The following is a 54,795-nucleotide window of genomic DNA, read 5'->3' as shown; positions in this document are numbered from 1 at the left end:
ACCAGATCCCCGACGAACTGATCCACCGGCTCGGGAAGACGGGCGCGTTCGTGCGCGCCCTCGACGAGGAGGTGCTCGGCGGCGACGCCGACCTCGCGGTCCACTCGCTGAAGGACCTCCCGACCGAGGAGATGGCGGACCTCGTCGTCGCGGGCGTCCCCGAGCGCGCCCCCTCCGGCGACGTGCTCGTCCACCCGGACGGGCTGGGCATCGAGGACCTCCCGTCGGGCGCCGTCGTGGGGACTGGCTCGCTCCGCCGGGGCGCGCAGATCCGCGCGGCCCGCCCGGACCTCACCGTCGAGCCGATCCGCGGCAACGTCGACACGCGGCTGGAGAAGCTGCTCGCGCCCGGCCTCCAGGCGGAACACGAGCGCCGACTGATCGCGTCGGGCGAGGAGAACGCGCTGACCGCCGAGGGGGGCGGCGAGGGCGACGCGGACGGCGAGGACGCCGCCGGAGAGGGTGCGGAAGACGACGCGGGCGACGAGGTCGACGAGGAGTTCGAGCGCAGCGTCGAGGAGTGGTTCGACTCGCTGTCCGACCTCGAACGCGCGGCGATGGAGCGCAAGGTCGAGACGGAGTACGACGCGGTCGTGCTCGCCGAGGCGGGGCTACGCCGCTCGAACCTCTTCCACGAGGTGGAGACGACGCGGCTCCCGCGCGAGGAGTTCGTCCCCGCGGCCGGCCAGGGCGCCATCGCGGTCACCGCGAGCGACCCGGACGTGGTCGAGGCGGTCCGCGACGCGGTCGACCACCCGCGGACCCGCGTGGCGGTCACCGTCGAGCGGACGGTCCTCGGCGAGCTCAACGGCGGCTGCGTCGCGCCGATCGGCGTCGCCGCGATGGTCCAGGGCGAGCACGTCCACGTCCGCGCGCGGGTGCTCTCGACGGACGGCACCGAGGAGGTGGCCGGGACCCGCGACCTGCCCATCCGGTCGCACGCGACCGCGGCGGCCGAGTTCGCCGCGGACCTCGCCGACCGCGGCGCCGACGACCTGATCGCCGAGGCGCGCGAGGAGGCGGAGACCGATGACTGACGGCGGCGCGACCCCCGGCGAGGACGCCGAGGAGCCGCCGACGCGGCGACGCGACGACGGCGTCGGCACCGTCTTCCTCGTCGGCTCCGGCCCGGGCGACACGGACCTGCTCACCGTCAAGGCGAAGCGCCTGATCGAGTCGGCCGACGTGGTCCTCCACGACAAGCTCCCCGGCCCCGAGATCCTCGGCGAGATCCCCGAGGAGAAGCGGGAGGACGTGGGGAAACGCGCCGGCGGCGAGTGGACGCCCCAGGAGTACACCAACCGGCGCATGGTCGAGCTGGCCCGCGAGGGGAACCGCGTCGTCCGGCTGAAGGGTGGAGACCCGTTCGTCTTCGGCCGCGGCGGCGAGGAGGCCGAGCACCTCGCGGCCGAGGGAATTCCCTTCGAGGTCGTCCCCGGCGTCACCTCGGCCATCGCCGGCCCCGCGGTCGCCGGGATCCCGGTGACCCACCGCGACCACGCCTCCTCCGTCTCATTCGTCACCGGCCACGAGGACCCGACGAAGGAGGAGTCGGCCGTCGACTGGGAGGCGCTCGCGGCGACCGGCGGGACCATCGTCGTGCTGATGGGCGTCGGGAAGCTGCCGGCGTACACCGCGGAACTCCGCGACGCCGGCCTCGACGGCGACACGCCCGTCGCCCTCGTCGAGCGCGCCACCTGGCCCGGCATGCGCGTCGCGACCGGCACGCTCGACACCATCGTCGACGCCCGCGACGAGGCGGGGATCGAGCCGCCGGCGATCACCGTGATCGGCGACGTGGCCGCGACCCGCGACCGCGTCGTGACCTTCCTCGAGAACGCCGGCTCGGCGCCCGTTCGGTCGGCGAGCGACGGCGAGGACGAGGGCGACGCGAGCGGCGGTGAGGGGGCGTGAGCGGGCGCGCCGACCGGCCGCGCGTGGCCGTCTTCCGCCCCGACGACGAGCGGATCGAGTCGGCCGTCGAGCTGCTCCGCGAGCTCGGCACGGAGCCGGTGCCGGACCCGATGCTCGAAGTCGAACCGACGGGCGCGGTCCCGGCCGACGCGCCGCTCGTCGTGCTCACGAGCAAGACCGGGGTCGAACTCGCCGCCGAGGCCGGCTGGGAGCCCGGCGACGCCGACCTCGCCGCGATCGGGCCGGCGACCGCCGCGGCCGCCCGCGAGGCCGGTTGGACGGTGGACGTCGTCCCGGAGGAGTACACCTCGGCCGGGCTCGTCGCCGCGCTGGAGGCGCGCGTCGCGGGCGAGCGCGTCGTCGTCGCGCGCTCGGACCACGGGAGCGACGTGCTCCTCGACGGCCTCCGCGAGGCCGGCGCCGACGTGACCGAGACCGTGCTCTACCGGCTCGCGCGGCCGGCCGACGCCGGCGACTCGGCGGAGGCGGCCGCGGCCGGCGACCTCGACGCGGTCGCGTTCACCTCCTCGCTCACGGTCGACAACTTCCTCGCGGCGGCCACCGACCGCGGCGTCGACGAGGCGGCCCGGGCCGGGCTGGCGGACGCGGTCGTCGGCGTCATCGGCCCGCCGACCGCGGAGACGGCCCGCGACCGGGGGCTCCGCGTCGACGTCGTCCCCGACGAGGCGTCGTTCGAGGCGCTCGCGACCGCGGTCGTCGACGCGCTCGACGAGGGAGTTGGCCGGCGAGACTGACCTCCTCGGCGGGCGACCGGCGCCGCGGGAACCGCTCGCACGCGAGTCGAATCTCGTTGGTCGATAACCGACGCCGGCGTCGCCGCCGGCCGACGCGGCGCCGATACGGCGCCGACGGCCGCTCCGCTCCGCGGGCTCGCACGGAGGGGCCGCCGGATCGCTCCGCCCGAGGAGGCCAGTATCCGATACGATAATCGGAAGGTGTAATTTATACCCTAGTACGTGAGAGAGAGTGGCATGGAACCGAGCGAGCGCTGGCTGCTGCGGGTCGAGGACGAGGTCCTCGTGGTCGAGTTCCCTCACGGGACTGGGCTGAGCCCCGCGGACGGCGAGGCGCTCCTCGATCGCTGGCGGACCGCGACCGATCCCGACGCGATCGACGCCGTCGTGATCGTCGTCCGGACCAGCCGCCCGTGCTCCGACGCCGGCCGGCGGGCCCTCCGCGAGTCCGCGCAGATCGCGGTCGCGCGCGGCGTCGACCGCTTCGCCGTCGTCGGGCAGCGCTCGAAGCGGCGCTTCCTCAAGCGGACCATCGACGTCGAGGGCGTCGACACCGAGGCGTTCAACGACGACGACGCCGCGATGCGGTGGGCGCAGTCCCCCTCCGCGGTCGCGTCGTCGGCAGAGCGCTCCTCGTAGTTAGCTCCCGGTCGCGGTCCCGTTCTCGGCGTCGTCCGTCTCGTTACCGGCGGGAGCGTCGCCGCCGTCGGAACCGTCACCGCCCGAGCCGTCGCCGTCGGAGCCGTCCGCAGCCGTCTCCTCACCGTCGTCGTCGCCCTCGTCGTCACCTTCCTCGTCGTCGATCTCGTTGACGTCGACGTCGCGACCCGCGACGCCGCTGCCCGAGATGACGGGCTTGAGGATGTATCCGTTGTTCTTCCCGCGCTTGACGACGTTGATGTCGAAGACGAAGTCGACCCCCTCGTCCGGCGTGACCTCGAACTCGGTGGTGATCTGGAGCTTCTCGCTCGGGAGCTTCACGTCGACCTCGCCGCCGTCGACGATCCCCTCCACCGCGGAGACGTCGAGTTCGATCTTCTCGTAGCTTCCAGCCGGGATCTCCCCGTCGAAGACGGCGATGGCGTCGTCCTCGATCACCCGCGTGAGGTCGACCGTCGCGCCGTCGAGGTCGACGATGGTGAACCCGCGGTCGTCCTCGTCGGACTCGTCCGCGTCGTCCGAGTCGTCTCCGTCGTCCGAGTCGTCTCCGTCATCCGATTCGTCCCCGTCGTCGTCCGCGTCCGCCGTTTCGTTTGCCCCGTCGTCCTGGTCCGCCGTTCCGTTCAGCGACTCACCGTCGCCGCCGTCGACGTCCGTGGCGTTCTCCGCGGACTCGTCGTCGTCACCGTCGTCATCTCCGTCCGATTCGGTCTCGTCGTCGTCACCACCATTCTGAGCCTCGAAGACACGAGCCCGGTCGAGGGTGACGTCCAACCGGTCGAAGTCGTCGATATCGGCGGGCGCGTCGCTGATCAGGAGCCGGAAGTCGCCCGTGAGCGTCGTCGAACCGTCCGAATCGCCCGACCCGCCGGAGCCGTCCGAACCGTCGGATCCGTCTGACCCGCCGGACGACGGGAGCGATCCGTCGCCGGCACAGCCGGCGAGCAGCGTCGCGCTCGCGCCGGCGCCGAGGGCGACGACCTCCCGGCGACGGAACCCGTCGGCGGTCCCGGCCGTCTGACGACCGTCGCCCGTCGTTGCCTCCTCCTGCCCGCTCGTCGTTCGCGATGGGTCCGTCATGGTAGACTGATCCACGGGCCGTGTACGGGTATAAACCGGAGATACTCCGTCCGGATTTACGCGGATAAAGCCGCTTTTACCGCCGCTCGCTTCGGTTACGGGGCAGCAGGCGGGACCGGCCGGCGGCGAGGCTACGGTTCGGCGACGTCGATGCCAGCCGTCTCGGCCACGCGCTCCGCGTGTCGCGTCGCGCGCTCGCGGACCGCGGCGGCGTCGACCCCGACGTGCTCGCCGTCGGCGTAGCGGACCTCGCCGTCGACCATTGCGAAGGTCACGTCGTCGCCGTGCGCGGCGTACACCAGGTGCGAGAGCGGGTCGTGGATCGGGGTCGCCCGGGTCAGGTCGGTCGTGATCCCGATCACGTCGGCGCGGTACCCCTCGCGGAGGGCGCCGAGGCGGTCGAAGCCGGCGGCGCGGGCGCCGTTCTCGGTCGCCATCTCCAGCACGGTCGCGGCCGGGAGGCGCGTCGGGTCGCGGGCGTCGACCTTGCCGAGGAGGCTCGCCTGCCGCATCTCCGTGAACGGGTCGAGCGTGTTGTTACACGGCGGGCCGTCGTTGCCGAGCGCGACGGGGATCCCGCGGTCGAGGTAGTCCTGGACCGGGGCGATCCCAGAGGCGAGCTTCATGTTCGAGGAGGGGCAGTGCGTGACGACCGTTCCGGTGTCGGCGAGCACCTCGCGCTCGCGCTCGTCGGTGTGGACGCAGTGCGCGAGCGTCACGTCCGGGCCCGTCAGCCCGACCTCGTCGAGCCAGAGGACGTTCCGCTTCCCGGTGTCGGCCTCGACGGTCGCTATCTCGTCCTCGTTCTCGCTGGCGTGGGTGTGGATCGTCACGCCGTCGTAGCGGTCGGCCAGCTCGCGGCAGCCGCGCAGGCAGGCCTCGGTACAGGTGACGGCGAACCGCGGCGTCACCGCGTAGCGGACGCGGCCGTCGGCGGCGCCGTGGTACTCGCGGATGAGGGCCTCGCTCTCGGCGAGCGCGGCGTCGGTCTCCTCCAGCAGGCCGTCGGGGGAGTCCCGGTCCATCAGCACCTTCCCGAGCCGCGCGCGGATCCCGGTCTCGATCGCGGCCTCGAACGCCTCGTCGGCGTGGTTCACCGAGAGGTGGTCGACGACGGTCGTCGTCCCCGATTCGAGACACTCCAGGTAGCCCAGTTCGGCGGCCGCCCGAGTCGCCTCGGCGTCCATCGCGGCCTCCATCGGGAGGACGGCGTCGAAGAGCCAGTCGAGGAGGGCGGCGTCGTCGGCGATCCCCCGGCCCAGCGACTGGACCGAGTGGACGTGGCCGCCGACGAGGCCGGGCGCGACGAGGTCGAACGCGCGGCGCTCGTGGTCGGGGTAGCGGTCGCGGAGGGCGGACTCCTCGCCGACCGCGGCGATCGTGTTCCCCTCGACGACGACGGCGCCGTCGGGGATGACGGTCTCGGAGTCGGCGACGACGGTTCCGGCGATCAGCATGTCCGTCCGTTCCTGACGGTCGACTCCTAAGAGGCTGTCCCTCGGCGCCGCCGGCGATCGCGTCCCGTCGGCGCGACCGAACGAGGTCGTTCCACCAACATATGGCCGGCGCGTGCCTGCGAGCGGCCGACAGGCCGCGAGTCAGCACGCGCGAGGGAGTCGGTGGCCCGGAGCGAAGCGGAGGGTCACCGACGAGGCTGGGGAGGTATGAGGTGCTGTGCGGTTGCGTTCCCGCGAGCGGAGCGAGCAGGGGGCACGGAAGTCGCAGCCCGCGCAGCGAACGGAGTGAGCGAGCAGGACCGTCTTCCGGTGGTGCGCGGAGGGACTCAAAGGGGCAGCCGCGAGGCGGGCGCAGGCGACGTAAGGACCGCAGGGAGGGAGCGGGAGCGACCGACTGAGGACCGCAGCGAGCGTGCGGCCGCCTCGCGGCTGGGGCTTTGACGGCGTTCGCCGCGACGCAACGCACGAACCATCGAGCGACTAGGGCTGTGGAGGGGCTCACCGTTGAGCCCGAGGCGACAGTGCCGAAAGGTCCGCGACGAGAACCCGATTCGACCTATTCCAGTCGGCGGTCGCGGAACGCGCGGATCACGTCCTGCCGCGCGATGATCCCGACGATCCGGCCGTCGTCGTCGACCACGGGCACGCGATTGATATCCGGATCGTCGCCGACGAGCAGGTCGAGCACGTCGTCGACGCTCGCGTCCGGCGTCACCGTCGCCACGTCGGGGCTCATCACCTCGGAGATGGGGCGGTCGGCGTTGCGGATCAGGTCCACGCCGAGGTCGAGGTCGGCCCACGGGCGCTTCACCTGATACGAGAGCGTGTCCACGAACGGCGGGAGCCCGATGGGGATCCACAGCGTCTCGTCCTCGGGTTCGAAGAGGTCGACGAGGTCCGACTCGGTGATCACGCCCACCACCCTGTCATCGTCGTCGACGACCGGGAAGCCGCTGAACGCGTAGCGGGCGAACCGCTTGAACACCTCGGCGACGTCGTCGTCGGGCGAGACGGTCTTCACGTCCGGCTCCATCAGGTCGCGGGCAGTCAGGGACATACCGGACGGTCACCGCGGGAGGCCGTAGGCGTTTCGCCCCCGGGGCGCGGACGCCGGGCGCGCGGCGGGCGACGCAACGGACTTAGGGGACGGACCCGCACTCCGGAGCGTGTACCGGAAGGGCCACGTCGGAGCCTCGCTCGTCGTCTACGCCCCGCTCGGGTTCCTCGTCACCGCCCTCGCCTCGATCGAGGTCGGCGCCGCCGGCGCCGTCGGGGTCGCCTCGCTGGCGATGGTCCCCGACCTCGACATGCGAGTTCCCTTCGTCAAACACCGGGGGATCACCCACACCGTCTGGTTCGCGCTGCTCGTCGGGATCGCCTTCGGGGCCGCCGGGCTGGCGGTCGGTCTTCGGAGCGGACTCGTCGAGGCGCTCTTCTTCGGCGGCGCCGGGTTCCTCTTCGGCGTCGTGACGATCGGCTCGCACCTCCTCGCGGACGCGCTGACGCCGATGGGGGTCCGACCGTTCGCGCCCCTGCGAGACACCGAGTACACGCTCGATCTGGTCACCGTGGCGAACCCGCTCGCGAACTACGCGCTGCTGGGACTCGGCGTCGCCGTCGCCGCGGCCGCGCTCGTCGCGGGCGAGGCCGTACCGGTGTAACAGAATCTCCGTCGGTCGGCGGCCCCTCGCCGCCGTTCGTGCTCGTGCGCGACGCGTTCGTTCCGGACCGCGTCCCGACCGCCTCAGGCGGCGCGCCGCTCCCCCGGGTGGCGCGTCAGCGTGACCGTGACGCTGAACTCCGCGCCGCAGTCGTCGCAGGCCACCCACTCGGTCATCCCCTCGTCGTCCGTCGCCGTCGTGTCGATCGCTGTCCCGCACGAACAGTCGAATGCGATCCGCATCTGTCGATCGCTTCGGCCGGTCGCCTAAACATCTGTTCAAATCGCATACATATCGTGGGGGACGTTCCCGTGAGCCCGACTCCCTGAGCACGGTGCGGCGCTCGCGTCGTCGGGCTCGACGTCGGCGTTGTGGCGCGCTTCCGGCGCGAGGACCGGCCCGCCGACGAGGGCTATGCGATCGCCCGCGATCGCCTGTGACCGGTGGGCGACGCAGTTGGAGAACGCCCGGGCGATCGCGTTGTACGCACGCCGGAAGCGCCTCGCCGAGCGGTGTGGAGTGACGACCGCAGATTCGGAGTTCGAGACGGCACGCCTCCCGTCGGGCGACGAGAGTCCGGGGAGGATCTGGACGTGATCGCCGTCGAGCCCAAGCCTGATCGGGACCCCCACGAGGTTCTCGGCGTCGCACCAGATGCGCCCGAACCAACCGTGAAGGGTGCGTTCCGCGATCTCGTGAAGGAGGGTCACGGCGACCAGGGCGGCAACGACGCGTACGACGTCGCAGACTTGAAGCGGGCTCGAGACGCGCTTCTCGACGGCGCGTAGCCGTCGTCGTCGTTCCCTTCGAGAGTCATAGAACACGCTCGCGAGCGCCACCGCTCGCTGTCGCTCAGCGAGCAGCGCGATAAAGAAAGACCGCGTGTGGGTCGGCCCGCGAGGGCCGATGGTTGGAAGCTACGAGTCGCGACCGTCAGGCAACGATGTTACTCGTTGCGGCGGGTCGCGAGCAGCGCAGCGGCGATGAGCGCGACGAGCGCGACGATGGCACCGAAGCCAGGCGTCTCGCTGTCGGAGGAGCCGTCGGACCCGTCACTACCGTCGGAGCCGTCGGACCCGTCCGAACCGTCGCTGCCGTCGGAGCCGTCGGACCCGTCGGACCCGTCCGAACCGTCGGACCCGTCGGACCCGTCCGAACCGTCGGAGCCGTCGCCACCCTCTTCGAGGGTGAGCGTGGCGGTCTGCTCATCGTCGTCCGTGAAGACGCCGTGCTCGTACTCACCAGCGTCGAGACCGGACGTGTCGACGTCCGCGAACTCGACCGTGGTGGACTCGCCACCCGCGAGGGTGACCTCCTGACTGGCGACCGCGTCACCGCCGACGCGGAACTCGACAGTCTGGGTGACCTCCTGGCCACCAGTGTTCTCGACCGTGGCCGTCACGGTCAGCGCGTCGCCGACCGTCGCGGTCACGTCCTGCGGGTTCAGCTCGGAGACTTCGAGGAAGGCGGCCTCGCCAACCGTCTCGACGACCGTACCGTCTTCCTCAGCCTCGAAGGTCGCCTGCTGCGCGGTCACGGTGAACGTGTCGTTCACCGAGGCCTCGCTCAGGTCGAGACCCGACGCCTCGAACGTGCCGTCGGCCTGGACGGTCACGCCCTCGGCGGTCTGGACGAAGCCGGGCGAGACACCCGAGTCGGAGCGCACGCGCACGTTGAACTCCTGCCCGGGCGCGACGTTCGTCGTGCCCGTGATGGACTGGTTCTCGGCGGCCTGCACTTCGACCGGCGTGTCGAATTCGCCCGTCGCGTCCTCGTACGTGAACGTCGCCGTGGCGGTCTCGTAGAACTCCTCGAGACCGTCGGCGTCGTCAAGCGCGTCCTCGTCGGGGTCGAGCAGGCGCTCGTCCCGGACCTGGACGCGGACCTCGAAGGCGTCCTCGTCAGCGATGTCGCTGCTGAGGTCGAGGTTGTTCTCGTTGAAGGCGATGAAGTAGTTGCCCTCAGTCGAGATGACCGTGATGTCGCCGTCGTCGAACATCGACGTGACGTCGGCGGTCTTGCGCGGCGAGTTCGGCGCGGTCGTGTCGGCCGTCTGCCGGATGCGGATGTCGATGGCACCATTGTCAACCAGCGTCTCGAGGTCACCGTTCAGCTCGAGGGGACCCTCGAGGCCGGTCGCGGTGAGCTCGTGGACGAGAACGTCGCTCTCGGTGAGCGTGTCGGTCTCGACGACCGTGCCGTTCTCGACACCGTTCGTGATGTCGGTGACCGTCTCGACATCCTCGAAGACGTCAGCCGAGGAGGTCCACAGCTGGAAGCCCTCGACGGAGCGCTCGTTGAGCTCGAGGTCACCGACCGCGTCGGAGTTACCGTTGGCGGTCGCGACGAAGCTCGTGTCACTCATCTCGACGGGGTACGTGCCCGCCGCGAGCATGTTGTTGAGGTCCGTCTCGGACTCGTTTTCGAAGGTGACCGTCGCGTCGCTGTCCGAGTCAGCGAGGAACGCGACATCACTGCCGGAGACACCGGAGGCGCTGGTGTTGCCAGCGATGTAGGTGTTGAAGCCGACCGTGACGCTGTCCTCGCCACCGGATTCGACGGTGACGTTGGTCTCGTAACCAACCTCGTCGTCGTCACCGATGGTGAGGTACGCGGTCTCCAGGTCGCCCTGGAAGTTGATCGTGATGTTCGCAACGTCACCGCGCTCTTCGGTCACGAAGCTCTCCTCGAAGGTGATGTCACCCTCAGGAGCCTCGTTAACGTCGAACTCACCAGACTCGGCGGTGACCGCCGAGTTGTCGTCGGTGACTTCGACCGTGTAGGTACCCGTCTCGCTCTGGGTACCGAAGTCGACGACGACCTCGCCGTCACTGTCGATCGTGGTCTCGACCGTGTCGACAACATCTCCGTCGGAGTCGAGCAGGTCAGCCGTGATGTCACGGTTGATCGCGTCGGACGTGACCGTCGCGGTCACGGCGTCGCTCGTCGTGAAGTTCTCTTCGTCGGCCTCAACTTCGAGACCGAGGCTGCTGATTTCGAGCACTGTCTCATCACCGTTGTCGTTGGTGATGTTGTACTCGCCAGTCTCGAAGTCGTCCGTGTCGAGAACGTAGACCTGGCTGTTCGAGCCGGTACCACGGGTCCGGCTCACACCAGGCCCGTCAATGTCGAACGCGTCGTCTTCTGCGCCCTCAAGCGCAACGTTCTCACCAGCGAACGCCTCGAAGAAGTCCGACTCAGAGACGCTGTTAAGCGTCGTATCGACCGTAGACGGCGCGAACGTGACATCGAAGTCGTCATCGCTCACGTCGTTGTCGGCAAGGTCAGTAACACCAGCTTCAACGGAGACGTTCTGGACGTTGTTGTAGACTCCGCCAGTCTGGACAACAATCTGTCCGGGGTTCGGACTCGAGAACGCGGACTGGGAATTAACGGTAACGATAGTACCGTTGCTCAGACCAACATCGACTACCGCGTTAGCGGTGTCGACCTGAATCTCGTTATCGTACGCAACCTCAAGGACTGCGGTGTCCGACGGGTTGACGTAGTGAGTCGCTTTGCGCGGCTCGTCAGCCGTCGTATCGATGGTGATGTCTGCGGTTGCTTCCGCAGCGTCTCCATCATCGTACGAGGCGTTCTGGATGGCACCGACCTGCGCAGCACCCTCAGATGCGTCCGACGGGATGGTCAGCGTCTGAACACCAGACGTGCCACCGCTGGCGGCCACGGAACTGTTGGGCTCACCATCGTCGAACTCGCCATCGTTGTCAAGGTCGAGGAAGTACTGAACGTCGTCTCCCCCGCTGTTATCGTCGGTTACAGTGAACGATACGTCTTGGCCCGGTGAATACACCGAGTCACCGTCGTCAATCGTGACGCCGGTTGCGGCCGCTGCGGCGGGAGCCGCAGCGAAGCCTGCCGCGACCATGGAAACAACCATGACCGCCGCGAAGAAGACCGCGTTAGCCTTCTTGCGTGTGCTATTGTCGTTTGTCATTGTGTTGTTGTGTTCCGCATCGCGACACCCACGCTTTGTCCGTGCCTACTATGCTTCCACAGGCGACAGCATCGTCATCAAACTGCGCGGTGGCGAGGCTCGGATTACTCACACTTGGCATCGCATTACTGCGGGTAGGGCAATTTGCCGTTCCACTGTCTTGTATATATGTTTTGTGGGAAACACGATTGCCTGACAACATGGCACAAGCACAATGCGTGCCCTTTCCGCCAAATTAAACTTTTCGTCTAACACTGGTACTGAAAACCTGAGATATTTAAACGACATAAGATCAAAATTCTAATAAGACTCTGTAGTTGAACCATTGATGGGCTGTTAGCCCTCCAGGCGACACGGTACTAGTTCTTTGGTAGGGGCTACCCGTGTCGTCTGCGACATTGCTGCCATATTGATTCAAAACGTCGTACTGTGTGGTGATTGAATTGCCCTGTATCGCACAAGTCTTTCGAGTTTACAAGCAAATCGGCTTGTTATTCACGCTGTGTAACTAATATAAATCGCTCGTCACTCGCGAACAGCGAGGTGATCTTGGAACGCATTATTCCAGCCATTGTTACGATAGTGATGGACTGGCGCTCACCACGCGCGACTGTTCGTAATGCGGCCACGGTTGGGTCTTACGCCTGCCTGCCACCAGCGTGAGCAGAAGATGAAAGTTATATTCCGAAAAATTTCTCAGGTCGGTACGCGCAGGATCCGAGCTCCCAGACGGGTTCGCTATCGACGGAATCGAACTTGATCGACGCGAGCGTGTTCGGGCAGACGCGCTCAGTCCACCTGGGCTCGGCGCAGACTTTGGCCGGCGGCGCGTCAGTCGTGCCAACGAACTCTCTCGCCTGAGTCGGTATGCCGGTCTTCTCCCGGACAGGCTCCGCCGCGGCCTCGAGGCCGTTCACTTTCACGGAAACAGATGAGCATTGAGGCTAACCAATGTCCTCGCTATGATGTTTCTTACGGTACGTAACAACAAATATATATGGCCGGGGTGGGCTCCGAACCCACGATCTCCGCATGTCCCAGGTCCGAGGCTCGGCGGAGCCACGGGAAGGACGCGGACGCTTCCAAGGCGTCACCGCACCGAATCTCCGAACCCTATGAGTGCGGCGCTATGTCCAGCTAAGCCACCCGGCCTCACCTTTTCGTACCGCGATGAGACTCTTTAACCTTCCCATCCGTCGGAGGGTTGTGAACCGATCGCAGATCGCTGCGGGCGGCCGCTTCCCCGCCGTTCCCGCAGGGGAAGACGGCGATTTCGCGCGGGGGCCGGCGGTGTTCGGCGGGCAGAGCGCGCTCGCGGACGCGACCGCGACGGACGGGTTCGCGGCCCGCTCGCGGCCGACCCAGCGGATTTATGCCGGGCGCGGCGTATCCCGGGCGTATGAGCCTCCCCGAACTGCTCGCGGCGACCGTCGGCGACGAGGACGTCGTCGCCGAGGTGCCGCTGGGCGGCGACGATCGACTCGCGGTCACGCCCACCCGGACCCTCGTCTTCCGCGGCGACGGGCTCCTGTCCGACGAGTCCGTCGACGAGTACGGCCACGACGTCGAGCGGATCGACGTCTCGACGGGCCGCCGCAAGGCGAAGATCACCCTCGGGTACGGCCTCGACGGCGACGAGACGCTCTCGGTCCCCGCCAAGCGCGTCGACGACGTGCTCCACCCGGTCCTCGCCGGCGTCCTCTCGGCGGGCGGCGTCACCGGCCCCGGGGAGACGGTCGTCCGCACCTTCCGCTTCTCCGAGCTCACCCTCATCGTCACCAGCGAGCGGCTGGTCAAACACGTCGGCTCGGCCGTCTGGGACGCCGACTTCGAGGAGTTCCACTACGAGGACATCACCGGCCTCGACTTCGAGGAGGGGACCGTGGCCACCGCGGTCGTCCTCGTCCACGACGGCCGCTCGGAGCGGTTCAAGGCCCCCAACGAGTCCGCCCGGGCGGTCCGGGAGACGCTCGCCGACGCGGTGTGTTCGTTCCACGGCGTCGACAGCCTCGAGGAGTTCCGCGTCGCCGCCGAGGCCGAGGAGCCGGCCGCGGACGCCGATCCGGGCGGCACGACCGACTTCGGCGAGGGGCCCGACCCGCTCTCGGCGTCGCCCGCCGCGGACGCCGAGGCCGACGCGGAGAGCCCCGAGGCGGGGGACGCGACGGGCGGCGCCGGCCGCTCGACCGAGACGGACCCCGCTTCCGGGGACGACGGCGCCGACTCGGCCGAGACCGCGGCCTCGGCGTCGGCGGGGTCGGCGTCGGGCGACGACCCGCTGGACGCGGATCCCCTCGCCGCGGACGCGGGCGTCGACGACGCAGCGACCGACCCGCTGGCCGCGGACGCGGCGGAGCCGGCGTCGACCGCCGAAGGGGTCGACTCGGAGACCGCCGGCGAGTCCGCGTCGGCGGTCGGCGCCGAGGGGCGCTCGGCGGACGCGACCGGCGCCGAGTCGGTGACCGGGGACGCCGTCGGCGACGCCGAGGCCGTCGCGGCCGAGACCGACGCGGAGGGCCCCGTCCGCGGGGACGACGCCTTCGACGGGTCGCCGTTCGAGAGCGCCGGGGTCGAGGACGCCGACCTCGCGAGCGAGGTCGCGGCGCTGCGCCGCACCGTCGAGGCGCAGTCCGAGCGCCTCGACCGGCAGTCGGCGCTCATCGAACAGCTGATAGAGGAACTCCGCCGAGGGCGGTGAGGGACCACCAGGCTCCCGCGGCCCCCGACTCCGGAGCGGCCGCGCCGATTCTCCCGACTGAGACTCGCGTCGGAGCCGTTATCCGACCGGCCGCGAACGGACGACCGTGATCGGCGGACTGGGCGCACGAGTCGGGGCGGTGCTGAGCGACATCTCGAGCACGGAGGGGCGGCTGGCGGTCACCGCCGCCATCGTCCTCGGAACGCTCGCGGTCGGCTGGTTGCTGCTGCCGAAGGCCGTCCGCGCCGTCGAGCGGACCGCCGCGGCCTGGATCGAGCGGCTCCTCGACGATCGCATGGCGGAATCGACCGAGGGCGCGATCGAGACGTTCCGCGAGGGGGTCCCGACCTCGTTCATCCTGCGGCTGGCGGTCGGGCTCTTACAGCTCGCGCTGTTCGCGCTTGCGGGCGTCGCCGTGTTGACGCTGTGGGGGCGCTTCGGACTCGTGGTCGCGGTGTTGCCCGTCGCGGAGAACGCCGCCAGGGTCGGCGCGCAGGTCGTCGTCACGGCGGTGCTGCTCGGCGGCGCCTACGTCGTCAGCGACGTGGTGGAGACGTACGTCGGCGAGCTGTCGGCGGACAGCGACCGGATCACGGCCCACCAGGAACAGCTGCTCACCCGGCTCGCGCAGGTCGGGCTGCTGGTGCTCGCCGGGATCACGGTCCTCGGCATCTGGGGCGTGAACCTCGGCGGCCTCCTCGTCGGCGCCGGGTTCCTCGGGATCGTGCTCGGGATGGCGGCCCGACAGACGCTGGGGTCGCTCATCGCCGGCTTCGTGCTGATGTTCGCCCGCCCGTTCGAGATCGGCGACTGGGTCGAGATCGGCAACGAGGAGGGGTTCGTCACCGACATCACGATCATAAACACCCACATGCGGAACTTCGACGGGGAGTACGTCGTGGTGCCCAACGACCTCGTCGCCAACCAGGCGATCACGAACCGGAGCCGGGAGGGGCGGCTCCGGATCCACATGGAGGTCGGGATCGGGTACGACGACGACCCCGACGAGGCGGCCGGGATAGCCGAGGACGTGCTCTCCGGGATCGACACGATCGCGAACAACCCGCAGCCGTACGCGATCCCGTCGGGGTTCGGCGACTCGGCGATCCTCCTCGACCTCCGGTTCTGGATCGACCCGCCGACGCCCCAGGCGCGGTGGCGCTCGAAGGCGATCGCGGTCGAGCGGATCCAAGAGCGCTTCGCCGACGCCGGCATCTCGATCCCCTACCCGCAGCGGACCGTCTCGTACCCGCCCGAGACGGCGGAGGCGGAGGAGACGATCGAGCGCGTCGAGCGGATCGACGGGGACGGCGACGGCCGCTCGCGGGACGGGTCGGTATGAGAACGCTCGGCGTGCGTCGGCTCGCGGTCCGCGGCCGCGCTTACAGGTCTTCCGACGGTCCCGTGTAGCCGCTCGGCAGCTCCGAGCCGCGGCCGGTGAACAGGCGCTCGAACCGCTCGATGCGCTCTAAGACGTAGCTTAGCGCCGCCGTGAGCGAGTCGGCGCCGATCGACAGGAGGTGGCGCGCCCCCTTCGTGCGGTCGGCGTGGTAGAAGCTGATCTCGCCTTCCGGCTCGGTGTTCCGCTCCGGCATCACCACGAGGTCCTGTCTGCTCGGGTCGTGCCTGAAGACGAGCACGTCCGTGAGCGAGTCCGCGCCGTAGGTGACCACGTCGTGGAGGACGCTCCACTTCTGTGGCGTCTCCTCCGCGAGCGCGTCCGTGTCGACGACGTTCCGCATCGTCGTCGCCGTCGAGACGCGCTCCAGGCCGGATCCGCGCCGCTCCCGAAGCCACGCGAGGATCCGCTCGACGACGTCGCGGAGGCCGTCGGGGCCCGAGAACCGGCCGGCCGACCGCTCCGCCGGCAGCGACCCCCGCGTCACCTCGGTCCGCTTTCCCATGCGAGTACCCGCGGTCCCATCGTGTTAATAGGTATCGGTCAGGGACCCCCGTCCGAGCCCCGAGCGCCCCGGCTTCCTCACCGGTCCCGCCCGAACCCGGCCGCGAACGTCGCCGCGTCGACGGAGAGGACGGTCGGTCGGCCGTGCGGGCAGGCGTACGGCCGGTCGCACTCGCCGAGGCGGTCGAGCAGGTTCCGGAGGTCGCCGTCGCCGAGGCCGGCGAAGTCGCCCCGCTTCAACGACGGGTGACACGCGAGGTCGGCGAGCAGGTCGTCGCGCGCGTCCCGCGCCGTCCCCGAGTCGGCCGCCGAGAGCGCCGCGAGCGCGTCGCGGAAGGCGTCCGCGTCGGCGGTCCGGCCGAACGGCGCGGGGACGGTCCGGAGGCGGCGCGTGCCGCCCCCGAACGGCTCGGTCTCGAAGCCGAGCGCGGCGAGGTCGTCGGCGTGCGCCCGCGCGGCCGCCGCCTCGTCGGTCGACAGCGAGACGGTCGCGGGCGGGTCCAGCGGCGCGGTCGGCACCGGATCGTCGTCGAACGCCCGCGCCAGCCGCTCGTAGTTCACGCGCTCGTGGGCGGCGTGGCCGTCGACCACGAGGAGCTCGTCGCCGGACTCGACGAGGACGTAGAGGTCGCGGAAGACGCCGATCGGCTCGGCGTCGGCGAAGGCGCCGGCCCGCGAGCCGTCCCCCTCGCCGACCGGTTCGAGGGCGCTGTCGAGGTCGGTGGCGACGTCCGCGGCGCGCCGGAGGTCGGCGCCGGTGAGCGCGTCCCCGACGACCGACGCCACCGCGTCCGCGACCGCGTCGGCGTCGCGGAGCCCCACCTCCTGCTTCGCCGGGTGGACGTTCGGATCGACGCGGGCGGGCGGGAGCGACACGTCGACCGCGGCGACCGGCTCGCGGCCGTCCGGGAGGAGGCGGCCGTAGCCCTCGCGGACCGCGGCTGCGAGCCGGTCGTTCCGGACCGGACGGCCGTTCACCGAGACGCGGACGTGGTCGCGCGTCGCCCGGGTGATCGAGGGGTACGCCAGCGCGCCCGAAACCCCGACCGAAGTTCCCCCCGCGTCGGCGCTCGCGTCGACGGTCGTCGACCGGCTCGCGGTGTCGCGGTCGTACACGCCGAGGAGGGCGTCGGTGCGGTCGGTCCCGGGCGTCGACAGCGTCGCCGACCCGTCGTGGTCGAGCGAGAAGGCGACCGAGGGGTTCGCCAGCGCGTAGTCGGCGACGAGGGAGGAGATCCGCGCGAACTCCGCGCTCGCGCCCGCGAGGGACTCCCGGCGGGCGGGCCGCGTCGCGAACAGCTCCTCGACGACGACCGTCGTCCCGCGGGCGCGGCCCGCGGGTTCGACCTCGACGCTCGGCGTCGCGTCCGACTCCCCCGCCCCGGCCGCGCTCGGGGCGGTGCCGTCGACGACGACCCGGGTGCCGACCCCGTCGCCGGGGCTCGTCACGAGTTCGAGCCGGGCGGCCTCGGCGATGGCCGCGAGCGCCTCGCCGCGGAAGCCGAGCGAGTCGACCCCGACCGGGTCGCCGTCGGGCGCCAGCTTGCTCGTCGCGTGGCGCTCGACGGCGCGGGCCGCGTCCGCGCGGGCCATCCCGCGGCCGTCGTCCGCGACGCGGATCCGGTCGGTGCCGTCGCCGTCGACGGCGATCTCGACCCGAGAGGCCCCGGCGTCGAGCGCGTTGTCGACGAGCTCGCCGACGACCCTCGCCGGTCGGGTGACGACCTCGCCGGCCGCGATCCGGTCGACGGTCTCCTGGTCGAGCCGGCGGACGCGACCCTCCTCGTCGCCCGGGTCGCCGGCGCCCGACGCGCCGTCGCCGCCCGCCGCGCCCCGGCCGGCGTCGCGCTCACCCGTCATCGTCGACTCGCGACTGGAGGTCGTGGAGGGCGTTCAGCGCCTCGATCGGCGTCATCCGGGCGAGGTCGAGGTCGCGGAGCGCCGCGGCGAGGTCGGGGGACGCGCCGGGCGCGGTCTCGCCGTCGGCCTCGTCCGTCGGTCGCGCGCGGTCGTCCTCGGTTGAAGTCTCGGCGGCGGGGTCGCCCGCCGGCGGACCGGCCCCGTCTCCCTGCTCCGACGCCTCCTCGGCGAGGAACTCCCGCAGCGACGCGTCGCCGTCGCGGTCCCCGTCGTCGGGCCCGCCCTCGTCGGCCGCCGCCGCTTCGTCGGTCGGACCCTCGGGCTCGGGTCCGCTCGGGTCACGGCCCCGCTCCGCCTCCTCCGCGGCGACCAGGTCGCGCGCGCGGTCGACGACCGGCCCGGGGACCCCCGCCAGCTCCGCGACCTCGACGCCGTACGACGACGAGGAGGCGCCGGGGACGACCCGGTGGAGGAACGTCACGTCGCCGTCCTCGCGGGTGGCGGTGAAGTGGAGGTTGAAGACGCGCTCGCGCTCCTCGGCCAGGTCCGTGAGGCCGTGGTAGTGAGTGGCGAAGAGGGCGGTCGCGCCGAGCTCGTCGTGGAGGAACTCCGCGGCCGCGCGGGCGATGGCCCGCCCGTCGGTGGTGGCCGTGCCGCGGCCGACCTCGTCCAAGAGGACGAGCGAGTCGGCGCCCGCGTCGTGGAGGATCTCCGTCAGCTCGCTCATCTCGCGCATGAACGTCGACTGCCCGCCCGCGATGTCGTCGGAGGCGCCGACGCGGGTGAACAGCCGGTCGAAGACCGGGAGCGACGCCGCCTGCGCGGGGACGAACGACCCCGTCTGCGCGAGCACGACCGCGAGCGCGACCGACCGCATGTACGTCGACTTCCCGCTCATGTTCGGCCCCGTGATCACGGCGACCGAGCCGCGCGGGAGGTCGGCGTCGTTGGGGACGAAGGAGTCCTCGGTCCGCTCGACGACCGGGTGTCTGCCCCCTTCGATCGCGACGCCGGCGTCCGGGTCCGCGCGCAGTTCGGGCCGGACGTAGTCGCCCTCGACCGCGACCGTCGCGAGCGAGGTTAGGGCGTCGAGCTCGGCGAGCGCGTCCGCGAGCCCCTGGATCCGCTCGGTCTCGCTCGCGACGCGCTCGCGGACGTCGACGAACAGCTCGTACTCCAGGGCGTCCGCGCGCTCCGCGGCGCCGACGATCTCCTCCTCGCGCTCCTTCAGCTCCGGGGTGACGTAGCGCTCGCTGTTCTTCAGCGTCTGCCGGCGCCGGTAGTCGTCGGGGACGCGGTCGAGGTTCGCGTCGGTCACCTCGATGTAGTAGCCGTGGACCTGGTTGTGGCCGACCGACAGCGAGTCGATCCCGGTGCGCTCGCGCTCGCTCGCCTCTAGGTCGGCGACCCACTCGCGCCCCGCGCGCTCGGTGGCGCGCAGGTCGTCGAGGTCGTCGTCGAACCCCTCGCGGATCACGCCGCCCTCGGTGATCTCCTGGGGCGGGTCGGCCGCGATCGCCGCGTCGATCAGGTCGCGGACCTCGCGCAGCTCGTCGAGCCGGTCGCGGAGGTCGCCGAGGTGGTCGGTGCGGGGGAGTGCGTGGCCGTCGGCGTCCGCGTCGGCCACCCCGTCGGCGTCGCCCCCCGTCTCGTTCCCCTCGTCCGCCCCCGCGAGCGTCGCCTTCAGCTCGGGGACGACCGCGAGCGTCCGGTGGAGCGAGCGCAGGTCGCGGGCGTCGGCCCGCCCCCGCGAGACGCGGCTCACCAGCCGTTCGAGGTCGTAGGCGGTCGCGAGCGCGTCGGCGACCCCCTCGCGGGCGAGGCTCCGGTCCGCGAGCTCGCCGACCGCGTCGTGGCGGCTCCGGATCGCGTCGGCGTCGACGAGCGGGCGCCGGAGCCAGCGCTCTAGGCACCGCCGGCCGAGCGCGCAGTTCGTCTCGTCGAGCGCGTCGAACAGCGTGTCGCTCGCGCCCAGCCCGCGGTTCTCGAACAGCTCCAGGCTGCGCTGGGCGGCCGCGTCGAGCCGGAGCCGGTCGCGGGGGTCGTACCGCCGGATCCGGGTGACGTACCCGAGCGGGCCGTCGTCGCCCTGGGTGTACTCGGCGTACGCCAGCACCGCGCCGGCCGCCCGCAGCTCCGCGTCCGCGTCGAAGCGCCGCTCGGGCGCCGGGAGGTACGGCTCCAGGCGCTCGGCCGCCCGACGCCGGTCGAACGCGCCGTCGTCGTACTCGTGAGTCGTCCACCCGCGCTCCGCGTCCGCGGGGTCGAACGCGGGGGCGTCCGGGCCGGCGATGAGCTCCGCCGGCGCGATCCGGTCTAACTCGCCCGCGACCGCGTCCCGGTCGCCCGAGGTGACGAGGCACTCGCCGGTCGAGACGTCGACGGCGGCGAGGCCGACGGTCTCGGAGGAGGGGTCGGCCACCGCGTCGCCCCCGCCGCCCCCGTCGGCCACCACCGCCGCCACGTAGTTCGTCGTCCCCGATTCGAGCAGGTCGTCCTCGACGACGGTGCCGGGCGTGATCACCTCGGTGACCGCGCGGTCGACGAGGCCGGACGCCTGCTCGGCGTCCTCGACCTGATCGCCGAGCGCGACGCGGTAGCCCGCGTCGAGCAGCGATTCGAGGTACGGCGCGGCGTTGTCGATCGGGATCCCGGCCATCGGGTAGTCGCCCGTCGAGTCGGACCGCTCCGTCAGCGTCACCTCGCAGACGCGCGCGACGGTCTCGGCCGCCTCGCAGAACGCCTCGTAGAAGTCGCCGACCTGGAACAGCACCAGGGCGTCCTCGTGGGCGGCACAGAGGTCGGCGTACTGCGAGAGCATCGGCGTGAGCTCTTCGCGGGCGGCCGCGATCCCGGGCGGCAGCCCCGTGGCCGTCTCTCGGTCCGCCGGTTCCATACCCCGTGTCCGGGCGGCCGCGGGCATAAACGGTGCGGAGCGGCGCGGACCGCCCCGGTCGAGCCCCCGCCGGCGGCGAGAGCCTTACGGTCCTCCGCCCCCGAATACGGCCGTGACGAACCGAACGATCGTCGTGGGGCTCGCCGGGGCGTTCGTCGGCATGACGGCGCTGCTCGTGATCGCCGGGATCGTCCTCCACCCGATCGCGCTGGCGCTGGCGCTGCCGTTCGGCGCCGTCTCCTACTTCCTCTGGTACCACGCCACCGGGCGCCTCCACGACCAGGCCCGGCGGTCGGCCGAGGCGGCGGGCCCGACGGAGCGCCAGCGCGCCAGGCAGCGCGCCCGCGCCGAGGCCAACCGGGAGCGCGCGTACCGCGCCGCCGGCACCGACGGCGGTCGCGGCGCGACCGGGCGGCGAGGGGGCGCTCGCGGACCGGGCGGGGCCCGCGACCCCCGCGACCGCGCGCCCGCCGCCGACCGGATGACCGAGCGCGAGGCGTACGAGACGCTCGGGCTCGACCGCACGGCCGACAGCGAGGCGGTCCGGCGGCGGTACCGCGAGCGCGCGAAGCGGCTCCACCCGGACGGCGAGGACGGCGACGAGGACGACTTCAAGGAGCTCAACGAGGCGTACGAGGTCCTGAAGGAGTGACGCGGAGCGCGCCCCGCGGCGACCCCCGATCGCGGCGGTCCGCGACCGCGACGGAGACGCCGCGGCTCACTCCGCGCCGAGCGCCGCGGCGACCGCCCGCTCCGCCTCGTCGCGCTCGGCCCGCGTGTTGACGTTCGTGAAGGTGCGGTCGGTCGTCAGCGACCGGATCGCCGCGTCGTCGACGACCGTCTCGTTCACCCGGTCCACCATCGCGAGCACCTTCCGGTCGCCGCGGTCGAGCGCGCGGTCGCAGGCGTCCGCGGCCGGTTCGGCCGCGTAGACGGCCTGCGTCGTCTGGTACCAGCGGTCGTCGAGCCGCGGCACCGCCGCGTCGACGCCGGGGTCCGCGGCCAGTTCGCGCAGCGCCGCGAGGAACGACGGGTCGACGAACGGCATGTCGCAGGCGACGATGGCGGCGTACCGGTCGGTCGCCGCGCGGCAGGCGTTCCGGATGCCCGCCAGCGGGCCCAGGTCGGGCTCCTCGTCGAGCGCCCAGCGGACGGGGAGCGGGGTCCCCGACAGGGCCTCGGCGATCACCTCGCGCTGGTCGGGGCGGCAGTTGACGACGAGTTCGTCGACGACCGGGTCGCCGCCGCTCGCGCGGTCGGCGCCGGGCGGCACCGGGTCGTCGGTCCCCACGATCCGGTCCGCGACGCGCCGGATCATCGGCACGCCGGCGATAGGCGCGACGGCCTTATCGGCGTCGCCGAAGCGCGTCGAGCGGCCGCCGGCGAGGATGGCTCCCGTGGTCACGGCCGCGGCTTGGACGGCGGGGGACTTCGCGGTTGCGGTGGTCGGGCGGCGGGGCGATCGGGCGACCCGTGAACGGGGGTTTCGACCGGTCCATCCACCCGAAAGCGACCCGTTAAGTGTCCGGCGCCCCAACCGATATCCATGCCAGAGGCCACGGATCTGGAGGAACTGAAGCGCGGGACCGAGCTGGTCAAGCGCGGCTTCGCACAGATGCAGAAGGGCGGCGTGATCATGGACGTCGTCAACCGCGAGCAGGCCCGCATCGCGGAGGACGCCGGCGCGGTCGCCGTGATGGTCCTCGAACACGTCCCGGCGGACATCCGCAAGCGCGGCGGCGTCGCGCGGATGCCCGACCCCGAGCGCGTCCCGGAGATCATCGACGAGGTGTCGATCCCGGTGATGGGCAAGTCCCGGATCGGCCACCGGAAGGAGGCGGAGATCCTGGAGTCGCTCGGCGTCGACATGATCGACGAGTCGGAGGTCCTGACGCCCGCCGACGACGAGTACCACACCGACAAGCGCGACTTCACGTCGCCGTTCGTCTGCGGCGCCCGGAACCTCCCCGAGGCGCTGCGCCGCATCCGCGAGGGCGCGGCGATGATCCGGACGAAGGGCGAGGCCGGCACGGGCGACGTGAACCAGGCCGTCAAACACCAGCGCACCATCAAGAACCAGATCCGGACGCTCAGCGGCCTCAACTACGAGGAGCGCGAGAAGTGGGCCCGCGAGCACGGCGCCCCCCGCGACCTCGTCCACGAGACCGCCGAGGCCGGCCGCCTCCCGGTCGTCAACTTCGCGGCCGGCGGCATCGCGACGCCCGCCGACGCCGCGCTGATGATGTACCACGGCTGCGACGGCATCTTCGTCGGCTCTGGCATCTTCGGCGCGGAGGACCCCGAGGCGATGGGCACCGCCATCGTCGAGGCCGTCAACAACTGGGACGACCCCGACGAGCTCGCCCGGATCGCGAGCGGCACGGGCAAGGGGATGAAGGGCCAGTCCAACGAGGACATGAAGGAAGAGGAGAAGCTCCAGGGCCGCGGCGTTTAGACGGACGTTCCGACTACACAGCGGTTTTTTTCAGTTGAACTGCGGCGGCGCGAACCAGAGCGCCGTTCGAACGCCAGGTAGCTCCGGGCGGGTCGGTCTCTCGGCCGCCTCAGTTCCGCAGCGCCTCGACCGGGCGCTCGTTGGCCGCCTTCCACGCCGGATACGCGCCGCTGACGATCCCGACGCCCACGCCGAACACGAGCGCGAGCAGGAGGTAGTAGCCGTTCGTCGGGTCGATCACGAGCGCGGCGTCGACGGCCGGCGTCGCGAGGACGAGCCCGGCGACTAGCAGGACGGTGAGGAGGGTGCCGGCCGCGGCGCCGGCCGCGCCGATCAGGCCGGCCTCCGCGAGCAGGACGCGCAACACGTCGCGCCGGGCGACGCCGACCGCGCGCATCACGCCGATCTCCTGCCGGCGCTCGACGGTGCTCATCAGCATGACATTGAGGATCGAGACGCCGGCGACGACCAGCGAGATGGCGCCGAGCCCGAGCAGGAACGTCGAGAGCAGGTCGAAGAACTCGTTGATCTCGTCGACGAGGGCGGCCAGTTCGAACAGGTCCACGCGCTCCTCGCGGGCGTTCACCTCCTCGCGGATGGCGTCGGCGGCCGCGCGCGCCTCGGCGCCGGAGTCGGAGATGACGAGCGCCTGCGCGTAGCCGTCGGCCGAGAACGCCGACTCGGGGAGGAAGACGGCGTCGTCGGGCGCCACCGGGCTGAACGTCTGACTCTCGACCAGCACCGCGATCACCCGGACCTGCGAGCCCGCGATCTCGACGGTGTCGCCCGCGCCGGCGTCGAGGTCCGCGGCGATGCCCGCGCCGAGGATCGCCCCCTGCCGGTGCCGCTCAGGGAGCCGTCCTTCGGCGGCCTCGTACGCCAGCGCGGGCTCCTCGATCCCGTACACGGTCGCGAACGTCTGCTCGCCCTGCCGCGCGACCGTGGCGCTGTCGGAGTACAGCGGGACGACCGCGGGCTCGCCGACCGCGCGCCGGATGGAGGCCACGTCCGCGTCCGACAGCGACTCCACCCCCGCGTCGTTGTTCGGCGAGACGACGACCTGCGTGCCGATGTCCCCGATGGCGTCGTCGGCGCCGAGCGCCAGCACGTTCCCGAAGATGCCGAGCGCGGCGACCGCGAGCACGCCGATACAGACGCCTAACACCGCCAGCACCGTCCGAACGCGGTTGCGCCGCAGGTTCCGCGACGCCATCGACACCGCGGGGCGCCAGCCGCGGAGCCAGCCGGCGGGCCCGCTCGCCGCTCGTCCGTCGCCCTCGCTCATCGGTCGTCCCCCGTCTCACCCTCCGGCAGCCCGTCGGTCGGCAATCCGCCGGTCAGCACGCCGTCGGTGAGGTCGACGACGCGGTCGGCGTACTCCTCGACGAGCGGGTCGTGCGTGACCGCGACGACGGCGACCCCCTCGGCCTTGACGCGCCCGAACTCCGCGAGGATCGACTCCCCCGTCTCGGTGTCGAGGTTCCCCGTGGGCTCGTCCGCGAGGAGCACGGCGGGCTCGTTGATCAGCGCGCGGGCGATGGCGACGCGCTGCTTCTGCCCGCCGGAGAGCTCGCTCGGCTCGTGGTCGAGCCGGTCGCCGAGCCCGAACCGCGCGAGCAGGTCGGCCGCCCGGCCGCTCGCGTCGCCGGGGTCGAACGCGGTCGGCATCGCGACGTTCTCGACGGCGGTCAGCGTCGGGAGCAGGTGGAAGTCCTGGAAGACGAACCCGATCGACTCCTTGCGGGCCCGGGTCCGCTCGGCGACGGAGAGGTTCGTCACGTCGGTCCCGTTCAGCAGGCGCCGGCCCGCGGTGGGGTCGTCGAGCAGGCCGAGCACGTTCAGCAGCGTCGACTTCCCGGAGCCGCTGGGGCCGACGACCGCGACGAACTCGCCGGGCCGGACCGCGAAGTCGACGTGATCGAGCGCGACGACCGGCTCGCCGCCGCCGCTCGGGTAGCGCTTCACCACGTCCCGCAGCGCGACGCCGAACTCGCCGTCTCCTACGGGATCCGTCGTTCGATCGACCGCACCGGCAGCGTCTACGGCGTCGCTCGGTGTGTCGGCCGCGGCGTCGCCGTTCACGGCGCCGACCCGCCGCGTCGCCGCCCCGTCGACCCGCCGATCCGTCCGGTCCTGACCGCGAGGCCGACCGCGCCGGCCAGGCCGACGAGCGCGAGGCCGCTCGCGACCGCGCCCGCGGCGCCCACGCCGCCGACGCCGATCCGACCGAGCGTGCCGCCGCTCTCCCCGTCGTCGTCGGCCTCGGGCGCCGCCACCGTCAGGGTCTCCGTGTACCGGACGCCACGCTCGGTGTAGGTGACGCGGATCGGTATCTCGTCGGCGACGGAGGCGTTCACCGCGGTCGTCAGGTCGAACCCGACGAAGTCGCTCGCGCCGAGGGTGCCGACGAAGTACTCGCCGCCCGCGGCGGTCGGCTCGACGCCCGGCGCGTCGCCGACCGAGACGACCGCGCCGGTCATCTCGCCGCCGCCAGCGTTGCCGAGGTTCGCGTCGACGACGACGCCGTCGGCGGTCTCGCGCACGGTCGCGTCGGTGACGGTCGGCGCGGCCTCGCGGACCGGGTACGTCACCGTCGACTCGGCGGCGCGGTCGGCGCCGCGGTCGTCGAACCGGTCCGTGTCGGCGCGGAAGGCGGCGGTGACCGTCACCTCCGACCGCCGGTCGAGCGGGCCGAGGTCGACGATCACCCGCCGCTCCTCGCCGGGCGCCACGTCCTCGACGACGAACGGGCCGACCGAGACGGTCCGCTCGTCGCCGTCGACCGCGGTCCCGACCGCGCGGAGGCTCACCCGGTCGGCGGTCGTCGTGCCGGTGTTGACCACCGTCACCTCGACGGGCGAGTCGGCGACCGGCGGCGCGTCGCCCTGGCCGCTCGCGTCGCCGGTGTCGAGGCCGCCGCCACCGCCGAAGATGCCCTGAATGCCGCCGACGCCGAGGTCGCCGGCCGAGCTCTCGCTCCCGTCGTCGCTCTGGAGGTCCTCGGGGTCGAGCGCGCGGGTCCGAAGGTCGAGCGCGACCTGTGTCGGCCGGACCTCGACCACGGTATCGCGGCTGACGGTCACGAACTCGCCGGTCGTCGACTGGTTCGCGACCGCCTCGACGGTGAGCCGCTTCGCGCCCGGCTCGTCGAACGACGTCCACAGCGTCGCGTCGAGCGAGTCGCCGGCGGAGAGCGCGCCGACGCCCGAGACGCTGTCGAGCACGTCGCCGTCGGCGTTCCGGACGCGGACCGTCGTGACGTTCGCCGCCGCGTCGCTGCCGCCGGAGTTCGAGACGGTGACGTTCAGCGCCGTCCGCTCCCCGACGGTCGGGTCGCTCGGGGAGACCCCCACCTCGCCGACGGTGATCCGCGCGTCCGGGACCGCCGCCGCGCCGCCCGCCGCGAAGGCCCCCCCGATCGTCGCGAGAAGGATCACGGCGGCCAGTAGCGCGGCCGTGGATGGTGTTCGAGTCAATGTCATACTCCCTAAGCGATCCCCGTGGATATATCCGTCGGCGACGGAGGCGAGGCCCGCGCCGCCCGGCCCGCGGTTTCGGCGGCCTCCGAGACGTACCGGTTACGGATGCTTTTTCAACGGCCCGACGTAAGTAACGGTAATGAGCGAACGCGACACCGCGCGAGCGGGTGATGGGCGATGATGGGGAACAACGACCAGCAGGCGTACGACCGCGGCACGTCGCTGTTCTCGCCGGACGGGCGCATCTACCAGGTCGAGTACGCCCGCGAGGCGGTCTCGCGCGGCGCGCCGAGCGTCGGCGTCCGGACGACCGACGGCGTCGTGTTCGTCGCGATGTCCCGCCCCTCCTCGTCGCTGATGGAGGCCGAGAGCATCGAGAAGCTCCACAAGCTCGACGACCACGTCGGGACCGCGAGCGCCGGCCACGTCGCCGACGCCCGCCAGCTGATCGACCTCGCGCGCCGCCAGTCGCAGGGGAACCGCCTGCGCTACGGCGAGCCCGTCGGTGTCGAGACGCTGACGAAGTTCGTCACCGACCACATCCAGGAGAACACCCAGCGCGGCGGCACGCGCCCCTACGGCGCCGCCCTCCTCATCGGCGGCATCGACGACGGCGAGCCGCGCCTGTTCGCGGCCGACCCCTCGGGCACGCCGAACGAGTGGAAGGCGACCGTCATCGGCGGCGGTCGGCAGGATATCCAGGGTCACCTCGAAGACGAGTGGCGCGACGACCTCTCGCTCGCGGAGGGCATCGAACTCGCGGTCGCGGCGCTGGCCGCTCACGACGACGAGTTCGAGCCCGCCGACCTCGCGGTCGCGACCGTGACCGAGGCCGACGGCTTCCGGACGGTGCCGGTCGAGGAGGTCGAGACCGCGTTCGAAGCGGCCGGCCTCGACGCCGACGACGAGGCGGACGCCGACGACGAGGCCGACGGCGACGCCGGCGCCGACGAGTAGCGACTCCTCGGCCGGGTCGCGTTCGACGCTCGGCGGCGGAGTGCGCGGAATTGTATGTCCCACACACAACACTTTTAGCGGCGGAACGCCTTACCTACGACGTAAAATGCCCGATTCGATGTCCGAACAGCTCCAGCGGGACATGGAGTGCGAGGGGTTGCTCGAGTGTTTCCACGGCCTGAAGCAGTTGGACAAGGACTGTTACCAGGCGCTCGTCTCGGCCGACGAGGCGCTCACGATCGACGAGGTGGCCGAGCGCGTCGACCGGGAGCGCTCCACGGCCTACCGCGCGGTCCAGCGGCTCCTCAAGGCCGGCTTCATCCAGAAGGAGCAGATCAACTACGAGCAGGGGGGATACTACCACGTGTACCGGCCGACCGACCCGTCGCAGATCGCCGACGACATGCAGCGGATGCTCAACGACTGGTACGCGAAGATGGGCCAGCTCATCGGCGAGTTCGAGGAGAAGTACGACCGCCCCGAGCGCGCCGCGGTCGAGAGCTGAGGCGGGGCGCGTCCCGACTGACGACCGCAACCGCAACGGCGACGCGGACCGGTGGGGTTACGCCGTTCGAGGCCGCACGACCGGTATGGCGACGACCGTCCGCTGTGACGACTGTTCGTACGAGGAGGCGTTCGACTCCCTCCGGCGGGCGCGGACGGCCGTGAGCGAACACGAGCGCTCGACCGGCCACGCGGTCGCGTGGGAGATCGAGTCGCTGGCCGGCGGCGTCGAGCGCGCCGGCGCCGACGCGGGCGTGTGCGGCCGGCCGGAGTGCGCGAACCCCGACTCGCCGCTGCTCGACCGCGACGCCGCGCGCGGGGTCGACCCGGAGGACTGACCGGGCGGCCCCGTCCGTCCGCGGCGGAGGTTTTTGGTTCCGCCGCCCGGAGCGAGAGCCGATGTCACGAGAAGTCGTCTCACACCGCGACGGCCACGTGTACGAGTTCGGTCCGGAGATGGACCCGGTCTACGAGGCCGCGGACGGCGAGTCGCTGACGATCGAGACGGTCGACAGTCTGAACGGCGCGATCCAGGAAGCCGACGACCTGCTCGACGCGATCCCGGAGGAAGTCAACGCCGCGACGGGGCCGATCGCCGTGGCCGGCGCGAGCCCGGGCGACGTCCTCGCGGTCGAGATAGAAGATGTGCGCGTCGCGGAGGACCGCGGCCGGGTGCTCACCGCCCCCGGGTTCGGACTCCTCCAGGACGACCCGGAGATCGACCACCCGGCGACGCGGATCACCGAGGTCGACGACGACGCGGAGACGGTCGACTTCGAGGGGATCGACGTGTCGATCGAGCCCGTGATCGGGACGATCGGCGTCGCCACGGACGGGGAAACGGTCTCGACGCTCACGCCCGACGACCACGGCGGGAACCTCGACACGACCGACGTGACCGGCGGGACGACCGTCTACTTCCCCGTCTTCCAGGAGGGGGCGATGCTGGCGCTGGGCGACGCGAAGGCCGCGATGGCGGACGGGGAGATGTGCGGGACGGGCGCCGAGATAGCGGTCGAGGTCGACGCGACGCTGTCGGTGATCGAGGACCCCGCCGTCTCGCCCGCCCGTCCCCTCCTCGACACCGGCGACGCCGTGAAGACGGTCGCGAGCGCCGAGACGATGGAGGCGGCCGTCGAGCTGGCGAACGCCGACATGCTGGACCTGCTTTCGCACCACCACGGGTTCTCGCGCACCGAGGCGTACCTCTTCTCCAGCCTCGTCGGCGGCCTGGAGGTCAGTCAGGTGGTCGACCCGCAGGTGACGGCGCGGAACGCGGTGCCGAGCGAACACCTCTCGCTGCCGTTCTGACCCCCTACACCGCGGCCTCCTGGGTCGTACCCGTCGCGTCGACCGGCCGGCCTCAGCGCTCGGACCGCTCGGCGAACCGCCGCGCGGCGTCGCTCAGCCCGCCGTCGGTCGGCGCCTCGGCCCGCTCCGACTCTGCGGCCTCGCCGGCCTCGGCCGCCGCCTCTCCGTCGGCGTCGGTCGCGTCGGCGTCGGTGCCGACCCCTTCGGCCTCCCCGGGTACCGCGTCGGGGCCGTCTCGGGCGGCCGCACCGTCGGCGCGGTCGGCGGCCGCCCCTTCCCCGACCTCGGCCGGATCGGCGTCCGGCGGATAGCTCAGTTCGGCGGGGGGGACGAAGGCGGTCTCGACCGCGCGGACGATCTCGCGGACCTGCGCCTCGTCGAGGCGGTCGGCGTACGCCTCGCGGACGAGGTCCGGGACCGCGTACGCGTAGTGGCCGCGGCCGGCGTGGCGGATGAGCCCCGCCCGCCGGATCGGCCGGTGGCGGCTGTAGGCGTGCCCGGAGTCGCCGTCGCCGCCGGCGTCGATGTGGGCCGCGACGGGGTCGCTGGCGCCCTCGCGGCGGTAGTGGCGGAGCATGCCGCGCGAGAGCTCCGGGAGCGCCTCGATCCGCGAGCGCAGCTCCTCGATCACCGCCTCCCGGGTGCCGAGCTCGATCGCGTCGTCGAACCGGAGCGCGCTCTCGGCCACGTCGTCGCGGGTGACCGGGTCGACGTCGTCCGGCGGGGCGGGGTCGGACTCGGCCGCGGGTTCGGCGTCCGCGGCGTCGCCGTCTGCGGCCGCGGCGTCCGGATCCGACGAAGCGCCGTCGGCGGACGCGGCCGACTCCGCGTCTCCCTCGGCGCCGCCGTCGGCGGAGGGCGCCGCCTCGCTCGCGGGCTCGTCGTCGCCCTTCGTGGCGGCGACCGCCTCGTCGTACGACTTGAGTACGGACTGCTCGTCTTCGCCGTCGTCTGTCTTGCCGGCTGAGCGCTCGGCGCCGACCCGGGCCCGGCCGCCGCCGCCCCGGTACGGCGCTTCGGCCTTGCCGAGGAGCGCCTGCGCGAACTGGTCGGCCATGTCGCTCAGGTCGCGGGCCTCCTCCAGCTCGCGTTCGAGGTCGGCGATCCGGCGGTCCTTCTTCTCCAGCTCCTGTTTGAGGTCGGCTATCTCGGACTCGCGGCGCTCCTTCTCGTCGGAGATCGACTGGAGCTCGCCGACGAGGTCGCTGGAGACGGACTTCAGCTCGGGGCGCTCGAAGTCGTCGAGCCCGGGGGTCGCGCCCGCGTCGAACGTCTCCTTGCGGTGGAACTGGATCCGGCGGATCGACTCGTCCCAGTCGGTCATGAGGAAGGCCTCGCCGTCGCCCAAGTCCTCCACCGCGCTCGCGTACTTCGACCCGAGGATGCGCCCGACCACCTTCGTGTCGTTGTCCCACGTGAGCCGGTGCCAGCAGAGCCAGTCGCACTGGGTGATGAAGTCCTTCTTGACGTCGGCGGGGCGCTGGCTGATGCCGACGATGCCGAGGCCGTGTTTCCGGCCGCGCTTGCCAACCTTGATCAGCATCTTCCCCGTCTCGTCCATCCCGCCGCCCTCGGGGATGTACTCGTGGCACTCCTCAATGACGAGGAGGAAGGGCTTCTTCATCCGCTTCTCCTTGGCGAACAGTTGTCTGACGACCGCCAAGAGGAGCTCGTTTGCGGTCTCCTCTTCGAGGTAGCCGGAGACGTCCAAGATGATCGGGACGTTCTGGTCGAGCGCGAGCGTCGCGAGCTTCTCGGCGTGCTCGGGGGAGACGACGATGTCGCACTCCTCGTCGGCGCCGGCGTGGAGGATCTCGTACTCCTCTTTCAGGCCGTAGTACTCCCCGTCCGTGTCGACGATCATCACGGGGAACCCGTTGTCGAGCAGGTTCTCGATGACGACGCTCGCGGTGTTGCTCTTCCCGGACCCGCTTTTGCCCGTGATAAACGAGCGGCCGGTGAGCACGTCGACCACCGGGAGCTCCACCGGCGCTCCCGGCTCCGCCGTCGCGTCGCCGCCGATCCCCTCGCTGACGTCCGCGACGTGGATCGTCTCCTCCTCGCTCATACCCGTGAGAGGTGGCGCCCGCCTCATAAACCATCGCCTCGCCCGTCGGCCTCCACAAGACGTATGCCGTCTCCGGGAGTCCGACCGCACATGGACACGGACAACGCCCTCCTCAACGCGGTCGTCGGCGCGATCGCGTCGGCCCTCCTCTCGTTCACCGGCATCTCACCCCTCCTCGGCGGCGCTGTCGCCGGGTACCTGAACGGCGACGACGGGCTCCGGGTCGGCGCGCTCTCGGGCGCGATCGCGTCGATCCCGATCGTCGGACTGCTGCTGCTCGCGCTGGTGGTTCTCCCGTTCCTGGGCCTCTTCGGGTTCCCGCTCGAAGCCGGTCTCGCGGCCGGCGGCGTGTTCCTGGTCGCCGCCCTGATCGTGTTGGGCGGCGTCGCCTACAGCGTGGTGTTGAGCGCCCTCGGCGGGCTGCTGGGCGTGTACGTGAAAAACGAGCTGTAAGTCGATCGCTGGCACTGATACGTAGCCGAATCCGGATCGGCGGAGAACGCCGCCAAAGTCCCACCCCGCACGGCACCTCACGCCTCCCCAGCCTCGTCAGTCGCCTCCGCTTCGCTCCGGCGACTGACTCCAGCGAGGGACCGAAGGTCCCTCTGGCAGCCGGCGCTACGCGCCGGCGACCTCGCGCGTGCGGTTCGCGCCGCGCTGCGGCGCTCAGCGGCACGCGCCGACCGCGCCGTTCATTTATGAATGAAATGTGTGAGAATCGGCTCGCGACTCGGCGGAGACGCCTCAGTGCTCGCCGCCCGTGCCGCGCCGGTCGGAGTCGAGGTCGATGTCGAGGTTCTCAAGCAGTTCCTCGGCCTCCTCGCGCTTCTCCTGGTGGTCTGCGAGGAACTCGCGCATCAGCTCGGCGGCCTGCTCCTTACAGCCGCCACAGAGGCGCTCGCCGTTGACGCACTCCGAGTACACCTCCTTGGTCAGCTCGTCGTCGTCGCCCGCGAGCAGGTAGGCGTACAGCTCATAGACGGGGCACTCGTCGGCCTCGCCGCCGAGCTCGCGCTGCTCCTCGGCGGTGTCGCGGCCGCCGGTCGTCGCCGCCTTCACCTTGTCGTAGCCGTCCCCGGGGTCGTCGAGCAGCGAGATGTGGCTCGCCGGGATCGACGAGGACATCTTCCCGCCGGTGAGCCCGGTCATGAACCGGTGGTAGATCGAGGAGGGCTGCCGGAAGCCGAACCCGTCGTGGTCGATCTCGACCTCCCGGGCGACCGACTCGGCCTCGCCGCGAGTGAGGTCGAAGGCGTCGACGTGGCCCTCGAACACGCGCTTCTCGCCGTCGACCGCCTCGATCAGCGCCTCGAACGCCTCGTCGGTGGCGTTGCGGTCGAAGAACCGGACGCGAGGGCGGAGCGGCTCCTTCCCGCCGGCTTCGAGCTTGTCGAGCGCGGTCGCCTTCGCGGCCGCGAGGTCGACGCTCTCGCGGTCCGACTCCGGCGGCTCGTAGTCCGCGAGCCACTCGGCCGCGTCCTCGCAGCGCACGTCGGGGTCGTCGCCGTCGTCCGCGCTCCCGGCCGCGAGCGCGTCGTAGGCGGCCCGGACCAGCTGCCGCTCGTCGTCGTCCAGCTCGAAGGAGGCGAACGCCTCGGTCACCTTGAAGTAGCGCACGCGGGTCGCCAGGTCCCGGGTGAGCCGGACGTGGGGGTCCTGGTCCGGGCCGACCGGGATCACCGTGGGCTTCGGCTCGTCGACGAGCTGGGGGTAGAGGATGTCCGCCGTCTGGGTGATCACGCTCTGCATGTGGGAGATGTTCGTCTCGCCGTCGAAGCCGTAGATCGCCTCGAACTCCGAGAAGTTCGCCTTCGAGCCCAGTTCGAAGCCGAGGTCCTGGACCTCACGGTTGTCCGACTGGCGGTAGATCTCGCCCGCCTCCGCGTCGAAGCCGAGCGCGAGCAGCGAGAGGAGGTAGTTGCGCGCGTGCTCGTCGATCTCGTCCCACGACATGCCGCGCGCCGAGTGGGCTTCGAGGTCGGCGATGAGGCCGAACGCGTCCCCGCCCATCTCCTGATGCCAGATGATCTCGTCGAACACGAGCTTGTGGCCGATGTGCGGGTCGCCGGTGGGCATGAACCCGGACAGCGCCGCGAACGGCTCGTCGTTCGCCATCGCCTCGGCGACCGCGTCGTACTCGCGGTGGCCGAAGATGACGCCGCGGCGCATCAGGTAGTGCGGGTCCGGGACCTCGTCGGCGACCTCGTCGAACGCCTCGATGCCGAACTCCTCGAACAGGTCCGCGTAGTCCCCGACCGACGCCGACCCCCACGGGTCGAGCGCGACGTCCTCGGTCGGCTCGTCCGCGCGCTCGGTCCCGCCGTCGGTCCGGGGGGCCGTCGACGGCCCGGGGGCGGGGTCGGACCCGCGCCCGTCGCCGCCCGGCGTCGCCCCCTCGGGGGTGTCCTCGTCCATACCACTCTTCCCGTCGGTCGACGCAAAAACCGTTCGCTTGCGCGAGAGCGGTTCCCACGCCTCGGCGGGCGGACCGACCTCACCGAAACGGACGACCACGCCGACACGCAGACCCACCGGACGGCGTCACGCCGCGTGCGCCACCAGCCGCGTCGCGGTCGCCTTCCAGCGGATCGACACCGGGTCGCCGGGAGCGAGGCCGAGCCGCTCGATGCTCTCGGCGGTGATCAGCGCGGCCACCTCGACGTCGTCGGAGCCCTCGGCCACCCCGACCGCGATCCGGACCGTCGACACCGTCTCGCCGGGATCGACGCGCGAGACGCGGCCGGCGAGGCGGTTCCGGGCGCTCGTCGCGTCGGGGTCCACCGCGTCGGCCGCGTCGTTGACCGTGACGGCGTCGGCGCCGATCCGGACCTGGACCGCGTCGCCGACGGACACTCCGCTCCCGTCGCCGTCCCCGACGCCGCCGCTCTCGCTCCCGCCGCCCTCGTCGTCCCCCGTTCCCCCGTGAAGCCCGGACAGTTCCCCGACCGCGGTGTCGACGACCGCGAGCTCGCCGTCGACGGCCGTCACGGTGCCGTCGAGCACCGTCTCCGGGACCGCCGCGGCCGCCGCGAGGACGGCCTGGAGCCGGTCGTAGCGGTCGAGGAGCGCGCGGCCGGACGCGGCGAGCCGGCTCCCGCCGCCGCCCTCGCCGCCGCGGCGCCGCTCCACGAGCGTCCCGTAGGCCTCCTCCAAGGCCTCGATCCGCGAGAGGGCGCGGGCGCGCGAGCGACCCAGGTCGGCGGCCGCGCCCGCGACGGACCCCGCCGCGTCGACCGCGCGCAGCAGCGCCGCGTCGCGGCCGTCGAACTCGACGCCGTCCTCGATGAGCGCGGCCCGCCCGCGTCCCGCCGCTGCGTCCGGCCCGGCCTCGGTCGGCTCTCCCATGCCCGGAGGATGCCCCCGGGCCGTCATGGCGTTTTCGCCCGCCGCCCCCGTCGCCCGTCGCAGCGCGGAAGTTATATGTGGCGTCGACCCACCGTTGTATCTATGCCGATACAACGGAGGCGGTTCGTGGCCGCGCTGGGCGCCGGAGCGATCGCGAGCACCGCGGGCTGTTCGTCGACCAGCGGCGACGACGGCGGCGGCGGGAACGGGACCGACGACGGCGGGAACGCCGCCGAGTCGGTCGGCGTCGCGGGCGAGACGCTGACGCTCACGACGACGACGAGCACGTACGACACCGGGCTCTTAGACGAGATCCATACGGACTTCGAGGAGATGTACGGCGTCACCGTCGACGCCGTCGCGCAGGGGACCGGCGCGGCGTTAGAGACCGCCCGCAACGGCGACTCGGACATCGTGATGGTCCACGCCCGCGGGCTCGAAGACGAGTTCATGCGGAACGGGTACGGGGTCAACCGCCGGGACCTGATGTTCAACGACTTCGTGATCGTCGGGCCCGAGAGCGACCCGGCGGGAATTCAGGGCATGGGCTCCGCGACCGAGGCGCTCACCGCCATCGCCGAGGCGGAGGCGACGTTCGTCTCCCGGGGCGACGAGTCCGGCACGCACACGAAGGAACTGAACCTCTGGGAGGCGGCCGGCACGGATCCCGGCGGCGACTGGTACCAGGAGACCGGCACCGGGATGGGCGAGGCGCTGAACATCGCCAACCAGCAGGGCGCGTACACGCTCTCCGACCGCGGCACCTTCATCTCGCAGCGCTCGGAGATCGAACTCACGATCCTCGTCCAGGGACCGATCGAGGACGGGCCGGAGATCCTCTCGAACCCGTACGGAGTGATGGCGGTCAACCCCGGGGTCCACGAGAACGCCAACTACGACCTCGCGATGGCGTACATCGGCTGGATCACCAGCCCGGGCGTCCAGGAGGCCATCTCGGAGTACCAGGTGAACGGCGAGCAGCTGTTCTTTCCGGAGGCCGTCTCCGAGGACCCGAACTTCCAGCAGTACGTTCCGGAGGGTTGGAGTAGCGAGAGCGACGACGAGTAGCCGTGCCGTTCGAAGCGACCGTCCAGTCGGTCCCGGCGCTGCTCGACGCCGCCGCGCGGCCCGCGGCGTCGCTCTTCGGCGTCTCGTTCAGGGACGGGTACGTCGGGAGCGTCATCGCCGTCTCGCTGTACGTGAGCCTGACCGCGGTGGCGCTGAGCACGCTCGTCAGCGTGCCGGCCGCCGTCGCCATCGGGCTCACGGAGTTCCCGGGGAAGGAGTTCGTGAAGTCGGTGGTCAACACCGGGATGGGGTTCCCCAGCGTGGTCGTGGGGCTCGTCGTGCTGTTCGCGGTCTCGAACCAGGGGCCGCTCGGCTCGCTGGAGCTGATCTTCACCCGCGAGGCGATGATCATGTCGCAGTTCGTCCTCGCGACGCCGCCGATCACGGCGATCAGCCTCGCGGCCGTGAGCGGCGTCGACGACGGGGTCCGCGACGCGGCCCGCGTCCTCGGCGGGACGCGCGTCGACGTGGCGCTCGTCGTGATCAAGGAGGCGCGGTACGGGATCGCGACCGCGGTGCTGGCCGGGTTCGGCCGCGCGATCAGCGAGGTCGGCTCGGTGCTGATCGTCGGCGGGAACATCACGAGCGCGGACGGCATCTCGAAGACGCGCACCCTGACGACGGCGATCCAACTCGAGGCGCGGCAGGGGCAGTACGAGACCGCCATGGTGCTCGGCGCCGTCCTCGTCGCGCTCGTGTTGATCGTCAACGCGATCGTCGTCCGCTTCGGCGACCGGGGGGTGGCGGGCTGATGCGCCGGGAGGTGACGGGCTGATGCTCCGCGCGACGGGGGTGTCCCACGCGTACGGCGACGAGCCCGTGTTCCGCGACCTCTCGATCGACGTCGAGGCCGGCGAGGTCGTGGGGGTCATCGGTCCGTCCGGCGTCGGCAAGACGACGCTGCTGCGGACGCTCGCGCTCTCGCTGGAGCCGGACGAGGGGACCGTGACGCTCGACGGGACCGACGCGTGGGCGGTCGACGAGGCGGAGCGGCTCGCGCTGCGCCGCCGCGTCGGCATGGTGTTCCAAGAGGCGAGCCTCTTCGGGGGGTCGGTCGCCCGCAACGTCGAGTACGGGCTCCGGGTCCGCCGCTCGTGGAGCGAGCGGATCGCCTCGGTCCTCCGGCTGAACGGCGCCGTAGACGCGGTCGACGAGTCCTTGGAGGTCGTGGGGCTGGCCGACAAGATCGACCAGCCCGTCGACTCGCTGTCGGGCGGCGAGGCGCAGCGCGTCTCCTTCGCCCGGGCGCTGGCGTACGACCCGGACGTGCTTCTCCTCGACGAGCCGACCTCCGACCTCGACCCGCGGAACACGGCAGTCATCGAGGAGGCGATCGGCGAGGCGCGCGACCGAGGGATCGGCGTCGTCGTCGCGACCCACGACATGCATCAGGCCGAGCGCGTCGCGGACCGGGTCGCGGTGCTGTTGGACGACGGCATCTCCGAGATCGGTCCGACCGAAGCCATCTTCGAGGACCCCGAGAACGAGCGCACCCGGAAGTTCATCTCGGGCGAACTCGTGTACTGACGCGTCGGGAAAAGCGGGTCGCGCGGGCCGCGATCAGCCGTCGACCGCGAGGCCGAAGTCGAGTTCGACCGCGTCGCCCGCGTCGGCGTCCCCCGAATCGACGACGTGCTCGTCAGCCGCGAACCCGTCGTGAAGGTGGTCGTAGGTGCGCTCTATCGCCTCCACGATCACCTTCGTGTCGCCGGTGACGGGCATGAAGTTCGTGTCGCCGCTCCAGCGCGGGACGACGTGGGTGTGGAGGTGGTCGATCGAGCCGCCGGCGGCGTCGCCGCCGAGGTTCTGCCCGGTGTTGACGCCGTCGGGGTCGAGGTCGCGGCGCAGGGCAGCGAGCGTCGCCGCCTTCAGCCGCGCGTGATCGAGGAGCGTCGCGTCGTCGAGGTCGGTCGGGTCATCGACGTGCTCGTCGGGGATCACCATCGCGTGGCCGGGGTTGTACGGCGCGTTGTTCAGGATGACGTAGTTGCGCTCGCTCCGGGCCACGATCCGCGCCTCGCGGGCGTCCTCGCGCTCGGGCAGGACGCAGAACGGGCAGCCGTCGATCGGGTCGGCGTCGCGCTCGACCCACTCGATCCGCCACGGCGCGAAGATCCGGTCCATCAGTCGTCGAAGCCGTGGATTCCCGCGGTCGTCACCTCGACGCCGTCCTCGGTGACGAGGAGGGTGTGTTCCGCCTGGCTCACTAAGGCGTCGTCGTCCTCCTTCAGCACGGGGTACCCCTTGATCGCGTTCGCCTGCTTGAGGCGGCGCAGCGCCATCTCGGCGCGGTCAGTCTCCAGCCACCGCGCCGCGAACGGGAGGTCGTCGAACCCCTCGATCTCTTCGAGGGCCTGTCGGGCGCGCCGGTCGCGGACGCTCGCGGAGCCCTGCTGTTCGAAGATCTCCTCGTCGGTCCCCTCGCCGACCTTCCCGCGGCCGTCGGTGGCGAACGGCTCGATCGCGACCGCCTGGCCCGGCTCCAGTTCGACCGAGCGGTCGACGCCGCGGTTCGGCACCGTGGGACCGGTGTGGGCGTCGTAGCGCTCGACGCCGTGCCCGGAGAGGTTGAGCACCGGCGTGTAGCCGTACCCGCGGATCACGTCCTCGATCGCCTGCCCGACGACGCCGACCTCGACGCCCGGGCCGGCCTCGTCGAGCGCGGCCTCCAGGGCCATCTCGGCGGCCTCGACGAGCTCCGGAGTGCCGGTGTGGTCGACCGTCACCGCGGCGTCGGCGATGTAGCCGTCGACGTGGACGCCGACGTCGAGACACACCATCTCCTCGCCGAATTCCGTCTCGTCGTCGCGGCTCGGGGTGGCGTGGGACGCCTCCGGATCCACGCTGATGTTCACCGGGAAGGCGAGACCGGCCCCCTGCTCGCGGACGAAGTCCTCCGTCCACTCGGCGACCTCGAGGTGGGTCCGGCCCGGTTCGACCATCTCGCGGGCCTCGTTCATCGCCTCGACCAGCACCGCGCCGGCCTCGCGGTAGCTCTCGACCGCGTCCTCGTCCAGAGGTCCGTGACTCATGGACGCGGGTTCGGCGACCGCGCGCAAAGAGGTTGCGGACAGCGGTCGACGCCGCGAGAGCCGAACCGACCAGTTGGCCGGTGCTCAGGGGCGCGTGATCTCGACGTGCCACTCGTCGTCGGCCGGGTTCGCCGTCTCGTGTTCGAACCCGCGCTCCGCGAGCACGTCGTACAGCGGCACCGGCTCGAAGCCGTTCACCAGACAGAGCGACTCCCCCTCGTCGAGGCCGTCGAGCGCGGACATGATGTCGCCGAACGGCTCGCCGTCTATCTCGCGGGCGTCCAGCCGCTCGTCCGCGTCGTCGAACGGATCGGGGCTCATGGGTGGGTCGTCGGGGTCCGCGGTGATGTAACTCCTCCCGAAATCGTTCGGGAGGGACGGTCGAGCGCCGGGACGCCGCTCGAACATGTTCGCTCGAAGACGGACGGGGCCCGAGCGCCTCGGACGAGACATGGCGAGCACACCGTCCGACCCCGACGACGAACACGACCACGGCGCCGACCCGGTGACCGACCGCGTCCACGAGAACTCCTGGTCCGCGAACCTCGAAGGCCCGGAACACGCCGCGGACCGCGACCTGCTCGTGCGACAGGCGGTCGACGCGGTCGAGCACACGGCCGCGGGCAACCACGTCAACCTCGTCGCACACGGCGACCACGGCCACCCGGAGGAGTACCTCTTCGGGGCGCTGGAGTCGGCGTTCGGCGACGCCGTCAACGTAGAGTACGTCGAGCAGTGCGGCTGCGGCGGCCACGTCGTCCGGGTCCACGTCTGAGCGGGATCGCCGCGGCGGCGGCCGGGCCTACTCCCTCTCCTCGGCGGCCCGCGGGAGCCACATCCGGACCACCGTGCCGGTCGGCTCGCGCGTGTCGATCTCCATGTCGCCGCCGGACTCCGTGACGATCCAGTGGACGAGCCAGAGTCCGAGCCCGCTCGCGTGTTCGAGCGCCGTCTCCCGCGCCTCCGAGAACACCGTCCGCTCGACCGGCGGGATCCCCGGGCCGTCGTCGGCCACGTCGAGCCGGAAGCGGTCGCCGTCGGCGACGACCGTCGCCTCGACGCGCGGGTCGTCGCCGTCGTTGTGGACGACGGCGTTCTCCAGCACGTTCCGGACCGCCGACTCCAAGAGCTCGTCCGCGGAGACGACGGCCGACTCGGGGACGGACACCGTCACCGTCGCCTCGGGGAACGACGACGACAGCGACTCGCAGAGCCGCTCGACCAGCTCGGAGAGGTCGATCTCGGCCCGCCCCGCGTCGCTGTGGAGCGCGACGTCGATCTCCCGGGCCTGGTCGCTGAGGTGCGTCAGCGTCCGCACCTTCCGGTCGATGATGTCGAGGTACGGGTCGCCCTCCTCGTCGACGTGGTCGCGGAGCAGGTCCGCGTACCCGCCGATGACGTTAGTGTCGTTCTTCAGGTCGTGCCGCAGCACGCGGTTCAACACCTGAAGCCGCTGTTCGTACCGTCGGGCGTCCGTCACGTCGGTCGCGGTGATGACCACCTCGCCCGTGTCGGCGAACAGCCGCTCGATCACCGTCTCGAACCGCCGCCAGCTCCCGTCGGCGCGCGCGATCCGGTGCGTGAGCGACTGCGGCTCGGCGCTGTCGAAGGCGCGCTCGAAGGCCTGCTGCGCCTCGCGCCGGTCCTCCGGGTGGACCAGGTCGATGATCGGTCGCCCCTCGATCTCCGTCGGCCGGTGGCCGAGCAGCCGCTCTATCGACGGGCTCACGTAGCGGAGCAGCCCGTCCTCGCCGCAGACCGCGATCACGTTGGGCGACTTCTCGATGAGCGCGCGGTAGCGACGCTGGAGCGTCTCCCGCTCGGTGACGTCGCGGAACAGCAGGACGGTCCCCCCGCGGGTCGTCCCTGGCCCGGTGATGTCGTGGACGTCGACCGTCAGGAACCGCGGCGCGTCGTCGCCGTTGACCGTCACGCGGAACTCGTCGTCGGCCGCCGGATCCGTCACCGCGTCGGCGACCGCGGGGACGTCGTCGAACGCGTCGTCGGCCCGGACGCCGAGCTCGGCGTCCGGGAACAGCGCCTCCGCCGGGTCGTTGGTGTCGACCACGCGGCCGTCGGCGTCGCAGACCACGACGCCGTCCGAGAGGTTCGCGAACACCGCGTCGCGGGCGATCGGCGAGACGTCGAGGATGCGGTACCGGAACACGACCCACGCTAAAAGCGCCGAGGTGCCGCTGAAGGCGATGGGGGTGAAGTCGATGAACCCGGCGTCGGGACCGACGACGCCCGCGATGCCGGCCGCGCTGAGCGCCAGCGGCGCGACGCCGGCGAGGAAGAGGACGGCCGCCTGCCGGCGGAACACGCCGTCGCGGGAGACCGCCGCGTATCCGAGGACGATGAACGTGAACAGGTTGACCGTGTAGGTGTAGCCGACGAAGCCGAGCAGCGCCGGCGTCGGCGTGTAGCTGAGGACGCGGTACCCGCCGGCGTCGACGAGGGAGGGGTCGGCGTAGAACAGCGGGTCGACGCCGGCCGTCCACACGGCGGCCGCGACCGCGACGGGGACGACCCAGAGGAGCGCGAACCGGCGCCGGCCGAGCCACGCGGTCCGGTCGACGTACGAGAAGACGAACGCGGGCCACGCGACCGCTAAGCCGGCGGAGCCGAGCCAGACGAAGCGGTTGAAAAACAGCGTGGGCCCGAGGGTCGTCGCCGACAGCTGGGCCGCGTAGGCCAGCGACCAGACGCCGGCGGCGCCCGCGACGGCGACGAAGCTCCACAGGAGGGCGTGCCCGCCGCGCGACCGGTTGGCGGTCCCGTAGACGGCGAACCCGAACGACGCGACGGCCGCGACGAGCAACGGGGCCGTGTACGGCGTCGGTTGCCACGCCATCGATACCGGTAGGATGCGAGTATCCGGTAAAAAGGGACCGAATCGCCTAACCCCTTCGAGACGCGTCGATGCGTATGCTCGAACCGGGCGACTCCGCACCCGAGATCACGCTCACCGACCACCGCGGCGAGACGGTCACCGTCGACCCGGCCGCGGCCGGTCATACGGTGGTGTACTTCTACCCGCGCGCCGACACGCCCGGCTGCACCGCCGAGGCGTGTAGCTTCCGCGACGAGTGGGACGCGTTCGAGGCGGAAGACGTCGCCGTCGTCGGGATCAGCGACGACCCCGTCGCGGACCTCGAACCGTTCGCCGCGGAGTACGACCTCCCCTTCACGCTCCTCTCGGACCCCGACGGCGCCGTGTCGAGCGCGTACGACTCCTACGGCGAGAAGCAGATGTTCGGGAACACCTTCGACGGCGTGTTCCGGAACACGTACGTCCTCGACGACGAGGGCACCGTAGTCCTGGCCTACGAGGGCGTCTCCCCCGAGGACCACGCGGTCGAGATCATCGACGACATCCGCGCGCTCGACGACTGACGGACATCGGTCCCCGAGCGGTCCGTGCGGACGCGACGCTCACCCGGGGAACCGGATCCCGGCGGCCGCGTCGGCTATCTCGCGGCGCTTCAGCAGGCCGAACCCGAGGACGATGACAACGAAGCCCGCGACGGTGAACGGCGTCACCGGCTCGGCGAGCAGCAGGGCGCCTGCGACCGTGGCCACGATCGGAACGACGTAGGAGACGAGGTTGATCTCGAAGGGGCCGAGCCGGTCGAGCAGCGTGAAGTAGATGGTGTACGCCACCGCAGAGGAGAGCAGTCCGAGGAACCCCAGCGAGAGGAGCGCGGGCGGGGCGGCGGCCGGGAGCCGCTGGCTCTCGCCGATCCCGAGGCTGAGCGCGTGGATGGCGAGCGCGCCGAACCCCATCGCCCACCCGGTGAGCGCGACGCTGGAGAACGAGGTCTCGACCGTCCGGAGCCCGACGCTGCCGATCGCGACGGCGACCACGCCGACCGCGATCAGCCCGACGCCGACCGCGACGCCCCCGCCGAGGTTCGCGGGGTCCGGCTGCGCCACGAGCCCCACGCCGAGGAACGCGAGGACGACCCCGACCGCGCCGCGCGCATCGAGGTCGGCGCCGCCGATCCACAGGGCCGCGACCGCCGCGGTCGCGATGGGTACGAGGCTGTAGGTGATGGAGGCGATGCCGCTCGTCGTGTACTGCTGGCCGACGAACAGCAGGGCGTTGTTCGCCGCCACGGAGAGCCCGCCGCTGAACCCGATCGCGACGAGGTCGCCGCGGGTCCGCGGGAACGGGTCGTCCCGCGTGAGCAGCACGTACGAGAGCAGCGCGAGCGCCGCCACGTCGAACCGGTACGCGGCGTACAGCACCGGCGGGTAGTAGTCGAGGCCGACCTCGATGGCGACGAAGGAGCCGCCCCACAGCAGTGCGAGGGTGAAAAACAGGAGGACGTCTCGGTACCGTGACACGGCCGACCAAACGGGGGCCGCGGGTAAAGCGGTGTCCGTCCCGGCCCGGACCGCCGGTGCCGAGTCGCCGGACGGGACCCGCGGGCGCCCGGCTCAGTAGCCGCGAACGATGAGGTAGTCAGCGAGATCTTCGAGCAGGCCGCGGGAGCCGCTCTCGGGCAGCAGTTCGAGGTGCTCCTTCGACCGCGCGGTGAGCTCCTCGGCGGTGTCGCGGGCGTACTCGATGGAGCCGACCTCCTCTAGCGCCGCGACCGCGTCGTCGATGGCCGCCTCGCTCACCTCGGCGGGTGTGTCGGCGTCGACGAGGCCGTCGACGTCGACGCCCTGCTGGCGGGCGTGGAGCGTGATGAGCGTCTCCTTCCCCTCGACGAGGTCGGAGCCGCGCTGCTTGCCGAGGTCCTCCGACGGGACCGTCAGGTCGAGCACGTCGTCCTGGATCTGGAACGCGCGCCCCGAGTCGATCCCGTACTGGTAGAGGGCGTCGACGACGTCCTCGTCGGCGCCGAGCAGGAGGGCGGGCGTCGCCGCGGAGGCGCCGTACAGCACCGCGGTCTTCAGCTCGACCATCTCCAGGTACTCGTCAGGGAGGATGTCGTCGCGGTTCTCGAAGGCGACGTCGAGCGCCTGGCCCTCGCAGATCTCGGTACAGGTCGACGCGAGCATCCGCATCGCTTCGAGCCCGTGTTGCGGGTCGGCCCCGGTCTCGGTCATGAACTCGAACGCCTTCGAGTAGAGCGTGTCGCCCGCGAGGATCGCCGTCGAGACGTCGTACGCCTCGTGGACCGCGGGGACGCCCCGTCTGAGGTCGTCCTCGTCCATGATGTCGTCGTGGATCAGCGTGAACGACTGGATCACCTCGATGGCGACCGCGGCCCGCATCACGTCGACGTCGTCGCCGTCGAGCGACGGGAACGCGCGGAAGTCGGCGCCCATCGGCTCGGTCCCGGTGACCGCCTCCGCGGCCAGCGTGGTCACCGTCGGGCGGAGCCGCTTGCCGCCGGCCTCGAGGATGTATCGGGTCGCCTCGTACAGCCGCTCCGGTTCCTGCACCGGCAGCTCCTCGTCGATAGCGGCGTTGACGAGTTCACGCCGCTCGCGGATGGCGTCGAGCACCCGCGCCTCCTTCGTCTCGCTCGTCATTCGACGAGCTGGATGGTGGACCCGTTCTGCGTGACGTGCACGTCACGTCCGAGCTTGTACCCCTGCGAGGTCGCGAGGTCGACGTACGGCGAGCGGCCCTCCAGCGTCTGGTGGCCCGGGATGAGGTGCTGGGGCTGGAGCGCCTGCAGCATCTCGTAGTGGCCCTCCTCGCGGAGGTGGCCGGAGACGTGGATGTCGTCGTAGAGGCGCGCGCCCTGCATCCGGAGCAGCTGTTCGCTCTGGTAGCGCTGGCCCTCGTTGGTGGGCTCCGGGATGACGCTGGCGCTGAAGACGATCTTGTCGCCGTCGTCGATTTCGTACGGCGTCTCGCCGCGGCCCATGCGGGTGAGCATCGCGCGGGGCTCGCCTTGGTGGCCGGTGACGATGGGGAGGAAGTTGCCCTTCCCCTCCTTCATGATGCGCTTGAACGCGCGGTCGACCGACTTCCGGTGGCCGTACATGCCGACGTCGCCCTGGAAGTCGACGAAGTCGAGCCGCTCGGCCGTGCCGGAGTACTTCTCCATCGAGCGCCCGAGCAGGACCGGCTGGCGGCCGATCTCGCGGGCGTACTCGACGAGGGTCTTCACGCGGGCGATGTGGGAGGAGAACGTGGTGGCGACGATGCCGCCGGTGTAGTCCTCCATCGACTTCAGCGTGTCCTCGACGTGCTTCTTCGCGTACGACTCGGAGGGGGTCCGACCCTTCCGGCCGGCGTTCGTACAGTCCTCGATGTACGCGAGGACACCCTCGTCCTGGCGGCCGATCTCGCGGAACCGGTCCATGTCGATCGGGTCGCCGATGACGGGGTCGTGGTCCAGGCGCTTGTCGAGGCCGTAGACGACCGCCCCCTCGGGCGTGTGGAGGACCGGGTTGATCGCGTCGATGATCGAGTGGGTGACGTTGACGAACTCCAGTTCGACCTGCTCGGAGTCGCCGATCGCCATCGTGGCGCCCGGCTTCATCTTCACGAGGTCGTTGTCGACCTGGAACTTGCCCTCGTCTTCGATCTGCTGGCGGACCAGCTCGATCGTGTACGGCGCCGAGACGATGGGGGCGTCGTAGCGGTGGGCGAGCTTCGGGATCCCCGCGATGTGGTCGAGGTGCCCGTGGGTGGGGACGATCGCCTGAACGTCGCCCTCCAGTTCGCTCATGACCCGGTCGTCCGGGATGGCGCCCATGTCGATCAGGTCGAGGCTGTGCATGCTCTCGGTCTCCACGTTGTCGTGGATGAGGACCTTACTGAGGTTCAGGCCCATGTCGAAGATGACGATGTCCTCGCCCGCGCGGACCGCCGTCATCTGTCGACCGACCTCTTCGTAACCGCCGAGTGTCGCAATTTCGATTTCCATGGTGTGTTCGTGTCTGACGCCGTGGTCGGCGCCGGTCACTGAAACCCCGCAAGGAGCCGTCGGCGCACCGTCGTACCGCGCGTCGTGAAGGCCCCGCTACGGCCGAGTCGTCGCGACTCACCGTGTCCCGCGGGAGTGTGGTACCTCGGCGTACTCTCGCCCACGTTAAAAACTCCCGGGTTCGGCCCCGCGACGGTGGTTCGCGTCCGAACGGGGCCTCGGCGGTCCGTCGCGGGAGGGTCGCGTCCCACAAAGCGTTTCAGGCTCTCCGCCGAACCGCCGCCGATGACGGACGTTCCCCGCCGCCGAGCCCTCCTCGCGGCCGCGTCAGGGATCGCCGCCCTGGCCGGCTGCGCCGGCAGCGAGACCGCGTCGAACAGCTACCCGAGCAGCGACCGACCGATCGACGACTACGAACTGGAGAAGGCGCGCGACGAGCGCGGCGGCGCGCTGGTCGCCGAGGGCGACGAGCTGCCGTCGCTGTCGGCCGACGAGCGGGCGCCGCAGCGGCGGCAGACGCACCGCGTGTTGGTCGCGGCGTCGGACCTCGACGAGCTCACGTTCGCCGGGACGGGCGCGGGCGAACGGCTCCGGACGTTCCTCGCCGCGACCGACTTCGAGTCGGCGTCGGCGTACCTCCTCTCGATGCCGGTGCGGGCGTGTCGGGAGGTCCGGTTCCGGTCCGTGTCGGTCGAGCCGGACGAGCTCGCGGACGGCGACCTCCACCCCCACGCAGACTTCTGCCGGGCGTACCGCCCGGCCGACGTCGAGTGCGACGCGGACGCGATCCACACTGTCGGGTTCGCGATCCGGCTCCCGGTCGCCGCCGACCACTCGACCGGGAGCGGGAGGGGCATGAGCGGCTCCTGCCTGCGGCGGGAGCCGCCGGCCGCGTTCAACGCCTCGTCGGCCGACTCGGGGGGTGATGGCGCGTGACCGAAGAGGGCGGGTCCCGGCGACGGTTCCTCGCCGGGGTCGCGACCGCGGGCGCGGCGGCGGTCGCCGGCTGTTCCGGCCTCCCGTTCGCCGGCGGCGAGACGGAGCGCCGCGAGGCGGCCGCGGTGCCGACGGACCTCGTCGACGCGACCGAGTGGCCCTCCGCACCGTTCCCCGCGACCGTCCCCGACGCCCTCGCGGCGGCCCACGTGTCGCACGCCCGCGACCTGCTCGACGCCGTCCCCGCGGAGCCGTCGCTTCCGAACGCGGCGGTCGCGGCGGCGATCGCCGACGACAGGGCGCGGGCGGTCGAGCGGGTCGACGCGGAGCCGACCGACCCGTGGCCGACCGAGGCCCTCGGCGCGCGGCGGCGGGCCCGCGGAACGGCGGCGACGGTCCGCGGCGCCCACCGGGCGGCAACCGGCGTCGACGACGGGGCGGCCCTGACCGCCCGGCGCCGCGCCGTCCGCGAGGACCGGGCGGCGCTCGCGGCCGACCTGGAGTACCGCGCTGAGGCGACGGCGGCGGCGGCGCTCGCCTACGAGCCGGTCGAGTCGCTGCTCGCGGCGTGCGCGCGGCACCTGGTTCCCACCGTCAGGTACCCGGACGACCCGGTCGCGGCGCCGTTCCGGGCCGGGGACGCGGTCGGCGACGTCGAGCGCGCGCGGGCCGCCGCGACCGACGCCGCGGGCCTCCGCGACGCGTTTCACGGCGACCGCGAGGGGCTCGGCCCGCGGTGGGCGTCGCTGGTCGCGGCCGCGGACGTGCTGGACGGGTCGGTGCGCCGAACGCGCGCGGAGGTGCGGCGGCGCACCGGCGACGAGGCGGCGCCCGGCGACGAGGACCTGAGCGGGACCGTGGCACAGGAGTTGGCGGTCGCGACCGACCGGCGGACGGAGTCGGCGGTCAGAGACGTCGAGCGGGCGTCCGACAACGGGAACTACGCCACCGCGGTGATCGAAGCCGGGACCGCGCTGGCGACGGTTGAGGCGCGGCGGCGGGCCGTCGAGGCGATCCGCGACGGCCGCCACCGGGAGCCGCCGTCGGAGTCGTCGCTCCGGTCGGCCGCGGAGCGGGCGCGCGAGGCCGTCGCGGCGGTCGACGGCGGCGACCCGCTCGCGGCGCGGTTCGTCCGCCCGGCGCTGGCCTCGCTCGAACGCGTCGCCGACGAGATCGACGCGGGGTACGCCGCCCCGAGGCGGACCCAGGCGGAGCTGACGTACGCCGCCCTGTACGCGCGGGCGGTCCCGCCGGCGACCGCGTTCGTGCGCGAGCGACTGGCGTGAGGGTCGGTCCGAAGCGGCGGGCCCGCGGTCGTGTCAAACCGACCGGCCTCGGGGGCTCCGTCCCGGTATTTTTATTACCGCGACGGGCGGCGATCGAACAATGAGTGGACGACCCCTCGACGTGCTCGAAGCGTCGCTCGAGGAGCCCGTGACGGTACACCTGAAGGACGGGACGACCTACTACGGCGTCCTCGGCGGCTACGACCAGCACATGAACGTCGTCATCGAGCCCGAGGCCGACGTGGACGACCGCGTCGACGACGACCTCGACGGCGAGTTCGCCGTCGCGATCGAAGACACAACGATTATACGCGGCGATAACGTCGTCACCATCAAAGCATGACCGGCGCAGGTACGCCCTCTCAGGGAAAGAAGAACAAGACGGTCCACGTGAAGTGTCGACGCTGCGGTGAGAAGTCCTACCACGTCAAGAAGGAGCGCTGCTCCTCGTGCGGCTTCGGCGAGTCCGCCTCCCGGCGCGACTACGCCTGGCAGTCGAAGAACGGCGACAACTGAACCGGCGTCTCTTCGGTTTCTTCTCGCTTTCACTCGCGTAGCTACGCGTTTACCGTGGAGGAACGACGGACACTCTCGAAGTATCAGTCGCTCGACTGTACGAGATCGCTGACTCCGCGGTGACCACCGCCAAAGCCCCAGTCGCGAGGACTCGCGCGCCTTGTTGTCGCCCGAAAATCGGAGATTTTCGGGATGACGAGAGAGCTTCGCTCTCTCGAACCACGCGCCTCGCTCGTTCGCTTCGATCACTCGCTGCGGTGCTTACTGCGGCGTGCTTCGCCCTCGCGGCAGCGTGGCGCTACGCGCCACGGGCAACCGGCGGCTCCGCCGCCGGTGACTGCCCCCTTGCGTCCCGCCCCGCACAGCACCGCAGCCTCACACCTCCCCAGCCTCGTCGCTGGCGGCGCCAGCCGCCAGCGACTCCCTCGCGCGTGCGACTCGCGCCCGCTGGGCGCTCATCGGCACGCGCCACCGCACGGAATCCGGGGTTGCGATCCGCCACGACGCCGCCGGGACCCAAACCGTTTCACGCGGCGGTCGCCGAGCGGGCGTATGGACCTCTCAGTCGTCGACCTCTCGCCGGTCCCCCGCGGCGGCACCGCGGCGGACGCGTTCTCGAACACGGTCGACGCCGCGAAACACGCCGAGCGACTGGGCTACGAGCGGTTCTGGGTCGCCGAACACCACGGGATGGGCGACCGCCTCGCGGGCACCACGCCCGAGGTGCTGCTCGGGCGGCTCGCCGGCGCGACCGACGCGATCCGGATCGGCAGCGGCGCGGTGCTGATGAACCACTACAGCCCGTTCAAGGTGGCCGAGTCGTTCGGCGTCCTCGACGGGCTGGCGCCCGGCCGCGTCGACCTCGGCATGGGCCGCGCGAACGGCTCGCCCGCGTCCGACCGCGCGCTCGGCACCGACCGCCGCGTCGAGGACCCGAACGAGGACCACCGCGAGCGGATCACCGCGGTCGTGAACCACCTCCGCGATGACTACCCGCCGGAGCACCCCTACTCGGACCTCTCGGTGCCGGGCTCCGACTCGGGGCCGGCCGTCCCGTGGGTGCTCGGGTCGAGCCCGTCGAGCGGCGAGATCGCTGGCGAGCTCGGCCTCCGCTACTGCTTCGCCGGGTTCATCCGGCCCGGATTCGCCGAGCGCGCGTTCGCGGCGTACCGCGAGGCGTTCGACCCCGAGGGAGGACTCGGGGCGCTCGACGAGCCGCGGGGGATGGTCGCGGTCAACGCGGTCGCGGCCGAGACGGACGAGGCGGCGGCCCGGCGTCGCGCGCCGGCGGAGGCGACGTTCCGGCGGATGCAACGCGGCGAACTGGGAGACGAAACGCCGACCGAGGAAGAGGCGATCGAGAAGTTGGGCGGGGCGCCCGATGCGACGCCCGCGACGCTGGACGACGACGAGTGGCCGCGGTCGATCTCGGGGAGCCCCGAGACGATTTCTGGACTCTTAGAGCAGCTGGCCGACCGCGTCGGCGTCGACGAGGTGATGATCCAGCACACGGTACCGGACCACGACGACGCCTTGGAGTCGCACGCGCTGCTCGCCGAGGCGATGGATCTGGACCCGCGGAGATAATCGGGTCTCGGTGGGGTAGATGTTCTCGACCGCTCGGGTCGGGGGAGGAACCGATCAGCGACGACGGGCATCGTCAAAGCCCCAGCCGCGAGGGCTCGGTGCGCTCGCTGCGGTCCTCGGCGCTCACTCCGTTCGCGCCTGCGGTCCTTGCGTCGCGCGCCTTCGCCCTCACGGCTGCCCCTTTGCGTCCCGCCCCGCACAGCACCGCAACCTCACGCCTCCCCAGCCTCGTCGGCCTCCCTCCGGTCGGCCGACGCCCTCGCGCGTGCTCCTCACGCCCTGCGGGCGTTCGAAGGCACGCGCCACCGCGAATCGGTTCATAAGCGATGACGTGGTCGTGGACGGAATCGCGCTCGCGCGCCTACTCTACGCGCTCGCGGGCGGCGGCGACGAGCATCGGGAGCATCACGGTCGCGTCGCCGTGGACGGAGGCGTTTCGCGCGTCCTTCTCAAGCTTGCCCCACGAGCGCGCCTCGTCGAGGCTCGCGCCGGAGAGCCCGCCGGTGGCCTCGGGGTCCATCGTGACCTGGACGGCGTAGTCGTAGGCGCGGGGCGTGACGAGCATCGTCTGGAGCGTGAAGTTCTTCGGGACGCCGCCGCCGACGAGCAGGCAGCCCGCGTCGTCGGCCTCGAACGCGAGGTCCGTCAGCTCGGTCATGTCCGCGAGGGCGTCGATGGTGAAGTCGGCGGTCTGGGCGTACATCCACGCCTGAAGCCCCAACACGGAGTCCTGGACCGCGGGGCAGTAGACCGGCACGTCGTGCTCGTAGGCGGCGGCCGCGACGCCCGGCCCCTCGGGGACGTCGTCGCGCTCGTTGACTTCGGCGTTCGCGCGGCCGAGCTCGCGCGTGAGGTCGGCGATGGAGACGGCGCCGCTCCCCGCGTCGTCCGGGTCGGCCTCCAGCGCCGGGAACACCTCCTCGCGGAGGTGGCCCTCGAAGTCGGCGAAGTGCTCCTGCGGGAGGTAGACGTTGTAGATGCGGTCGACACCCTCGTCGCGGAGCCCCTCGTCGTGCTCGCGCGGCGTCTTCTCGGGGTCGCGAGTGCGCCCGTGGTGGTGTTTCCCGCCGATGGCCTCGATGGCGTCGTGGGTGAGGTTCGCCCCGGTGGTCACCAAGGCGTCGACGTAGCCGTCACGGATCAGGTCGGCGACGATCCGACGCATGCCGGCGGGGACCATCGCGCCCGCCAGCGAGAGGAAGACGGTACAGTCCTCGTTGGCGAACATCTCCGCGAGCACGTCTCCGGCCTCGTTGACCGCGGCGGCGCCGATCCCCGCGTCGCCGTAGCCGTCGACGAGTTCGCTCACCGTCATCCCGGCGGTCGCGCGCGTGTGGCCGACCGGGTCCTCGTGGAACTCCTCGCGGTGCGGGTCGTGGCCGCCGTCGTCGCCGTGATCGCCCTCGTCGCTGTCGGTCATGGCTCCGGATGGGGCCGGCGCGCGTTTGAAACGACCGATCTATCGGACGGAGCGGCCGCCGCTCACGGGCGGGAACAGCGCGAGCTCGTCGCCCGGCTCCAGCGTGGCGTCGAGCCCCTCGTCGTGGCGGACGCTCCGCCCGTTCCGGAGGACGTTGATGTGGTCCGCGACGGCGCCGTCCTCCATCACGCGGTCCCGCAGGTCGGGGTGTGCGTCGAGCAGCGCGTCGAGCGCGTCGCCGACCGTGTCGCCCGGCCCCGCGTCGACCGCCACCGAGCGGTCGCCCGCGATCTCCGCGAGGTCGGCGAACAGCTTCCACTCCATACCGGATCCCCGCGCGGGCGACTCAAGAGCGTTGCGTCCCGTCGGGGTCCGCGTCTGCGTCGTCGGCGTCGCCGGCGTCCCCGACCGCGGCGTCGGCGTCGAGTTCGGCGTCGCGCGCGGCCGCCGACGGCACCTCGGCCGCGCCGTCGCCCGAGCCCGGTTCGGCCGGCGCCGCGGCGGCGGCCTCGAACCGCCGGATCGCGCCCGGGCGGCCGACGAGGTACACCAGGTCCCCGGCGCCGAAGGCGTACGCCCGCGGCGGGATCGGCTCGACGGAGCCGCCCGCCGGTCGGACCGCGGCGACGACGGCCCCGACCTCCCCGACGGTGCTCCCGTCGAGGTCGCTGCCGGCCGCGACGGTGAAGGAGGCCATCGTCTCGTCCGCGTTGCGCAGCAGGGAGGCGAACTCGCGGTCGGCCTGCGGCTCCGCGGGGAGCGTGACGAGCCGGTAGCCGCCCTCGTCGGTCAGCCGCTCGGCGTCCGACTCGTCGAGCGCGACCGTGACGGCGTCGCCGGCGACGCCGCGCAGTTCGCCGGTCGCGACCCGCTCCGGCTCGGGGTCGTCGCGCCACAGCTGAACCGTGTCGCCGACCGTGGCGTTGTTCGGCGGGTCCGCCGCGACCGCGACCGCGGCCGACCCCGGCGCGAGCGTCGGGCCGAGCCCGGCGGCGCGGGAGCCGACCGCGAAGTACTCCACGGTCCCGTCCGCGCCGAGGTCGGCGTCGACGTAGCCGACCCCGTACTCGTCTTTGAGCCGGGCGATGAGCCGCTCGCGGAGCTCGGCCGCGGAGAGCTTCCGCGGGAAGAGTAGGGTGGTCTCCGCGAGCTCCGTCTTCTTGTCCGCCGAGACCGGGTCGTACGTGTCCATGTCGCGGATCTCGTCGACCGACGGGAGCGTGACCGCCGTGAAGCGCCCGACTGCGCGCACGATCCCGCTCAGTTCGCCATCGAGCTGTTTGGCGCCGGAGAGCGCGAACACGTCGACCGCGAGCCGGTCGCCGGCGTACCGGCCGACGGGCGCGGTCACCGCCGCGACGCCGAGCGAGACGAGGTTGAAGAAGACGCTCTCGGGCGCCAGCAGGGCGGGGTTGTCCCCGACCGCCACCGACCCCAGCGAGGTCGTGTTGAGGTACAGCGCGACGACCGAGACGCCGAGGAGCCAGGTCACCCCCTCCGGAATCTCCGTGCGGAAGTACCAGCGGTAAGCCAGCGCGGCGCCGGCCGCGACGAGCACGGCGACGGCCGCGAACATGACGAGCGTGACCGCCGCCTGCCACGGCCGCGCGAAGCCGACGCCGACGGCGGCGAGAGCAAGGTCGGCCGCGGCGGTCCCGGCGTCGGCGGCCGCGGCGAGCCCGTCTGCGCCGCCGAGAGAGACGAGCAGGGGACTCACGCAGCCACCTCCGCGAACCGGTCGAGCGCGTCGCGACTCCCGACGACGAACAGGTCGTCGCCGGCGGACAGCGACTGCGAGCCGTCCGGCGCGACCGTCCACGTCTCGTGACGCGCCGCGAGGACCGCCACGCCGTACGCCTCGCGGACCTCGGCCTCGCCGATCGTGTGGCCGTCGAGCGGGCCGTCGGCGACCACCGAGACCTTCCGGAACCGCTTCCCGGCCCGACGCAGCAGGGCCGTGAGCTCGTACTCGCGGCGGGTGCCCCGCGACAGCACCAGCACGCGCCCGCGGTCGGCCCGGAGGAGCGCCGTCGCCTCCGAGCGGTCGAGCGCGAGCGTGACGCGCCCCTCGCCGCCGGTCGTCGTGGGCGCGGTCGCCGCTGGGGGCGCGGCGACGGCCTCCTCGCCGCCGTCCGTCCGGGCGTCGTCGTCCGGGTCCGGGTCGTCGCCCGCGGCGGCGGTGTCACCGCCCGCCGCGGTGGCCCCCGGCTCCGGCTTCCCGCTCGACCGGGCGGCGATCACGGCGCCCTCGGCGTCGAGGTCCGGGGTTATCACGCGGACGATATCGCCGCGGGCGATGCCGGTCGGGACCAGCGCCGACACGGACACCGCGCGCTTCCCGGCGGGCACCCGCTTCGAGAGCGCGCCGGTCGGCGGCGCGGCCGACACCGTCGCGCGCGCCTGTTCGTCGATCCGCACGGCAACGTCGGCGAGGTCCAGCTCGGTCCGGAGCCGCTCCGCGAACCGGCTTTCGAGCTCCGCGAGCGGGAGGTCAGCGGGGAACGCCCAGTCGCCGTCGACGATCGCGCGGCGCGTGTCCGCCGGCAGCGGCGGGTACCCCTCCATGTCGTTCACCTCGCCGGTCACCTCGACCGAGACGCGCCCGCGGCCGCCGACCAGCTCGATCACGTCGGTCGAGAGCGTCCGGTCGCGGAGCTGCTTGAGCGAGATGCGCTTCGGGACGCTGGCGCCGAGCTTGTCCCCCTGCGCGTGGGCGTACATCGAGAGCATGAGCACCACGACGATCGCCGTGAGGATCGCCGGCGCGCGCTCCGAGGACCGGATCGTCTCGTCGTTGAGCGCGAGCAACCCGCCGTTGACGCCGGCGATGGCGAGCGACAGCACGACCACCCCGAGCCCGGGGATCGTCACGTCCGTGACGTACTTGAACACGAACCCGAGGGCCCCGGCCACCAGCGCGGGGACGATCCCGGTGATGACGCCAAGGTAGACGCCGAAAACGATCTCGACGGGCAGCGACATACGGCCCTCAACCGGCGGGGCGGTTATACGTGTGTCGCCGCGGACGGCGTCCCGAGAGCCGCGACGCGGGCGCGGTCGGCGACGCCGGTCCGACCTGCCTCGCGGGGTTTAAGTTCGGTCTCGGCGACCCGAGGATATGGAGCTGACCCGGGACTGGGTTACCGTCCG

General features: G+C 71.8%; 54 protein-coding genes and 1 tRNA gene (2 of these 55 running past the window's edge). 26 read left to right on the top strand and 29 right to left on the bottom strand.

Features of this window, described 5'->3' with window-relative positions; all coding sequences use genetic code 11:
* From hemC to HPS36_RS09835, 4 genes are all read left to right on the top strand, one after another.
* Positions 1–1,037, top strand: the 3' portion of a protein-coding gene (hemC, locus tag HPS36_RS09850) for a hydroxymethylbilane synthase (protein ID WP_173230009.1). The gene continues 127 nt to the left of window position 1, outside the view; 1,037 of the gene's 1,164 nt are visible here — the last part of the coding sequence; the start codon falls outside the window, past its left edge; it ends in the stop codon at positions 1,035–1,037.
* Positions 1,030–1,914 carry a uroporphyrinogen-III C-methyltransferase gene (gene cobA, locus HPS36_RS09845; protein ID WP_173230008.1) on the top strand — a complete coding sequence of 295 codons (885 nt, stop codon included), beginning with the start codon at positions 1,030–1,032 and terminating at the stop codon, positions 1,912–1,914. The genes hemC and cobA overlap by 8 nt, the downstream gene beginning before the upstream one ends.
* On the top strand, positions 1,911–2,669 hold the full coding sequence (locus HPS36_RS09840; RefSeq protein WP_173230007.1) for a uroporphyrinogen-III synthase: 759 nt from the start codon (positions 1,911–1,913) through the stop codon (positions 2,667–2,669). Before cobA ends, HPS36_RS09840 begins: the two co-directional genes overlap by 4 nt.
* A gap of 237 nt (positions 2,670–2,906) precedes the next feature.
* Positions 2,907–3,308 (top strand): hypothetical protein, encoded by a 402-nt coding sequence (locus tag HPS36_RS09835; RefSeq protein ID WP_137717734.1) that lies wholly within the window; start codon positions 2,907–2,909, stop codon positions 3,306–3,308.
* On the opposite strand, the gene HPS36_RS09830 is transcribed toward HPS36_RS09835, so the two are convergent.
* The 3 genes from HPS36_RS09830 to HPS36_RS09820 form a co-directional block, all read right to left on the bottom strand.
* Positions 3,309–4,409, bottom strand: coding sequence for a DUF4382 domain-containing protein (locus HPS36_RS09830; protein ID WP_173230006.1), 1,101 nt, complete (start codon positions 4,407–4,409; stop codon positions 3,309–3,311).
* A gap of 131 nt (positions 4,410–4,540) precedes the next feature.
* Positions 4,541–5,866, bottom strand: a complete 1,326-nt coding sequence (locus HPS36_RS09825; protein WP_173230005.1) for a 5'-deoxyadenosine deaminase — start codon at positions 5,864–5,866, stop codon at positions 4,541–4,543.
* 556 nt (positions 5,867–6,422) lie between these two features.
* A complete protein-coding gene (locus HPS36_RS09820) occupies positions 6,423–6,923 on the bottom strand; it encodes a CBS domain-containing protein (RefSeq protein WP_173230004.1) in 501 nt (166 codons plus the stop codon).
* Positions 6,924–7,032: 109 nt separating this feature from the next.
* On the opposite strand from HPS36_RS09820, the gene HPS36_RS09815 reads away from it, so the two are divergent.
* Positions 7,033–7,527, top strand: a complete 495-nt coding sequence (locus HPS36_RS09815; RefSeq protein ID WP_173230003.1) for a metal-dependent hydrolase — start codon at positions 7,033–7,035, stop codon at positions 7,525–7,527.
* 83 nt (positions 7,528–7,610) lie between these two features.
* Here HPS36_RS09815 and HPS36_RS09810 read toward each other — a convergent pair whose 3' ends face one another.
* The 3 genes from HPS36_RS09810 to HPS36_RS17005 form a co-directional block, all read right to left on the bottom strand.
* Positions 7,611–7,769 (bottom strand): hypothetical protein, encoded by a 159-nt coding sequence (locus HPS36_RS09810; RefSeq protein ID WP_173230002.1) that lies wholly within the window; start codon positions 7,767–7,769, stop codon positions 7,611–7,613.
* A 36-nt stretch (positions 7,770–7,805) separates the two neighbouring features.
* Positions 7,806–8,366, bottom strand: coding sequence for a hypothetical protein (locus HPS36_RS09805; RefSeq protein WP_173230001.1), 561 nt, complete (start codon positions 8,364–8,366; stop codon positions 7,806–7,808).
* Between the two features lie 107 nt (positions 8,367–8,473).
* The gene (locus HPS36_RS17005; protein WP_173230000.1) at positions 8,474–10,795 is read right to left on the bottom strand and encodes a BGTF surface domain-containing protein; all 2,322 of its coding nucleotides are present in this window, start codon (positions 10,793–10,795) and stop codon (positions 8,474–8,476) included.
* 240 nt (positions 10,796–11,035) lie between these two features.
* Here HPS36_RS17005 and HPS36_RS09795 point away from each other — a divergent pair, with 240 nt between their 5' ends.
* Positions 11,036–11,335 carry a hypothetical protein gene (locus HPS36_RS09795; protein WP_173229999.1) on the top strand — a complete coding sequence of 100 codons (300 nt, stop codon included), beginning with the start codon at positions 11,036–11,038 and terminating at the stop codon, positions 11,333–11,335.
* Between the two features lie 827 nt (positions 11,336–12,162).
* On the opposite strand, the gene HPS36_RS09790 is transcribed toward HPS36_RS09795, so the two are convergent.
* Both HPS36_RS09790 and HPS36_RS09785 read right to left on the bottom strand, forming a co-directional pair.
* On the bottom strand, positions 12,163–12,408 hold the full coding sequence (locus HPS36_RS09790) for a hypothetical protein (RefSeq protein ID WP_173229998.1): 246 nt from the start codon (positions 12,406–12,408) through the stop codon (positions 12,163–12,165).
* Positions 12,409–12,483: 75 nt separating this feature from the next.
* Positions 12,484–12,637, bottom strand: a tRNA-Met gene (locus tag HPS36_RS09785).
* A 247-nt stretch (positions 12,638–12,884) separates the two neighbouring features.
* Here HPS36_RS09785 and HPS36_RS09780 point away from each other — a divergent pair.
* Both HPS36_RS09780 and HPS36_RS09775 read left to right on the top strand, forming a co-directional pair.
* Positions 12,885–14,183 carry a DUF7115 domain-containing protein gene (locus HPS36_RS09780; protein WP_137717739.1) on the top strand — a complete coding sequence of 433 codons (1,299 nt, stop codon included), beginning with the start codon at positions 12,885–12,887 and terminating at the stop codon, positions 14,181–14,183.
* 106 nt (positions 14,184–14,289) lie between these two features.
* Positions 14,290–15,525, top strand: a complete 1,236-nt coding sequence (locus HPS36_RS09775; RefSeq protein ID WP_173229997.1) for a mechanosensitive ion channel family protein — start codon at positions 14,290–14,292, stop codon at positions 15,523–15,525.
* Positions 15,526–15,565: 40 nt separating this feature from the next.
* On the opposite strand, the gene HPS36_RS09770 is transcribed toward HPS36_RS09775, so the two are convergent.
* From HPS36_RS09770 to mutS, 3 genes are all read right to left on the bottom strand, one after another.
* Complete coding sequence (locus HPS36_RS09770; RefSeq protein WP_173229996.1) at positions 15,566–16,087, bottom strand: hypothetical protein; 522 nt, start codon at positions 16,085–16,087, stop codon at positions 15,566–15,568.
* Between the two features lie 77 nt (positions 16,088–16,164).
* Complete coding sequence (gene mutL / locus HPS36_RS09765) at positions 16,165–17,946, bottom strand: DNA mismatch repair endonuclease MutL (protein ID WP_173229995.1); 1,782 nt, start codon at positions 17,944–17,946, stop codon at positions 16,165–16,167.
* Positions 17,936–20,842: a DNA mismatch repair protein MutS gene (mutS, locus tag HPS36_RS09760; protein WP_173229994.1), complete on the bottom strand. Its 2,907-nt coding sequence runs from the start codon at positions 20,840–20,842 to the stop codon at positions 17,936–17,938. Before mutS ends, mutL begins: the two co-directional genes overlap by 11 nt.
* A 112-nt stretch (positions 20,843–20,954) precedes the next feature.
* Here mutS and HPS36_RS09755 point away from each other — a divergent pair, with 112 nt between their 5' ends.
* Positions 20,955–21,494 carry a DnaJ domain-containing protein gene (locus HPS36_RS09755; RefSeq protein ID WP_173229993.1) on the top strand — a complete coding sequence of 180 codons (540 nt, stop codon included), beginning with the start codon at positions 20,955–20,957 and terminating at the stop codon, positions 21,492–21,494.
* Between the two features lie 66 nt (positions 21,495–21,560).
* On the opposite strand, the gene HPS36_RS09750 is transcribed toward HPS36_RS09755, so the two are convergent.
* Positions 21,561–22,247 carry a molybdenum cofactor guanylyltransferase gene (locus HPS36_RS09750; protein ID WP_173229992.1) on the bottom strand — a complete coding sequence of 229 codons (687 nt, stop codon included), beginning with the start codon at positions 22,245–22,247 and terminating at the stop codon, positions 21,561–21,563.
* 141 nt (positions 22,248–22,388) lie between these two features.
* Here HPS36_RS09750 and pdxS point away from each other — a divergent pair, with 141 nt between their 5' ends.
* Entirely contained in the window at positions 22,389–23,297 is a 909-nt protein-coding gene (pdxS, locus tag HPS36_RS09745) for a pyridoxal 5'-phosphate synthase lyase subunit PdxS (RefSeq protein ID WP_121562795.1), read from the top strand.
* Positions 23,298–23,406: 109 nt separating this feature from the next.
* Here the strand turns inward: pdxS and HPS36_RS09740 are convergent, their stop codons facing one another.
* The 3 genes from HPS36_RS09740 to HPS36_RS09730 are packed head-to-tail and all read right to left on the bottom strand — an operon-like array spanning position 23,407 to position 26,779.
* Entirely contained in the window at positions 23,407–24,582 is a 1,176-nt protein-coding gene (locus tag HPS36_RS09740) for an ABC transporter permease (protein WP_173229991.1), read from the bottom strand.
* Entirely contained in the window at positions 24,579–25,379 is an 801-nt protein-coding gene (locus HPS36_RS09735; protein WP_394353759.1) for an ABC transporter ATP-binding protein, read from the bottom strand. Before HPS36_RS09735 ends, HPS36_RS09740 begins: the two co-directional genes overlap by 4 nt.
* Positions 25,376–26,779: a hypothetical protein gene (locus HPS36_RS09730; protein WP_173229990.1), complete on the bottom strand. Its 1,404-nt coding sequence runs from the start codon at positions 26,777–26,779 to the stop codon at positions 25,376–25,378. The genes HPS36_RS09735 and HPS36_RS09730 overlap by 4 nt, the downstream gene beginning before the upstream one ends.
* Before the next feature lie 174 nt (positions 26,780–26,953).
* Between HPS36_RS09730 and psmA the strand changes: the two genes are divergently transcribed.
* From psmA to HPS36_RS09710, 4 genes are all read left to right on the top strand, one after another.
* A complete protein-coding gene (gene psmA / locus HPS36_RS09725; RefSeq protein ID WP_173229989.1) occupies positions 26,954–27,733 on the top strand; it encodes an archaeal proteasome endopeptidase complex subunit alpha in 780 nt (259 codons plus the stop codon).
* A gap of 106 nt (positions 27,734–27,839) precedes the next feature.
* The gene (locus HPS36_RS09720) at positions 27,840–28,238 is read left to right on the top strand and encodes a helix-turn-helix domain-containing protein (protein WP_121562801.1); all 399 of its coding nucleotides are present in this window, start codon (positions 27,840–27,842) and stop codon (positions 28,236–28,238) included.
* 85 nt (positions 28,239–28,323) lie between these two features.
* The gene (locus tag HPS36_RS09715) at positions 28,324–28,575 is read left to right on the top strand and encodes a DUF7542 family protein (RefSeq protein WP_173229988.1); all 252 of its coding nucleotides are present in this window, start codon (positions 28,324–28,326) and stop codon (positions 28,573–28,575) included.
* 61 nt (positions 28,576–28,636) lie between these two features.
* Positions 28,637–29,548, top strand: coding sequence for an acetamidase/formamidase family protein (locus tag HPS36_RS09710; protein ID WP_173229987.1), 912 nt, complete (start codon positions 28,637–28,639; stop codon positions 29,546–29,548).
* Between the two features lie 52 nt (positions 29,549–29,600).
* Here HPS36_RS09710 and HPS36_RS09705 read toward each other — a convergent pair whose 3' ends face one another.
* The gene (locus HPS36_RS09705; RefSeq protein ID WP_173229986.1) at positions 29,601–31,616 is read right to left on the bottom strand and encodes an ATP-binding protein; all 2,016 of its coding nucleotides are present in this window, start codon (positions 31,614–31,616) and stop codon (positions 29,601–29,603) included.
* Between the two features lie 90 nt (positions 31,617–31,706).
* On the opposite strand from HPS36_RS09705, the gene HPS36_RS09700 reads away from it, so the two are divergent.
* Positions 31,707–32,069: a DUF5518 domain-containing protein gene (locus tag HPS36_RS09700; RefSeq protein ID WP_121562805.1), complete on the top strand. Its 363-nt coding sequence runs from the start codon at positions 31,707–31,709 to the stop codon at positions 32,067–32,069.
* Between the two features lie 291 nt (positions 32,070–32,360).
* Here the strand turns inward: HPS36_RS09700 and HPS36_RS09695 are convergent, their stop codons facing one another.
* Together HPS36_RS09695 and HPS36_RS09690 are read right to left on the bottom strand one after the other, a co-directional pair.
* Complete coding sequence (locus HPS36_RS09695) at positions 32,361–34,031, bottom strand: tryptophan--tRNA ligase (protein WP_173229985.1); 1,671 nt, start codon at positions 34,029–34,031, stop codon at positions 32,361–32,363.
* Positions 34,032–34,157: 126 nt separating this feature from the next.
* The gene (locus HPS36_RS09690) at positions 34,158–34,961 is read right to left on the bottom strand and encodes a TOBE domain-containing protein (protein ID WP_173229984.1); all 804 of its coding nucleotides are present in this window, start codon (positions 34,959–34,961) and stop codon (positions 34,158–34,160) included.
* A gap of 102 nt (positions 34,962–35,063) precedes the next feature.
* Here HPS36_RS09690 and HPS36_RS09685 point away from each other — a divergent pair, with 102 nt between their 5' ends.
* From HPS36_RS09685 to HPS36_RS09675, 3 genes are read left to right on the top strand one after another with little or no spacing between them, the layout of a single operon-like run.
* The gene (locus tag HPS36_RS09685; RefSeq protein ID WP_173229983.1) at positions 35,064–36,029 is read left to right on the top strand and encodes a substrate-binding domain-containing protein; all 966 of its coding nucleotides are present in this window, start codon (positions 35,064–35,066) and stop codon (positions 36,027–36,029) included.
* A 2-nt stretch (positions 36,030–36,031) separates the two neighbouring features.
* Positions 36,032–36,781, top strand: a complete 750-nt coding sequence (locus HPS36_RS09680; protein WP_173229982.1) for an ABC transporter permease — start codon at positions 36,032–36,034, stop codon at positions 36,779–36,781.
* Between the two features lie 22 nt (positions 36,782–36,803).
* The gene (locus tag HPS36_RS09675; protein ID WP_173229981.1) at positions 36,804–37,556 is read left to right on the top strand and encodes an amino acid ABC transporter ATP-binding protein; all 753 of its coding nucleotides are present in this window, start codon (positions 36,804–36,806) and stop codon (positions 37,554–37,556) included.
* 33 nt (positions 37,557–37,589) lie between these two features.
* Here HPS36_RS09675 and HPS36_RS09670 read toward each other — a convergent pair whose 3' ends face one another.
* The 3 genes from HPS36_RS09670 to HPS36_RS09660 all read right to left on the bottom strand — a co-directional run bounded on the left by HPS36_RS09670 (position 37,590) and on the right by HPS36_RS09660 (position 39,382).
* Positions 37,590–38,153: an HIT family protein gene (locus tag HPS36_RS09670; RefSeq protein ID WP_173229980.1), complete on the bottom strand. Its 564-nt coding sequence runs from the start codon at positions 38,151–38,153 to the stop codon at positions 37,590–37,592.
* A complete protein-coding gene (gene map, locus HPS36_RS09665; RefSeq protein ID WP_173229979.1) occupies positions 38,153–39,061 on the bottom strand; it encodes a type II methionyl aminopeptidase in 909 nt (302 codons plus the stop codon). The genes HPS36_RS09670 and map overlap by 1 nt, the downstream gene beginning before the upstream one ends.
* An 84-nt stretch (positions 39,062–39,145) precedes the next feature.
* A complete protein-coding gene (locus tag HPS36_RS09660; RefSeq protein ID WP_173229978.1) occupies positions 39,146–39,382 on the bottom strand; it encodes a DUF2249 domain-containing protein in 237 nt (78 codons plus the stop codon).
* Between the two features lie 130 nt (positions 39,383–39,512).
* Between HPS36_RS09660 and HPS36_RS09655 the strand changes: the two genes are divergently transcribed.
* Positions 39,513–39,836, top strand: a complete 324-nt coding sequence (locus tag HPS36_RS09655) for a CGCGG family putative rSAM-modified RiPP protein (RefSeq protein ID WP_137716585.1) — start codon at positions 39,513–39,515, stop codon at positions 39,834–39,836.
* Between the two features lie 27 nt (positions 39,837–39,863).
* On the opposite strand, the gene HPS36_RS09650 is transcribed toward HPS36_RS09655, so the two are convergent.
* Positions 39,864–41,915: a histidine kinase N-terminal 7TM domain-containing protein gene (locus tag HPS36_RS09650; protein WP_173229977.1), complete on the bottom strand. Its 2,052-nt coding sequence runs from the start codon at positions 41,913–41,915 to the stop codon at positions 39,864–39,866.
* A 74-nt stretch (positions 41,916–41,989) separates the two neighbouring features.
* Between HPS36_RS09650 and HPS36_RS09645 the strand changes: the two genes are divergently transcribed.
* On the top strand, positions 41,990–42,457 hold the full coding sequence (locus HPS36_RS09645) for a peroxiredoxin (protein ID WP_173229976.1): 468 nt from the start codon (positions 41,990–41,992) through the stop codon (positions 42,455–42,457).
* Positions 42,458–42,496: 39 nt separating this feature from the next.
* Here HPS36_RS09645 and HPS36_RS09640 read toward each other — a convergent pair whose 3' ends face one another.
* The 3 genes from HPS36_RS09640 to HPS36_RS09630 form a co-directional block, all read right to left on the bottom strand.
* On the bottom strand, positions 42,497–43,411 hold the full coding sequence (locus HPS36_RS09640) for a DMT family transporter (protein ID WP_173229975.1): 915 nt from the start codon (positions 43,409–43,411) through the stop codon (positions 42,497–42,499).
* A 93-nt stretch (positions 43,412–43,504) separates the two neighbouring features.
* Positions 43,505–44,551 carry a geranylfarnesyl diphosphate synthase gene (gene idsA3, locus HPS36_RS09635; protein WP_173229974.1) on the bottom strand — a complete coding sequence of 349 codons (1,047 nt, stop codon included), beginning with the start codon at positions 44,549–44,551 and terminating at the stop codon, positions 43,505–43,507.
* Positions 44,548–45,900, bottom strand: a complete 1,353-nt coding sequence (locus HPS36_RS09630; protein ID WP_173230807.1) for a ribonuclease J — start codon at positions 45,898–45,900, stop codon at positions 44,548–44,550. The genes idsA3 and HPS36_RS09630 overlap by 4 nt, the downstream gene beginning before the upstream one ends.
* A gap of 285 nt (positions 45,901–46,185) precedes the next feature.
* On the opposite strand from HPS36_RS09630, the gene HPS36_RS09625 reads away from it, so the two are divergent.
* The 5 genes from HPS36_RS09625 (at position 46,186) to HPS36_RS09605 (ending at position 50,225) form a co-directional block, all read left to right on the top strand.
* A complete protein-coding gene (locus tag HPS36_RS09625) occupies positions 46,186–46,836 on the top strand; it encodes a hypothetical protein (RefSeq protein WP_173229973.1) in 651 nt (216 codons plus the stop codon).
* Positions 46,833–48,122, top strand: a complete 1,290-nt coding sequence (locus HPS36_RS09620) for a hypothetical protein (protein ID WP_173229972.1) — start codon at positions 46,833–46,835, stop codon at positions 48,120–48,122. The genes HPS36_RS09625 and HPS36_RS09620 overlap by 4 nt, the downstream gene beginning before the upstream one ends.
* Positions 48,123–48,222: 100 nt before the next feature.
* A complete protein-coding gene (locus HPS36_RS09615; protein WP_017344111.1) occupies positions 48,223–48,465 on the top strand; it encodes an LSM domain-containing protein in 243 nt (80 codons plus the stop codon).
* A complete protein-coding gene (locus HPS36_RS09610; RefSeq protein ID WP_053770758.1) occupies positions 48,462–48,638 on the top strand; it encodes a 50S ribosomal protein L37e in 177 nt (58 codons plus the stop codon). The genes HPS36_RS09615 and HPS36_RS09610 overlap by 4 nt, the downstream gene beginning before the upstream one ends.
* A 552-nt stretch (positions 48,639–49,190) precedes the next feature.
* Positions 49,191–50,225, top strand: a complete 1,035-nt coding sequence (locus HPS36_RS09605; protein WP_173229971.1) for an LLM class flavin-dependent oxidoreductase — start codon at positions 49,191–49,193, stop codon at positions 50,223–50,225.
* A 361-nt stretch (positions 50,226–50,586) separates the two neighbouring features.
* On the opposite strand, the gene HPS36_RS09600 is transcribed toward HPS36_RS09605, so the two are convergent.
* Genes HPS36_RS09600 through HPS36_RS09585 form a run of 4 tightly spaced genes read right to left on the bottom strand, consistent with a single transcriptional unit; the run spans position 50,587 to position 54,627 of the window.
* Positions 50,587–51,645 carry a deoxyhypusine synthase gene (locus HPS36_RS09600; protein WP_137716592.1) on the bottom strand — a complete coding sequence of 353 codons (1,059 nt, stop codon included), beginning with the start codon at positions 51,643–51,645 and terminating at the stop codon, positions 50,587–50,589.
* Positions 51,646–51,684: 39 nt separating this feature from the next.
* Positions 51,685–51,969 carry a ubiquitin-like small modifier protein 1 gene (locus tag HPS36_RS09595; protein ID WP_173229970.1) on the bottom strand — a complete coding sequence of 95 codons (285 nt, stop codon included), beginning with the start codon at positions 51,967–51,969 and terminating at the stop codon, positions 51,685–51,687.
* Between the two features lie 22 nt (positions 51,970–51,991).
* Positions 51,992–53,353: a potassium transporter TrkA gene (locus HPS36_RS09590; protein ID WP_394353801.1), complete on the bottom strand. Its 1,362-nt coding sequence runs from the start codon at positions 53,351–53,353 to the stop codon at positions 51,992–51,994.
* 5 nt (positions 53,354–53,358) lie between these two features.
* Positions 53,359–54,627, bottom strand: coding sequence for a potassium channel family protein (locus tag HPS36_RS09585; protein WP_173229968.1), 1,269 nt, complete (start codon positions 54,625–54,627; stop codon positions 53,359–53,361).
* A 136-nt stretch (positions 54,628–54,763) separates the two neighbouring features.
* Between HPS36_RS09585 and HPS36_RS09580 the strand changes: the two genes are divergently transcribed.
* Positions 54,764–54,795 carry the start of an NAD-binding protein gene (locus tag HPS36_RS09580; RefSeq protein ID WP_173229967.1) on the top strand. The gene runs 1,144 nt beyond the window's last position, so the window shows 32 of its 1,176 coding nt (coding positions 1–32); it begins with the start codon at positions 54,764–54,766; the stop codon falls past the right edge of the window.

This window comes from Halorubrum salinarum (assembly GCF_013267195.1).
GTDB lineage: Archaea > Halobacteriota > Halobacteria > Halobacteriales > Haloferacaceae > Halorubrum > Halorubrum salinarum.
The sequence above is the reverse complement of the archived record's forward strand: the minus strand, read 5'-3'. Positions and strand labels throughout refer to the sequence as shown.

Excerpts from the sequence above, each read along its gene's own strand:
- psmA (WP_173229989.1), top strand. The coding sequence starts at position 26,954 with ATGATGGGGAACAACGACCAGCAGGCGTACGACCGCGGCACGTCGCTG.
- HPS36_RS09605 (WP_173229971.1), top strand. The coding sequence starts at position 49,191 with ATGGACCTCTCAGTCGTCGACCTCTCGCCGGTCCCCCGCGGCGGCACC.
- HPS36_RS09625 (WP_173229973.1), top strand. The coding sequence starts at position 46,186 with ATGACGGACGTTCCCCGCCGCCGAGCCCTCCTCGCGGCCGCGTCAGGG.
- HPS36_RS09835 (WP_137717734.1), top strand. The coding sequence starts at position 2,907 with ATGGAACCGAGCGAGCGCTGGCTGCTGCGGGTCGAGGACGAGGTCCTC.
- HPS36_RS09615 (WP_017344111.1), top strand. The coding sequence starts at position 48,223 with ATGAGTGGACGACCCCTCGACGTGCTCGAAGCGTCGCTCGAGGAGCCC.
- HPS36_RS09830 (WP_173230006.1), bottom strand. The coding sequence starts at position 4,409 with ATGACGGACCCATCGCGAACGACGAGCGGGCAGGAGGAGGCAACGACG.
- HPS36_RS09715 (WP_173229988.1), top strand. The coding sequence starts at position 28,324 with ATGGCGACGACCGTCCGCTGTGACGACTGTTCGTACGAGGAGGCGTTC.
- HPS36_RS09645 (WP_173229976.1), top strand. The coding sequence starts at position 41,990 with ATGCTCGAACCGGGCGACTCCGCACCCGAGATCACGCTCACCGACCAC.
- HPS36_RS09650 (WP_173229977.1), bottom strand. The coding sequence starts at position 41,915 with ATGGCGTGGCAACCGACGCCGTACACGGCCCCGTTGCTCGTCGCGGCC.
- HPS36_RS09720 (WP_121562801.1), top strand. The coding sequence starts at position 27,840 with ATGCCCGATTCGATGTCCGAACAGCTCCAGCGGGACATGGAGTGCGAG.
- cobA (WP_173230008.1), top strand. The coding sequence starts at position 1,030 with ATGACTGACGGCGGCGCGACCCCCGGCGAGGACGCCGAGGAGCCGCCG.
- HPS36_RS09610 (WP_053770758.1), top strand. The coding sequence starts at position 48,462 with ATGACCGGCGCAGGTACGCCCTCTCAGGGAAAGAAGAACAAGACGGTC.
- HPS36_RS09595 (WP_173229970.1), bottom strand. The coding sequence starts at position 51,969 with ATGGAGTGGAAGCTGTTCGCCGACCTCGCGGAGATCGCGGGCGACCGC.
- HPS36_RS09600 (WP_137716592.1), bottom strand. The coding sequence starts at position 51,645 with ATGACCGACAGCGACGAGGGCGATCACGGCGACGACGGCGGCCACGAC.
- HPS36_RS09655 (WP_137716585.1), top strand. The coding sequence starts at position 39,513 with ATGGCGAGCACACCGTCCGACCCCGACGACGAACACGACCACGGCGCC.
- HPS36_RS09780 (WP_137717739.1), top strand. The coding sequence starts at position 12,885 with ATGAGCCTCCCCGAACTGCTCGCGGCGACCGTCGGCGACGAGGACGTC.
- HPS36_RS09675 (WP_173229981.1), top strand. The coding sequence starts at position 36,804 with ATGCTCCGCGCGACGGGGGTGTCCCACGCGTACGGCGACGAGCCCGTG.
- HPS36_RS09740 (WP_173229991.1), bottom strand. The coding sequence starts at position 24,582 with ATGAGCGAGGGCGACGGACGAGCGGCGAGCGGGCCCGCCGGCTGGCTC.
- map (WP_173229979.1), bottom strand. The coding sequence starts at position 39,061 with ATGAGTCACGGACCTCTGGACGAGGACGCGGTCGAGAGCTACCGCGAG.
- HPS36_RS09730 (WP_173229990.1), bottom strand. The coding sequence starts at position 26,779 with ATGACATTGACTCGAACACCATCCACGGCCGCGCTACTGGCCGCCGTG.
- HPS36_RS09810 (WP_173230002.1), bottom strand. The coding sequence starts at position 7,769 with ATGCGGATCGCATTCGACTGTTCGTGCGGGACAGCGATCGACACGACG.
- HPS36_RS09770 (WP_173229996.1), bottom strand. The coding sequence starts at position 16,087 with ATGGGAAAGCGGACCGAGGTGACGCGGGGGTCGCTGCCGGCGGAGCGG.
- HPS36_RS09705 (WP_173229986.1), bottom strand. The coding sequence starts at position 31,616 with ATGAGCGAGGAGGAGACGATCCACGTCGCGGACGTCAGCGAGGGGATC.
- HPS36_RS09670 (WP_173229980.1), bottom strand. The coding sequence starts at position 38,153 with ATGGACCGGATCTTCGCGCCGTGGCGGATCGAGTGGGTCGAGCGCGAC.
- HPS36_RS09820 (WP_173230004.1), bottom strand. The coding sequence starts at position 6,923 with ATGTCCCTGACTGCCCGCGACCTGATGGAGCCGGACGTGAAGACCGTC.
- HPS36_RS09685 (WP_173229983.1), top strand. The coding sequence starts at position 35,064 with ATGCCGATACAACGGAGGCGGTTCGTGGCCGCGCTGGGCGCCGGAGCG.
- HPS36_RS09690 (WP_173229984.1), bottom strand. The coding sequence starts at position 34,961 with ATGGGAGAGCCGACCGAGGCCGGGCCGGACGCAGCGGCGGGACGCGGG.
- HPS36_RS09585 (WP_173229968.1), bottom strand. The coding sequence starts at position 54,627 with ATGTCGCTGCCCGTCGAGATCGTTTTCGGCGTCTACCTTGGCGTCATC.
- HPS36_RS09695 (WP_173229985.1), bottom strand. The coding sequence starts at position 34,031 with ATGGACGAGGACACCCCCGAGGGGGCGACGCCGGGCGGCGACGGGCGC.
- HPS36_RS09825 (WP_173230005.1), bottom strand. The coding sequence starts at position 5,866 with ATGCTGATCGCCGGAACCGTCGTCGCCGACTCCGAGACCGTCATCCCC.
- pdxS (WP_121562795.1), top strand. The coding sequence starts at position 22,389 with ATGCCAGAGGCCACGGATCTGGAGGAACTGAAGCGCGGGACCGAGCTG.
- mutL (WP_173229995.1), bottom strand. The coding sequence starts at position 17,946 with ATGACGGGTGAGCGCGACGCCGGCCGGGGCGCGGCGGGCGGCGACGGC.
- HPS36_RS09630 (WP_173230807.1), bottom strand. The coding sequence starts at position 45,900 with ATGGAAATCGAAATTGCGACACTCGGCGGTTACGAAGAGGTCGGTCGA.
- mutS (WP_173229994.1), bottom strand. The coding sequence starts at position 20,842 with ATGGAACCGGCGGACCGAGAGACGGCCACGGGGCTGCCGCCCGGGATC.
- HPS36_RS09660 (WP_173229978.1), bottom strand. The coding sequence starts at position 39,382 with ATGAGCCCCGATCCGTTCGACGACGCGGACGAGCGGCTGGACGCCCGC.
- HPS36_RS09700 (WP_121562805.1), top strand. The coding sequence starts at position 31,707 with ATGGACACGGACAACGCCCTCCTCAACGCGGTCGTCGGCGCGATCGCG.
- idsA3 (WP_173229974.1), bottom strand. The coding sequence starts at position 44,551 with ATGACGAGCGAGACGAAGGAGGCGCGGGTGCTCGACGCCATCCGCGAG.
- HPS36_RS09710 (WP_173229987.1), top strand. The coding sequence starts at position 28,637 with ATGTCACGAGAAGTCGTCTCACACCGCGACGGCCACGTGTACGAGTTC.